The organism is Paenibacillus sp. FSL R7-0273 (genome assembly GCF_000758625.1).
GTDB lineage: Bacteria > Bacillota > Bacilli > Paenibacillales > Paenibacillaceae > Paenibacillus_AQ.
This window is the reverse complement of the sequence record NZ_CP009283.1, coordinates 2545683-2602609: the sequence shown is the minus strand read 5'-3', so window position 1 is coordinate 2602609 and position 56927 is coordinate 2545683. Positions and strand designations below refer to the sequence as shown.

General features: G+C 53.2%; 59 protein-coding genes and 1 tRNA gene (2 of these 60 cut by a window edge). 21 read left to right on the top strand and 39 right to left on the bottom strand.

The window, feature by feature from the left end:
• Positions 1-1152, bottom strand: the 5' portion of a protein-coding gene (locus R70723_RS10995) for a degradosome RNA helicase CshA (RefSeq protein ID WP_039872020.1). It extends 504 nt beyond the left edge of the window; only the first 1152 of its 1656 coding nucleotides appear in the window; the start codon lies at positions 1150-1152; its stop codon lies off the left edge, out of view.
• Positions 1153-1464: 312 nt separating this feature from the next.
• On the opposite strand from R70723_RS10995, the gene R70723_RS10990 reads away from it, so the two are divergent.
• The 4 genes from R70723_RS10990 to R70723_RS10975 all read left to right on the top strand — a co-directional run bounded on the left by R70723_RS10990 (position 1465) and on the right by R70723_RS10975 (position 5610).
• On the top strand, positions 1465-2298 hold the full coding sequence (locus tag R70723_RS10990; protein WP_039872018.1) for a YitT family protein: 834 nt from the start codon (positions 1465-1467) through the stop codon (positions 2296-2298).
• A 166-nt stretch (positions 2299-2464) separates the two neighbouring features.
• On the top strand, positions 2465-2653 hold the full coding sequence (locus R70723_RS10985; RefSeq protein WP_039878584.1) for a hypothetical protein: 189 nt from the start codon (positions 2465-2467) through the stop codon (positions 2651-2653).
• A gap of 236 nt (positions 2654-2889) precedes the next feature.
• The gene (locus tag R70723_RS10980) at positions 2890-4122 is read left to right on the top strand and encodes a putative glycoside hydrolase (RefSeq protein ID WP_039872016.1); all 1233 of its coding nucleotides are present in this window, start codon (positions 2890-2892) and stop codon (positions 4120-4122) included.
• A gap of 114 nt (positions 4123-4236) precedes the next feature.
• Positions 4237-5610, top strand: coding sequence for an MATE family efflux transporter (locus tag R70723_RS10975; protein ID WP_039872014.1), 1374 nt, complete (start codon positions 4237-4239; stop codon positions 5608-5610).
• Positions 5611-5732: 122 nt separating this feature from the next.
• Here R70723_RS10975 and pfkA read toward each other — a convergent pair whose 3' ends face one another.
• Positions 5733-6704, bottom strand: a complete 972-nt coding sequence (pfkA, locus tag R70723_RS10970) for a 6-phosphofructokinase (protein ID WP_039872012.1) — start codon at positions 6702-6704, stop codon at positions 5733-5735.
• Positions 6705-6769: 65 nt separating this feature from the next.
• A complete protein-coding gene (locus R70723_RS10965; RefSeq protein WP_039878583.1) occupies positions 6770-7852 on the bottom strand; it encodes a tetraprenyl-beta-curcumene synthase family protein in 1083 nt (360 codons plus the stop codon).
• Positions 7853-8055: 203 nt separating this feature from the next.
• On the opposite strand from R70723_RS10965, the gene R70723_RS10960 reads away from it, so the two are divergent.
• A complete protein-coding gene (locus R70723_RS10960; protein WP_081957346.1) occupies positions 8056-9369 on the top strand; it encodes an MFS transporter in 1314 nt (437 codons plus the stop codon).
• A gap of 165 nt (positions 9370-9534) precedes the next feature.
• Here R70723_RS10960 and R70723_RS10955 read toward each other — a convergent pair whose 3' ends face one another.
• The gene (locus R70723_RS10955; protein WP_019911834.1) at positions 9535-9732 is read right to left on the bottom strand and encodes a cold shock domain-containing protein; all 198 of its coding nucleotides are present in this window, start codon (positions 9730-9732) and stop codon (positions 9535-9537) included.
• 171 nt (positions 9733-9903) lie between these two features.
• Between R70723_RS10955 and R70723_RS10950 the strand changes: the two genes are divergently transcribed.
• From R70723_RS10950 to R70723_RS10925, 5 genes are all read left to right on the top strand, one after another.
• Positions 9904-10137 carry a hypothetical protein gene (locus tag R70723_RS10950; RefSeq protein WP_039872008.1) on the top strand — a complete coding sequence of 78 codons (234 nt, stop codon included), beginning with the start codon at positions 9904-9906 and terminating at the stop codon, positions 10135-10137.
• Between the two features lie 376 nt (positions 10138-10513).
• Positions 10514-12304 (top strand): oligoendopeptidase F, encoded by a 1791-nt coding sequence (gene pepF, locus R70723_RS10940; RefSeq protein ID WP_039878579.1) that lies wholly within the window; start codon positions 10514-10516, stop codon positions 12302-12304.
• Between the two features lie 92 nt (positions 12305-12396).
• A complete protein-coding gene (locus tag R70723_RS10935; protein WP_039872004.1) occupies positions 12397-12696 on the top strand; it encodes a LapA family protein in 300 nt (99 codons plus the stop codon).
• 47 nt (positions 12697-12743) lie between these two features.
• The gene (locus R70723_RS10930; RefSeq protein ID WP_039872000.1) at positions 12744-13787 is read left to right on the top strand and encodes a M42 family metallopeptidase; all 1044 of its coding nucleotides are present in this window, start codon (positions 12744-12746) and stop codon (positions 13785-13787) included.
• A complete protein-coding gene (locus R70723_RS10925; protein ID WP_039871997.1) occupies positions 13771-14604 on the top strand; it encodes a hypothetical protein in 834 nt (277 codons plus the stop codon). Before R70723_RS10930 ends, R70723_RS10925 begins: the two co-directional genes overlap by 17 nt.
• Before the next feature lie 583 nt (positions 14605-15187).
• Here R70723_RS10925 and R70723_RS10920 read toward each other — a convergent pair.
• The 10 genes from R70723_RS10920 to hemE all read right to left on the bottom strand — a co-directional run bounded on the left by R70723_RS10920 (position 15188) and on the right by hemE (position 25946).
• Positions 15188-15721 (bottom strand): tetratricopeptide repeat protein, encoded by a 534-nt coding sequence (locus R70723_RS10920; RefSeq protein ID WP_039871993.1) that lies wholly within the window; start codon positions 15719-15721, stop codon positions 15188-15190.
• Positions 15722-15773: 52 nt separating this feature from the next.
• Positions 15774-17684: an ABC-F family ATP-binding cassette domain-containing protein gene (locus tag R70723_RS10915; protein WP_039871991.1), complete on the bottom strand. Its 1911-nt coding sequence runs from the start codon at positions 17682-17684 to the stop codon at positions 15774-15776.
• Positions 17685-17720: 36 nt separating this feature from the next.
• Entirely contained in the window at positions 17721-18341 is a 621-nt protein-coding gene (locus R70723_RS10910) for a TetR/AcrR family transcriptional regulator (RefSeq protein ID WP_047171097.1), read from the bottom strand.
• Positions 18342-18377: 36 nt separating this feature from the next.
• On the bottom strand, positions 18378-19178 hold the full coding sequence (locus R70723_RS10905; protein WP_039878576.1) for a DUF92 domain-containing protein: 801 nt from the start codon (positions 19176-19178) through the stop codon (positions 18378-18380).
• 18 nt (positions 19179-19196) lie between these two features.
• On the bottom strand, positions 19197-19820 hold the full coding sequence (locus R70723_RS10900) for a fumarylacetoacetate hydrolase family protein (RefSeq protein WP_039871988.1): 624 nt from the start codon (positions 19818-19820) through the stop codon (positions 19197-19199).
• 38 nt (positions 19821-19858) lie between these two features.
• Complete coding sequence (locus tag R70723_RS10895; RefSeq protein ID WP_039878575.1) at positions 19859-20590, bottom strand: glycerophosphodiester phosphodiesterase; 732 nt, start codon at positions 20588-20590, stop codon at positions 19859-19861.
• Between the two features lie 30 nt (positions 20591-20620).
• Positions 20621-22012 (bottom strand): CapA family protein, encoded by a 1392-nt coding sequence (locus R70723_RS10890; RefSeq protein WP_039871985.1) that lies wholly within the window; start codon positions 22010-22012, stop codon positions 20621-20623.
• Positions 22013-22467: 455 nt separating this feature from the next.
• Positions 22468-23919: a protoporphyrinogen oxidase gene (gene hemG, locus R70723_RS10885; protein WP_039871983.1), complete on the bottom strand. Its 1452-nt coding sequence runs from the start codon at positions 23917-23919 to the stop codon at positions 22468-22470.
• Entirely contained in the window at positions 23916-24866 is a 951-nt protein-coding gene (hemH, locus tag R70723_RS10880) for a ferrochelatase (RefSeq protein WP_039871981.1), read from the bottom strand. Before hemH ends, hemG begins: the two co-directional genes overlap by 4 nt.
• Positions 24867-24884: 18 nt before the next feature.
• Positions 24885-25946 carry a uroporphyrinogen decarboxylase gene (gene hemE, locus R70723_RS10875; protein WP_039871977.1) on the bottom strand — a complete coding sequence of 354 codons (1062 nt, stop codon included), beginning with the start codon at positions 25944-25946 and terminating at the stop codon, positions 24885-24887.
• Between the two features lie 231 nt (positions 25947-26177).
• Here hemE and R70723_RS10870 point away from each other — a divergent pair, with 231 nt between their 5' ends.
• The gene (locus tag R70723_RS10870; RefSeq protein WP_039871975.1) at positions 26178-27398 is read left to right on the top strand and encodes an MFS transporter; all 1221 of its coding nucleotides are present in this window, start codon (positions 26178-26180) and stop codon (positions 27396-27398) included.
• A 15-nt stretch (positions 27399-27413) separates the two neighbouring features.
• Here the strand turns inward: R70723_RS10870 and R70723_RS10865 are convergent, their stop codons facing one another.
• Complete coding sequence (locus R70723_RS10865) at positions 27414-28043, bottom strand: O-methyltransferase (protein ID WP_039871972.1); 630 nt, start codon at positions 28041-28043, stop codon at positions 27414-27416.
• Positions 28044-28233: 190 nt separating this feature from the next.
• Here R70723_RS10865 and R70723_RS10860 point away from each other — a divergent pair, with 190 nt between their 5' ends.
• Positions 28234-29373 (top strand): THUMP domain-containing class I SAM-dependent RNA methyltransferase, encoded by a 1140-nt coding sequence (locus R70723_RS10860; RefSeq protein ID WP_039871969.1) that lies wholly within the window; start codon positions 28234-28236, stop codon positions 29371-29373.
• Between the two features lie 98 nt (positions 29374-29471).
• Here R70723_RS10860 and R70723_RS10855 read toward each other — a convergent pair whose 3' ends face one another.
• From R70723_RS10855 to R70723_RS10825, 7 genes are all read right to left on the bottom strand, one after another.
• On the bottom strand, positions 29472-30296 hold the full coding sequence (locus R70723_RS10855; RefSeq protein WP_039871966.1) for an aldo/keto reductase: 825 nt from the start codon (positions 30294-30296) through the stop codon (positions 29472-29474).
• Positions 30297-30490: 194 nt separating this feature from the next.
• Positions 30491-30733: a YuzB family protein gene (locus tag R70723_RS10850; RefSeq protein WP_039871963.1), complete on the bottom strand. Its 243-nt coding sequence runs from the start codon at positions 30731-30733 to the stop codon at positions 30491-30493.
• Between the two features lie 39 nt (positions 30734-30772).
• The gene (locus R70723_RS10845; protein WP_039871960.1) at positions 30773-31075 is read right to left on the bottom strand and encodes a HesB/IscA family protein; all 303 of its coding nucleotides are present in this window, start codon (positions 31073-31075) and stop codon (positions 30773-30775) included.
• Between the two features lie 133 nt (positions 31076-31208).
• Positions 31209-31460: a hypothetical protein gene (locus tag R70723_RS10840; protein WP_039871958.1), complete on the bottom strand. Its 252-nt coding sequence runs from the start codon at positions 31458-31460 to the stop codon at positions 31209-31211.
• A 106-nt stretch (positions 31461-31566) separates the two neighbouring features.
• Positions 31567-32781, bottom strand: coding sequence for a M14 family metallopeptidase (locus R70723_RS10835; RefSeq protein ID WP_039871956.1), 1215 nt, complete (start codon positions 32779-32781; stop codon positions 31567-31569).
• A gap of 1248 nt (positions 32782-34029) precedes the next feature.
• On the bottom strand, positions 34030-34962 hold the full coding sequence (locus R70723_RS10830) for an IS3 family transposase (protein WP_052421140.1): 933 nt from the start codon (positions 34960-34962) through the stop codon (positions 34030-34032).
• Positions 34963-34967: 5 nt separating this feature from the next.
• The gene (locus R70723_RS10825) at positions 34968-35282 is read right to left on the bottom strand and encodes a helix-turn-helix domain-containing protein (protein WP_052421141.1); all 315 of its coding nucleotides are present in this window, start codon (positions 35280-35282) and stop codon (positions 34968-34970) included.
• A 107-nt stretch (positions 35283-35389) separates the two neighbouring features.
• On the opposite strand from R70723_RS10825, the gene R70723_RS10820 reads away from it, so the two are divergent.
• Positions 35390-35779, top strand: coding sequence for a hypothetical protein (locus tag R70723_RS10820; RefSeq protein ID WP_039871953.1), 390 nt, complete (start codon positions 35390-35392; stop codon positions 35777-35779).
• 238 nt (positions 35780-36017) lie between these two features.
• On the opposite strand, the gene racE is transcribed toward R70723_RS10820, so the two are convergent.
• The 5 genes from racE to R70723_RS10795 form a co-directional block, all read right to left on the bottom strand.
• Positions 36018-36824, bottom strand: coding sequence for a glutamate racemase (racE, locus tag R70723_RS10815; protein WP_039871951.1), 807 nt, complete (start codon positions 36822-36824; stop codon positions 36018-36020).
• 192 nt (positions 36825-37016) lie between these two features.
• Positions 37017-37487, bottom strand: a complete 471-nt coding sequence (locus R70723_RS32015; protein ID WP_052421267.1) for a YtxH domain-containing protein — start codon at positions 37485-37487, stop codon at positions 37017-37019.
• A 103-nt stretch (positions 37488-37590) separates the two neighbouring features.
• On the bottom strand, positions 37591-38262 hold the full coding sequence (locus tag R70723_RS10805) for a helix-turn-helix transcriptional regulator (protein WP_039871949.1): 672 nt from the start codon (positions 38260-38262) through the stop codon (positions 37591-37593).
• A 60-nt stretch (positions 38263-38322) separates the two neighbouring features.
• A complete protein-coding gene (locus R70723_RS10800) occupies positions 38323-38763 on the bottom strand; it encodes a DUF86 domain-containing protein (protein ID WP_039871946.1) in 441 nt (146 codons plus the stop codon).
• Between the two features lie 216 nt (positions 38764-38979).
• Positions 38980-39267 (bottom strand): Dabb family protein, encoded by a 288-nt coding sequence (locus tag R70723_RS10795; RefSeq protein ID WP_039871943.1) that lies wholly within the window; start codon positions 39265-39267, stop codon positions 38980-38982.
• A 163-nt stretch (positions 39268-39430) separates the two neighbouring features.
• On the opposite strand from R70723_RS10795, the gene R70723_RS10790 reads away from it, so the two are divergent.
• A complete protein-coding gene (locus R70723_RS10790) occupies positions 39431-40015 on the top strand; it encodes a helix-turn-helix domain-containing protein (protein ID WP_039871941.1) in 585 nt (194 codons plus the stop codon).
• A gap of 95 nt (positions 40016-40110) precedes the next feature.
• On the opposite strand, the gene R70723_RS10785 is transcribed toward R70723_RS10790, so the two are convergent.
• The 6 genes from R70723_RS10785 to rpmG form a co-directional block, all read right to left on the bottom strand.
• Positions 40111-40737, bottom strand: a complete 627-nt coding sequence (locus R70723_RS10785; protein WP_039871937.1) for a class I SAM-dependent methyltransferase — start codon at positions 40735-40737, stop codon at positions 40111-40113.
• Positions 40738-40761: 24 nt separating this feature from the next.
• Positions 40762-41514 carry a GNAT family N-acetyltransferase gene (locus R70723_RS10780; protein WP_039871935.1) on the bottom strand — a complete coding sequence of 251 codons (753 nt, stop codon included), beginning with the start codon at positions 41512-41514 and terminating at the stop codon, positions 40762-40764.
• A gap of 22 nt (positions 41515-41536) precedes the next feature.
• On the bottom strand, positions 41537-41956 hold the full coding sequence (locus R70723_RS10775; RefSeq protein ID WP_039871932.1) for a DUF6157 family protein: 420 nt from the start codon (positions 41954-41956) through the stop codon (positions 41537-41539).
• Between the two features lie 181 nt (positions 41957-42137).
• Positions 42138-42407, bottom strand: a complete 270-nt coding sequence (gene rpsN, locus R70723_RS10770) for a 30S ribosomal protein S14 (protein ID WP_039871930.1) — start codon at positions 42405-42407, stop codon at positions 42138-42140.
• 143 nt (positions 42408-42550) lie between these two features.
• A complete protein-coding gene (locus R70723_RS10765) occupies positions 42551-43759 on the bottom strand; it encodes a GTP-binding protein (protein ID WP_039871927.1) in 1209 nt (402 codons plus the stop codon).
• A 52-nt stretch (positions 43760-43811) separates the two neighbouring features.
• On the bottom strand, positions 43812-43961 hold the full coding sequence (gene rpmG, locus R70723_RS10760) for a 50S ribosomal protein L33 (RefSeq protein ID WP_039871924.1): 150 nt from the start codon (positions 43959-43961) through the stop codon (positions 43812-43814).
• Between the two features lie 224 nt (positions 43962-44185).
• Between rpmG and R70723_RS10755 the strand changes: the two genes are divergently transcribed.
• The 3 genes from R70723_RS10755 to R70723_RS10745 are packed head-to-tail and all read left to right on the top strand — an operon-like array spanning position 44186 to position 47151.
• Entirely contained in the window at positions 44186-45229 is a 1044-nt protein-coding gene (locus R70723_RS10755) for a CobW family GTP-binding protein (RefSeq protein ID WP_039871922.1), read from the top strand.
• Positions 45230-45261: 32 nt separating this feature from the next.
• A complete protein-coding gene (locus R70723_RS10750) occupies positions 45262-46251 on the top strand; it encodes a permease (RefSeq protein ID WP_039871921.1) in 990 nt (329 codons plus the stop codon).
• A gap of 21 nt (positions 46252-46272) precedes the next feature.
• Complete coding sequence (locus tag R70723_RS10745) at positions 46273-47151, top strand: TIGR03943 family putative permease subunit (RefSeq protein ID WP_039871920.1); 879 nt, start codon at positions 46273-46275, stop codon at positions 47149-47151.
• Here R70723_RS10745 and R70723_RS10740 read toward each other — a convergent pair.
• From R70723_RS10740 to R70723_RS10725, 4 genes are all read right to left on the bottom strand, one after another.
• The gene (locus tag R70723_RS10740; RefSeq protein ID WP_052421266.1) at positions 47144-47542 is read right to left on the bottom strand and encodes a NusG domain II-containing protein; all 399 of its coding nucleotides are present in this window, start codon (positions 47540-47542) and stop codon (positions 47144-47146) included. The two genes, R70723_RS10745 and R70723_RS10740, sit on opposite strands and share 8 nt — an antisense overlap.
• Positions 47543-47626: 84 nt before the next feature.
• Positions 47627-47815, bottom strand: a complete 189-nt coding sequence (locus R70723_RS10735; RefSeq protein WP_039871918.1) for a DUF6954 family protein — start codon at positions 47813-47815, stop codon at positions 47627-47629.
• Between the two features lie 28 nt (positions 47816-47843).
• Entirely contained in the window at positions 47844-51311 is a 3468-nt protein-coding gene (locus R70723_RS10730) for a PAS domain-containing hybrid sensor histidine kinase/response regulator (protein WP_052421265.1), read from the bottom strand.
• Positions 51312-51515: 204 nt separating this feature from the next.
• Positions 51516-51599 (bottom strand) — tRNA-Leu (locus R70723_RS10725).
• A 204-nt stretch (positions 51600-51803) separates the two neighbouring features.
• On the opposite strand from R70723_RS10725, the gene R70723_RS10720 reads away from it, so the two are divergent.
• From R70723_RS10720 to R70723_RS10710, 3 genes are all read left to right on the top strand, one after another.
• Positions 51804-52271, top strand: a complete 468-nt coding sequence (locus R70723_RS10720) for an Lrp/AsnC family transcriptional regulator (RefSeq protein WP_197071800.1) — start codon at positions 51804-51806, stop codon at positions 52269-52271.
• Complete coding sequence (locus R70723_RS10715) at positions 52268-52873, top strand: LysE family translocator (RefSeq protein WP_081957345.1); 606 nt, start codon at positions 52268-52270, stop codon at positions 52871-52873. The genes R70723_RS10720 and R70723_RS10715 overlap by 4 nt, the downstream gene beginning before the upstream one ends.
• 99 nt (positions 52874-52972) lie before the next feature.
• Positions 52973-53731: a methyltransferase domain-containing protein gene (locus R70723_RS10710; protein WP_039871914.1), complete on the top strand. Its 759-nt coding sequence runs from the start codon at positions 52973-52975 to the stop codon at positions 53729-53731.
• 55 nt (positions 53732-53786) lie between these two features.
• Here R70723_RS10710 and R70723_RS10705 read toward each other — a convergent pair whose 3' ends face one another.
• Both R70723_RS10705 and R70723_RS33730 read right to left on the bottom strand, forming a co-directional pair.
• Positions 53787-55019 (bottom strand): CynX/NimT family MFS transporter, encoded by a 1233-nt coding sequence (locus R70723_RS10705; protein ID WP_039871912.1) that lies wholly within the window; start codon positions 55017-55019, stop codon positions 53787-53789.
• Between the two features lie 204 nt (positions 55020-55223).
• Positions 55224-55325 carry a dihydroorotate dehydrogenase gene (locus R70723_RS33730; protein ID WP_197071799.1) on the bottom strand — a complete coding sequence of 34 codons (102 nt, stop codon included), beginning with the start codon at positions 55323-55325 and terminating at the stop codon, positions 55224-55226.
• A 208-nt stretch (positions 55326-55533) separates the two neighbouring features.
• Between R70723_RS33730 and R70723_RS10700 the strand changes: the two genes are divergently transcribed.
• On the top strand, positions 55534-56927 hold the 5' portion of the coding sequence (locus R70723_RS10700; protein ID WP_039871909.1) for an ABC transporter ATP-binding protein. 322 nt of this gene lie beyond the right edge of the window; only the first 1394 of its 1716 coding nucleotides appear in the window; the start codon lies at positions 55534-55536; its stop codon lies off the right edge, out of view.

The window sequence follows — 56927 nt, the reverse complement described above, 5'->3', positions numbered from 1 at the left end:
TTCAGCTGTAATGCGTTGTTTACCTTCGATAGCCTCGGCCATTGTAGGAAGCGGCTTGCGGGTAATACGGTGGCGCGTAACACGCTCGATCAGATGCAGATGATCCATTTCGCGCGGAGTTACGAACGACCAGGCTGTACCCTCTTTACCTGCACGGCCTGTACGGCCGATACGGTGTACATAGCTCTCAGGATCCTGCGGAAGGTCAAAGTTAATTACATGCGTTACACCGGATACGTCGAGACCGCGTGCTGCAACGTCTGTTGCTACGAGGACATCGATGCTGCCGTCGCGGAATTTGCGCATAACAGCGTCGCGCTGGTTCTGCGACAGGTCGCCGTGCAGTCCGTCAGCGGAGTAGCCGCGTTTCTGGAGACCTTCAGCAAGCTCGTCTACACGGCGCTTTGTGCGGCCGAAGACAATTGCCAGCTCAGGGGATTCCATATCGATCAAACGGCTCAACGCCTCGAACTTCTGACGCTCAGGAACTTCGATATAAGCCTGGTCAATCAGAGGTGCGCTGATCTGCTTAGGAATAACCGATACATGCTGCGGGTTCTTCAGGAACTGCTGGGCAAGACGTTGAATATTAGGAGGCATAGTCGCTGAGAACAGCATGGTTTGGCGCTCTTCCGGAACCAGCTTGAGGATGGACTGGATATCTTCCATGAAGCCCATATCCAGCATTTCATCTGCTTCATCCAGTACAACGGTCTGTACGTCGTCCAGACGGATGGTCTTGCGGTTGATGTGATCCAGGAGACGGCCCGGTGTACCGATGATAATCTGCGGTTTCTTCTTCAAGCCGCGGATCTGGCGTCCAATATCCTGTCCGCCGTAGATGGCCAGGGAACGAAGACCTTTGAAGCGGGACAGCTTGCCGATTTCTTCAGCAACCTGAATAGCCAGCTCGCGGGTAGGCGTCATTACGAGCGCCGTGATTTTTTCATCTTCCCGGGAGATTTTGGAGATAAGAGGAATACCGAAGGCAGCGGTTTTACCGGTACCTGTCTGAGCCTGGCCGATCATGTCCGCTCCAGTCAGCGCGATTGGAATCGCCTGCTCCTGAATCGGTGTTGATTCCTCAAATCCTAGCTCTGTGATTGCTTGAAGCACTTTTGGCTCCAAGCCGAATTCTGCGAATGTTTTCAAATTATTCATGCTCCTTCTATACAGTGGACATTCCACATGCTTATCTGTATTCTTAAGTAGCGGTAAACACCTATATAGGCTGTCCAATCATGCCGTAATCTCTGCATGGGTTTACGCGTATGGGACGAAAATGTCCTAAGATCAGGTCTGTTTATGGCCTGAACAATTGTAGCTTCACATCCGAAGCAATGCAAAAATACCATTGTAACGTTCTACTCAAGAATATCCTATACATTATATCACAAACCCAATTAGGAATACCAGTGTATTCCTTACTTTCATTACTTACATTACACGTCAGAGGTGAAACATTTGTTAAAACTAAGACATCTGGGCAGCTGCCTTGCAGTAATCTTTGGTTCTGCGCTGATTGCCTGCGGTTTCAATCTGTTTTTGATCCCCCACAGGCTGCTCAGCGGCGGGGTTTCCGGTCTTGCCATGCTGGTCGGCTACTTCACTCCGTTCAACATCAGCCTGCTGTATCTGCTCTTCAATGTACCGCTGCTTGCTGCCGGCTGGTTCCAGCTGGGGCGGAGATTTATTATTCTCAGCATCCTTTCCGTAGGCTCCACCACCTGGCTGATGACCCTGGTACCGGAAACAACCGTTGCTTCCGATATGCTGCTGGCCTCCGTATTTGGCGGTGTGCTCGTTGGCGTCGGCGCCGGTATCTCCTTCCGCATGGGCGGATCCTCCGGCGGCTTTGATATCCTCGGTTCCATTATTACCCGATACCGGGACTTTCCAATCGGAAATGTGCTTGTCGGATTAAACGGGTTAGTCATTCTGGCAGCAGCCTATTTCGATAACAACTGGAATCTGGCACTTGCCTCCATGGTATCCATTTATGTAACAGGCAAGGTTGTCGACCTGATCCATATCAGCCATGTTAAGGTTACAGTATATATTGTAACTAACCGTACTGATGAACTGCTTAAGCAGCTGCTACCGCTGCAGCGGGGTGTCACCAAAATTAAAACGGAAGGCGCTTATTCTCATGTCGAACGGGATATGCTAATGACAGTGACAACACGGTACGAGCTGGCTGAGCTCCGGCGCATCATTAAAGCAAGCGATCCGCAGGCTTTTGTCAATATTGTAGAAACGGTAGGTGTAATGGGCTCCTTCCGGAAAAGATCAAATTGAAAGAAATGCGCATACTTTAAAATTGTGATATATTAAACACACGCAGGGCTAACAATTTCATGAAGATTGTGCTTTACCCTCTTTTTTCCAGGCACTTCGCTTTACGGGTGTACCCTGAATGTCAATTCAGTACCATTCGATTAAAGAAAGGGTGATTTTTGTGGAAATGGAAACGGTAAAACTGTCAGCAATCGTCATGAGGTGGTATCCCGATATGATGCCGTTTCTCAAGCAGGACGAATTGAATTCCGTAATCGTTCTGCGCGACGGTCTGAGTATACTGGAACCGGCGGATGCCATGGATATCATCCACTACAGCATTTGCGAGCATCAGAATCCTGCGTATCTTCAATAAGTACCACCGCTTGATGGCAAGTTGTGATTGTTGCCGCCCGGAGCCAGCTGTTTGCCGCTCCGGGCGGCATTTACTTTTAATATGGAGGTTTAGAATCTGTACATCCCGTTTAAAAACACAAAGGACGGTAAATATCCTGAGTCCGAAAATTACAGGGATTGTTACAAGTCTGTTCTTTTTGGATACTGCCGTTCCATTATACTTTAAAGGAATGTACATAAAGGGAGAGAATAACAATGAATATCACCTGGGCATTACTCATGATGGCTCTCGGAGGCGTTGGCGTCCAGCACACCGGGCATGAGGCAGATGTCTCTGCGGCGCTGCAGTCTGCTGCCAATCCGCCAATTACCGCCGCCGGGCAGTCCGGAACCTCCGGACCAAATACAGCAGCCGGCAATCCGGCGCAGTCTCCTGCACCAAGTGCTGCACCAGGAGCTGCCGACAGCGCGCTTCATACCGATCCGCAGCCTGATGCACCTAAGGTTAAAGGCATCTATGTTACAGCTTACAGTGCAGGCGGCGAACGGATGGAACAGCTGCTGGGCCTGCTCGACAAGACTGAGCTGAATTCGATGGTTATCGACATTAAGGATGATGCCGGTTACATCACATATAAAACGGATAATGCCGAGCTGCAGGAAATGGGCACCCCCCAGAAATTTATCGGTGATATCAACAAGCTGATGACACGGCTCAAGGAGCATGACGTATATCCGATTGCCCGTATCGTTGTGTTTAAGGATTCCGTCCTTGCCAAGAAGCATCCTGAATTATCCTTTGTGAATTCAGACGGAAGTGTCTGGAAGAACAAAGGCGGAGACAGCTTCGTCAATCCATATAATGAAGATGTATGGAAATACAATGTAGACATCGCCAAGGAGGCGGCCAAGCTCGGATTCAAGGAAATTCAATTCGATTACGTCCGTTTCCCCGAGGGCTTCGAGAAGCGTGCCGATACCCTGAAATATACAAAGAGCGAACGTCCGCGCGTTGAAATCATTGCTGATTTTGTAAAATATGCCAAGGCTGAGCTTGCTCCGCTGGGTGTAAGAATATCCGTAGACATTTTCGGTTATGCGGCATCGGTCCCTGCGGCAGAAGGAATTGGCCAAGACTTCGTCAAAATCTCCAAAAACGTTGATGTCATCAGTCCGATGGTATATCCGAGCCACTACTCCACCGGCTGGTTTGATGTTAAGGACCCGGACAAAGATCCATATGCTACCATCAAAGGCTCCATGGTGGATACCCACAAGAAGCTGGACCCTCTCGGCAGCTATAAGCCGGTTATCCGGCCGTGGATTCAGGACTTTACCGCGAGCTGGCTCGGAAGCGGCCACTTCATTAAGTACGGCAAGCAGCAGGTGGAGGATCAGATCCGTGCGCTCAAAGACGAGAACGTGGATGAATTCCTGCTTTGGAATGCCAATAACCGTTACACTTCAGATGTTGATTACGAGCAATAATAAGCCTACAGCCATTATAAACAATGATATACAACAGCTTAGCGTATCTGAGACCCGGCATTCGCCGGGTCTTTTCCTGGAAATATCAAATAACAGATAATGAGGCAGCTATTTATGAAACAAACGCATTCACTCAGACAAAAAGCCGGACAGTTTATACATATTCTTTTTCCTATACTCATTACACAAATCGCCTTATCGGCCATTACCTTCTTCGATACCAACATGTCAGGAAAATTTGGAACCAATGATTTGGCCGGCGTAGCGATCGGCACAAGCCTGTGGATTCCCATCCAGACCGGACTCAGCGGTATACTGATGGGTATCACCCCCATCGTCTCCCATCTGCTCGGCAGCAGAAAGGATAAGGATGTCGCTTATCAGGTTACCCAGGGTCTCTGGCTGTCAGTGGTGATCTCACTTCTGGTGCTGGCCGCTGGCAGTATCATCCTGTCTCCCGTACTGAATTTCATGAATCTGGAGCCGCAGGTCAGGGATATTGCCTTCCGCTTCCTCTGTGCCATCGCCTTTGGAATCATTCCGCTGTTCGGCTATACCGTGCTGCGCAGCACAATTGATGCACTGGGCCAGACACGCACCTCTATGCTCATCACTCTAATTGCCCTCCCGGTCAACGTAGGACTTAACTATCTGCTGATTTTCGGGAATTTCGGATTCCCCCGCCTCGGCGGTGTAGGAGCCGGTGTTGCATCAGCTATAACCTACTGGGTCATTTTTGCGGTTGCTCTGCATTTCGTATACCGGTTCGAACCATTTAAAGGCCTGCAGCTGTTCCGCAAATTTCACGGCATTTCTTTAAGCAGCTTTAAGGAGCTGCTCAAGATCGGTGTGCCAATCGGGTTTTCGATCTTTTTTGAGACAGCCGTTTTTTCAGCCGTAACGCTGCTGATGAGCCGCTTTGATACTGTGACGATAGCTGCCCATCAGGCGGCCATCAACTTCGCTTCCACGCTGTACATGATTCCGCTGAGCATCTGCATGAGTCTAACTATTCTGATCGGCTTCGAAACCGGGTCGGGCAGACTGAAGGATGCCAGGCAGTACAGCATTATGGGCATCGGCTCTGCCGCAGCCCTGTCGCTGATCACCGCTCTGATTCTGCTGTTTGCCGGCAATCATGTAGCCGGTCTGTATTCAGACGATTCCCAGGTGATTGCACTGATTCAGCACTTCCTGATCTACGCCATCTTCTTCCAGATTTCAGATGCTATAGCTACTCCGACACAGGGTGTGCTTAGAGGCTATAAGGATGTAAATCCGGCCTTTATCATCTGTTTTGTGGCTTATTGGGTGATTGGCCTGCCTACCGGCTACCTGCTGGCAACCTATACAGACATGGGGGCTTACGGCTATTGGATCGGCTTAATTGCCGGCCTTGCTATCGGAGCTATTCTGCTTCTGTCACGCCTGGTCAAAGTCCAGCGGAGCTTCTCTATCCGCAGCGCCAAAGAAGTCACTGGAGCATAATGTTGTGTCCCGGCCCGTCTTACCCTTCATTCAAAGGGGAGACGGGTCTTTTTGTATAACAGGTTATAATCTTCAAACGCAAAAAAACCGCCTGTTTCCAGACGGCTGTAGTGCATAATATATTATTGGGACAGACGGGAAGCCAGCTCGTACAAATCTGTATCAAAGCTCTTCTTCGTATTTACTACAGTATCAATATCTGTAATCGTCAGCTCACCTTTGATAATTCCGCAGGCTTTGGCCGATTCACCTTCGATCAGCTTACGAACGGCAAAATCACCAAGACGGCTTGCCAGGTTGCGGTCAGCCGGTGTCGGAGTACCGCCGCGCTGGATGTGGCCCAGAACCGTTACACGGGCATCAAGTGAAGCATGGCGGTCTTTGAGCGCCTGAGCTACATCCTCACCTTTGCCTACGCCTTCAGCAACGATTACGATACTGTGGCGTTTACCTTTGGTAAAGTTATCCTTCATCCGGTCAGCTACTTCGTTGAGGTCATAAGGCATTTCCGGTACAAGAATGGTTTCAGCGCCGGAAGCAAGACCGGCATGAAGCGCGATATCACCGCAGTGGCGGCCCATAACTTCGACAATGGAAGAACGTTCATGGGAGGACATGGTGTCACGGAGCTTGTTGATCGCATCCACAACAACGCCTACCGCAGTATCAAAGCCAATGGTGTAATCCGTAAAGGAGATATCATTGTCAATGGTTCCCGGCAAAGCCATCGTCTTGATACCAAGCTTGCTGAGCTTGTTCGCGCCCTGATAAGAACCGTCACCGCCGATAACAACCAGGCCGTCAATTCCCATCTCGTTAAGAATATCTGCACCCTTCTGCTGGCCTTCCGGTTTGATGAATTCCAGACAGCGTGCCGATTGGAGAATGGTACCGCCGCGCTGGATAATGTCGCCTACACTGCGCAGATCCATCGGGAAAATATCACGGTTCAGCAGACCCTGGTAGCCGCGCTGAATTCCGTACACTTCAATCCCGTAAAAGATTGCACTGCGCACAACTGCGCGGACAGCCGCGTTCATGCCCTGTGAGTCTCCGCCACTGGTTAATACTGCGATTTTTTTTACGTTTGACATCCTGTTAGTTCCTCCTTAAATTGTGCAAAGCATGGCCCCGGAAGGGGATATACGCTTCACAGCCTTTAGTACATGTGTTTGCGTATCCAGCGGCTGTTAACAAAGAAGAACAGCCTGGTCAGCGGGCTTCTTTTCATTAAGCGCTTGGATACCGTACGAACCTCCCGCTGTTCGCTGACTTTTGGATCGGATAAATAAAGTGCCAGCAGCCCCTCGATAACCATCCGATGCATTGAGTTCTCAGGTAAGCTCCGGACATCTTTGCGGGCCCACTCCACGATGGAAGCAATCCGATTCAGCATGGTATCAGTATTGTCATAATAATTGCAGAAGTTGAGATCACCGCCGGCCCGGTCTTCGTCCTGATCAATGAGATAATCCAGCATTATGTGCAGTCCGCAGACATGAGGAAAGTAGGCAGCGCGGATCGAAGCCGCTTTCGACTTGTCCAGACGGGGGTCACAGGCAGACAGAAACAGCATAAACACACCCAGCGTAGAGCCGGTCGCGGCCGCAAATTCATTCCAGTGAAGGTGCGGAGCGCGTTTACCTTCCACTGCCCACCATTCCTTCAGGGCAGCTTCCCTGAGCTCGGGACGGATATGCTTGTACACCTGCAGATCTGTATACAGCACAGCCAGATCGTAAATTTCCCCGGCCGCAGCAGCATAACCGGGCAGTAACGCCGTCATCTCCTGACATTTGCGGACCAGACGGTGCAGGTATCCCCCGTCATTCTGCTCACTGCGCAGCGCGTAGTAATTAACAGGCTCAGCACCCGGAGTGATTGCATCAAGCATCGACTGATGCAGCAGCCGGAAATCGGCCGGATCAAGCGAGGTGCTGCGGTCACACAGGTTATCCAGATAATCACTGATCGTTTGATAGGCGACAATAAGCGGAATCAGTATATGTCTCATCGACAAATTGCCGGCAGCATAAATACCTCCGCCTTCACAGTGAAACTGCTTGGTTTCAATGCTGGCAAGCGCTTGTTTCCGGAGCTCGGGATCGGGAATCCCTTCCGCATCCTGGCGCCAGGAGTGCAAACACTCCCGCACTTCCGGCAGCACGTACTTATAAACCCGGCTCATGAGCCCTATAGGGCCCCGCGGGCTTAGGTAACGGCCTTGCTCAAATTCATTCAATGACAGTGCCTCCACATTGTTGTCTCCTTATCCAAATCATCATTATTATAATATGCGAAGCGTTTTTGTACAAATAACAAAATCACTTTCGCAAATCCTTGAAAAATTCAGAAATCGCTCCATTTTAATAATCTTTTAACAAACATCGGAAGCAGCCTTTATGCTATACTGAGCGTATTTGATACCTCAAGGAGTGCAAACACATGGAATCAGGACGGACCGGCAGCCCCTATAGTGATCAGAATTGGCTGCGTTCCTTCATCTTTACACTTTTCGGCACCAGTGTACTGGTAGTCTCTTATTTTCCGCTCTTTTACACCCATCTCGGCTTCAGCAGCACACAGGTAGGTCTCCTGTATTCCCTCGGGCCGCTGATCTCCATTCTGTCCAATCTGTTCTGGAGCATGATGAGCGACCGGCTCGGAACGATCAAAAAAATTATGGCTATTCTGCTGGCCGGCCAGCTAGTGACCGCTATTCTCCTGGCTAGAGCTACCGATTTCTCAATGGTAATGCTTATAATATCCTTATTCTATTTCTTCTATTACCCTGTTTTCCCGCTGGCGGACACAATGGCGATCAAAGTGGCCCAGCGTCACGGACGGAACTTTATAACGATCCGCGTATTCGGCTCTCTTGGTTATTCCTTTTTCGCCCTTACAATCGGGTATGTGTTAAGAGCGCTCGGCTCTTCATACAGCATCGGGGTATGTATCGTTATCATTGTAGCCGCCCTGCTATTAACTATAGGCTTAAAGGATGTCAAACGTTCTCCGGCTGAAGCCGCCAGCACCGGCTCTTCTGTCAAAGCACCGGCCAAGAGCGGCGGCCTGAAGGAGATTATGCTGCAAAAGGAAGTGCTGTGGTTCTTCGGCTGTGTCTTTGTCCTCGCGCTCGGGCACCGGATGAACGAGGCGTTCCTCACCCTGAGTCTCAAAAGCATGAACGCAGGCGACGACTTAATCGGCTGGGCGCTGCTTGCGTCCGCGCTGAGCGAGATTCCGATTTTCTTTCTGCTCAGCAAATACGGCGAACGGTTCAAGGAGCTGCCGCTGCTCGCTTTTGCCAGTCTAATGTACGGCTTACGCTTTCTGCTCATGTCGCAGGCCGTCCATCCGGGGGCGATTATTGCTATCCAGGCACTGCACAGTATTTCGTTCGGCATTTTCTATGTAACAGCTATCCGCTATATCACACGTATTATACCCGATCATCTGCGGGCAACCGGTCTTGCGCTATTTACCGTAGTGTGGTCCAGTGCCTCCGGGCTGCTCAGCGGTACGTTCGGCGGTTTAATCTATGAGGATGCCGGACGCAGCACATTCTACCTGGTAGCCACCCTGTTCTCTGTACTCGCATTTATCGGCTTCTTCGTCAAGCATCTGCTGGATATGGGAGGACCTTTCCGGATCTCTTTACGCAGAAAAGCAGTTCCTGCCGCTCCTCACGTGCCTGAATCTGGCGCTGTCCCGGCACAGCCTGCAGAGGCGGTTCCTGCACACAAAGCTACTCTTTAATCTCTTTCAGCCCTTGCTGCATCTGCGGTAAGGGCTATCTAGAATATAAAAAAACACAGTTCCCGAAAGAACTGTGTGCTTTGAAAGTTGATGGTTACCACTCTTACAAGTGCCTGCCATAAATCATATATATTGCGGCTGACAGCTAAACTGTCCGGCCGTTTCTTATAATTTAACTACGTTAGCTGCCTGAGGACCGCGGTTACCGTCAGTGATGTCGAATTCAACCGCTTGGCCTTCATCCAAAGTCTTGAAGCCGTCGCCTTGGATAGCTGAGAAGTGAACGAATACATCTTCGCCGCCTTCTACCTGAAGAAAACCGTAACCTTTTTCTGCGTTAAACCATTTTACTGTACCTTTCAAATGAACAACCTCCTAAAAATACCGCCATATATGGCGTATGCTTACATTATACCCCAACTATTCCTGCAAAGCAATCCACTTTTTCCCTATATTAGTGATTTAATTTGCTTTTCACTAACCCGGTGCGTTATCATTGACGCAAAAGCCAAAAATCGCCAGGGTGGTAATGACATGATTAAAAAACACGAAATATACAAAACTGACAAATGGAATATGATGACCGTCGAGGTTCAGGGGCGCTACATCATTCTCCGGGAAATTTCCGACCAGTGGGGAGAAGAAACGCATACCTTTATGAGCCGTCCGGCCATGATGGAATGGGTGAATAACCGTTTCAATAAAGAGTCTTATAAAGACAACGAAGAAGAGTACAAAAATATCATTGCAGCATTTAAACAGGTCTAGGCTGATATGGATAACGAAAGTCTGGTTATTTATATCATTGTAGTCCTCTGCCTCGGAGCTGTTCTTATTATGAGTAAGGACAAACTGCCGCCTCGTCTCAAGCGGGGTATGGCACTGACCGCAGTTATTCTGGTTGCCCTTGCTTTTATCTTCATTATTTGTAGCCTGCTTGCATAACTCTTGTTTAAGCAGTTCATAATCAGAATTTGGCAGGGCATACTAAGCCGACCCTATGATACAGGAGGCGCAAGTTATGCCCTTTACCGCCAGATTTTTTCCGCTTCTGCTCGCGCTGTCTCTGCTGCCGGGCGGATCCTCAAAGCCTGCAGCACAGCAGTCTATGCCTGCTACATCCCATCATTTAAGGAGGATTTCCATGGAACAGTTATTGAAGAGAAGTGAAGTGCCTGCCGAGAACCGCTGGAAGCTAGAAGATATGTTTGCCTCACAGGAGCAATGGGATAAGGAATACAACGAAGCCAAGGCGCTGATCAAGAAAGCCTCTGCCTTCCAGGGCAAGCTGGATTCGGCTGATGAGCTCAAGGGCTGCTTCGAGCTGGATGATGAGCTGTCCCAGCTTACTGAACGGCTCTATGTATATGCACATATGCGTCAGGACGAAGACACTGCAGCCCCAACCTACCAGGCGCTTACCCAAAAGGCGAAGAAGCTCAGTGTTGAAGCCGGAGAATCGCTGTCTTTTGTCACACCGGAAATCCTGTCCCTGCCTGTAGAAAAGCTGGATCAGTTCATCGCTGACCCTTCCCTCTCCGCTTATACTTTTACCCTGACTGAAATGAAGCGTGAAAAAGCCCATGTCCTTACTAAGGCTGAGGAAGCGCTGCTGGCCCAGGTCGGCAATATTTCACAGGCACCGCAGAATATTTTTGGCATGCTGAACAATGCGGATCTTAAGTTCCCGAAGATCAAGAATGAGGAAGGCAAGGAAGTAGAGCTGACCCACGGCAGCTACATTCAGTTCCTGGAAAGTCCGGACCGCGAGGTGCGCAAGAACGCTTTTAAAGCGGTATATGAAACCTATGCCAAGCAGAAGAATACAATCGCTGCGACCCTTGGCGCGAACGTGAACAAAAATGTATTTTACTCGCGGGTACGCAAATATCCGTCAGTGCTGGAAATGTCGCTGTACGGCGATAATATCCCGAAGGAAGTATACACCAACCTGATTGACACCATTCACGAGAGCCTGCCGCTGATGCACCGTTATATGAAGCTGCGCCAGAAGCTGCTCGGCGTTGATGAACTACATATGTATGATCTGTTCGCTCCGCTCGTGGACGAATATAAGCTGGACATTACCTTTGAAGAAGCGAAAAAGATCACCAAAGAAGGCCTGAAGCCGCTCGGCGAGGATTACCTCAATGTGCTGCAGGAGGGCTATGACAACGGCTGGATCGATATTTACGAAAATGAGAGCAAACGCACCGGCGCATACAGCTGGGGAGCCTACGGCACTCACCCTTATGTGCTGCTGAACCATAATGATAACCTGAACAGCATGTTCACCCTGGCGCATGAAATGGGGCATGCCCTGCATTCCTACTATTCGGATAATGCGCTTAAATACCGCGATGCGCAGTATACCATTTTCCTTGCAGAAGTAGCTTCCACAACCAATGAAGCGCTGCTGATGGACTATCTGTTGAACAAATCAACGGATCCTAAGGAAAAAATGTACCTGCTGACCTATTATGCCGACCAGTTCCGCACCACAGTATTCCGGCAGACGATGTTCGCAGAATTTGAAAAAATCATCCATCAGCGTGCTGAAGAGGGAGAATCACTGACTCCGCAGGATCTGTCGGCTATCTACTACGATCTTAACGTGAAGTATTACGGCGCGGATATGGTTGTAGATAAGGACATTGAAATGGAGTGGGCGCGGATCCCGCATTTCTACAACAGCTTCTATGTTTACAAGTATGCTACCGGCTTCTCTGCGGCGACCAGCTTCTCCAAGCAGATTCTGGAGGAAGGCAAGCCTGCAGTAGACCGCTACCTCAGCTTCCTGAAGAGCGGCGGCAGCGACTATTCCATCAACATTCTGGCCAAGGCCGGAGTCGATATGTCCACTCCTGAGCCGATCCGCGAAGCAATGAGCGTGTTCGAAAGCGTAATTGAGCAGATGGAGCAATTGACCAAATAAGATTGTACAGAGCCGCTTAACCAAGCTGTCATCCCTTGCCTGCTACCGGGCAGGGGATTTATATTGTTACATCATCCACGGGGGGACTTCAAATGAAACTGCAATGGTCGCTTATCCTAGGTCTAATCTTTGCACTCCTGACAGCTGTATTCGCTGTTATTAACGTTGATCCGGTCCAGGTCAATTTCGGCTTCGATCAGGTCAGCCTTCCGCTGATCCTCGTCATTCTGGGCTGCGCCCTAATCGGCGGGATTATCGTCGGTTCCTACGGGATCTTCCGCCAGTACAAGCTGCAGAAGCAGATTAAATCGCTGAACGCAGAGCTGTCCAAGCTGCGCGATGCGGATCATTCCCTTGACACTTTAACACCGCTGCCGGACGAGACTGTATAACCGCCTGTTCAGCTTAACCTAAATGATGAATGGAGGATTTTAAACCTATGCTAACAATTCAGCCTAACGAAGACTACATTCTGTCCTTGCTGAAAAAACTGCTCGACACCCCAAGCCCCAGCGGCTTTACTGCCGAAGTGATGCGGGTCGTAGCCGAGGAAGCTGCCGCGCTGAATGTACCGCTCAGCTGGAACGAAAAAGGCGGTATAATTCTTACCGTGCCCGGCCTTGACCCTTCTCGCACCATCGGTATCAGTGCCCATGTGGACACGCTTGGTGCCATGGTCCGCTCAATTAAACCGAACGGCACACTGCGCCTGACCTCTGTCGGCGGCTTTACGATGAACAGCATCGAAAATGAATATTGCATCATTCATACCCGCAGCGGCCTGACTTATACCGGTACCATTCTGACCAGCCATCCTTCTGTGCATGTCTATGCCGATGCGCGTGATTTCAAACGTGCCGAAGAAAATATGGAAGTGCGGATTGACGAAATGGTATCGACTAAAGATGATGTGCTCAAGCTTGGCATTGCCGTTGGTGACTTTATCTCCTTTGATGCGCGGGCGGTTATTACACCGAGCGGATATATCAAATCACGCCATCTGGATGACAAAGCCAGCGTGGCCGCTCTGTTTGGCCTGCTGGAGAGCATCAAGCGTGAAGGCTGGAAGCCGCTGCACAATCTCGCCCTCCTGATCTCTAACTACGAGGAGGTTGGACACGGTACGTCCTGGATTCCGGGTGACATCAGTGAATTCATTGCAGTAGACATGGGCGCCATGGGCGATGACCTGAGCTGTAAGGAGACAGATGTCTCGATTTGTGCCAAGGATTCCTCCGGCCCTTATGATTACGCCATGACCGGCCGTCTGATTGAGCTGGCGAACAGCCTCGCGATCCCGTTTGCGGTAGACATCTATCCGCAATACGGCTCCGATGCTTCCGCTGCTCTGCGCGGCGGCAACAATATCCGCGGGGCGCTGATCGGCCCGGGCGTCCATGCTTCCCACTCCATGGAGCGCACGCATAAGCAGGCTGTCCTGAATACAGCCAAGCTGCTGGCCGCCTATGTCGGCACCAACTGAAGCACCTGCCCATAAATGGCGGCAGCTCTGGCAGCGCAGGCGCTGGCAGCTTGGCTCTGCCCTGCTCGTTCTGCTGGTGCTGCTGATCGTTCTGGCGGCAACGCTGCTGAACAAGCAGGCTCATCAGGAGGCGTTCAGCGGACTCCCGCATAGGTATGAGTATCTTGAGGCGGAGAGCCCCGGCAAAGTGCAGCTGCATATGCTGGCTGTCTCTCCCGGGGACGTTGTCCTGCGGGCTGACGGCCTGCCGCTGCGCCAGATTGCCGCCTACGGGATTAACGGCGGCTTCTTCTACGGCACAGACCTACTGTCTGTGGCGGTCATGAATGATGTCCCCGTTAACGGGGACAAGGGGGCCTACGGCTCGGGCTGGTTCAACGCCAAGTATGCCCGCGGCACGATGGTCTGGGACGGCGCTGCCGGCAGGCTGTCGGTCCAGACCGTCTCCTCCGGCGACGAGCTGGAAGTCACAGACCGCAGCCGCTACTGGGCCCAGGGCGGCATCAGCATGAATCTGCAGCATGAGGAGCTGTGGAAGGCCGCAAGCCAGGCCGAACACCTGCCCTTTGCTGATGAGCAGCGCATGCGCTCGGGGCTTGTCTATGACAGTGACGGGAAGCTGTGGCTGATCGTCACGCCTACGCTCTGTACGGCCGAGGCCTTCCGCCAGGCCGTGCTTGACGCCGTTCCCGGTGAAGGCCGGGAAGGCATCTTTCTCGACGGCGACGGCTCCTCGCAGCTGAACGCCGATGAGGCGGTACTGACCGGCGACTCGCGTCCGGTCGTGCAGATGATATCGGTGGCGGGCGGGAAGTAGCGGAAATGTTGAAACTTCAATGATGGTATGTTAAGGGACTATAGGATGGGATGCAGGACCGGCAGTTTGGCTGCCGGTCCTGCATTTTTTATGGGTGTCCCTTGAATATTTTATATATGTCTCCTGAATTAGTTTGATTTTTGGCACTTAATTCTTCTATTTCCCTGGTTTATTACTGATTAGGTGTTAAATCGACAGTTAATTTTGTCCAAAACCCTATTTGGGGGACAAACGGTAAAATTAGGGTACCTTTTTCCACCTAAACTCCTCTAACCTGCTGTTTTCCCGGAATTAGTTGTCCTTTCTCCACTTAACTAGCACTTATCACACACTCAGCTTGCTCCGGAGTAGCGTGCTCTAGCTCTCCGTTAAGATAAGTAATTCAACTAGCAAAAATACCAATGACTGATATCTGAGCTAATGCGCAGCAGAGAAGATTATGGGCTGATTCCGCAATAAGCTCGCGCTGCCGTAATTGGAGAGTTCAAACGGGATGCTATGGAGCCTTGTAAGGGCAACAAAAAAACAAGCCGGACACCGGGGTTACCGGTCACCAGCTTGTTTTTTGTTTGCTAACGAATGATTAGGGCCATACCTGATCCAGCTTGTCGGCATAAAATGAGATGGCTTTGCGGTACTCTTGTATGCCCGGGTTACCGGAGGTCTCAGCAAGCAGCTTGAGCAGAATGCCCATGCCACCGCTGTGCTCACCCAGATTATACAGCGTCATCGCCAGAAAAGCCTGGAACTCTGCCCGCTCAGGATATTCATCAGCTCCCTGCTGAAGCACGGATTTGGCACGTTGATAGTCGCCCAATGTCCGGTAAGTGCTTCCCAGGCCAAGTAACGCACCCGCCCGCTGCTCCGGCGGCAATCCCAAAGCAAGGCTCTGCTCATAATAAGGAACCGCCTCCCGCTCAAGTCCAAGCACATCATGCGTCCAGGCCAGCTGGTACAAGAGCCCGGCATTGCTGCCTGTACTACTACTGCCACTGCCGCTAACGGCATCAGCAGTTTCCACGCTGTCTGCCGCCAGCAAATCCAGCAAAAGCACCCGCGCCTCTTCTGCCCGTCCGGCCTCCCGCAGTGCTATGGCCTCCTGTATCTTTTCATCCAAGCTTGACGCCTCCTGATTTGCAAAAGTGCTTCACCTTCACGTACTGTCTTAGCTATTTAGCGGCAATCCGCTCCGCAAGCTCATTCAGGTAGGTCCAGCGCTCCATCAGCCGCTCCAGCTCAGCCTCACCCTGCTTCTGCTGTTCAACCAGCTCCTGAAGGGTTGCCGAATCGGCAAAGGCCGCCTCCATTTGGGCCGAGAGATCCACCAGATGCTGCTCTGCCTGCTCAATCATCCCGTCGATCGTCTCATATTCCTTCTGCTCCTTGAAGGTGAATTTAACCTTCTCCCTCGCCGGGGCTGCAGCCGCTGCAGCGGGTTCCTGCGCTGTGCTCCGCTTGGCGGCCCCATCGTTACCGGCAGGCACATTCTTAGCCAGCCATTCCTCATACTCGGTATAATCCCCGACATGCAGCCGGATCTTGCCGTTCTCGAAGGCAATCAGCTTATCAATGGTGCGGTCCAGGAAATACCGGTCATGGGATACGGTGAAAACTACGCCCGGGAATTCATCGAGATAGTCTTCCAGAATTGCCAGTGTTCCGATATCCAGATCATTGGTCGGCTCATCCAGCAGCAGCACGTTAGGCGAGCCCATGAGCACCCGCAGCAGATAGAGGCGTCTCTTCTCGCCGCCGGACAGCTTGGCAATCGGTGTCCACTGCATCGCCGGCGGGAACAGGAAGCGTTCCAGCATCTGGCCGGCTGTAATGACACTGCCGTCTGCTGTACGGACGATTTCCGCTTCTTCTTTTACATATTCAATGACCCGCATAGTATCATCCATATCCTGATGCTCCTGGGTGAAATAGCCCAGCTTAACGGTTGCACCCAGCTCTACCTCACCGCTATCCGGCTGCAGCCTGCCTGCAATCAGATTCAGCAGTGTGGATTTGCCGCTGCCGTTGGGACCTACAATACCGACCCGGTCCTGCGGTACAGCAATATAAGTCAGTTCCTTAATCAGGGTACGGCCGTCCAGCGCTTTCGTTAGATCCTTCATTTCAATAATTTTGCGCCCCAGACGCGTCGATGCCACTGAAATGTCCATGGACCCGGCCGAGCTTCCGCCGACGCTGTCCTTCAGCTTTTCAAACCGGTCAATTCTAGCCTTCTGCTTGGTCGTACGTGCCTTGGCTCCGCGACGGATCCAGGCCAGCTCGGTTCTCAGCAGGTTGCGGCGCTTCTGCTCCTCAGATGCCTCGCGCTCCTCGCGCTCCGCCTTCAGCTCCAGAAACCGCGAATAGTTCGCTTCATAACGGTACAGCCGTCCGCCGTCCAGCTCCAGCATTACACTGGCCACACGCTCCAGGAAGTACCGGTCATGCGTAATCATCAGCAGCGCCCCGCGGCGCTTCTGCAGATACTGCTCCAGCCAGGCTACAGAATCTGTATCGATATGGTTTGTAGGCTCGTCCAGAATTAGCAGCTCAGACGGGGTAATCAGCGCGGCAGCAAGTGCAACACGCTTGCGCTGGCCGCCCGACAGTGTCTCCATCAGCGCGTCAAACCGGGTGATGCCCAGTTTTGTAAGTACTGTTTTGGCTTCACTTTCCAGCTGCCAGATTCCGGCGGCATCAATTTTTTGGCCGACCCGTACCAGCGCTGCCTCCAGCTCGGCGTTCCCGGGATTCTTTTCCAGTCCGGAGAGAATCTCCATATATTCACGCATAGTCCTCAGATCCGGATCATCTCCGGCAAACACCTGCTGCAGTACCGTATTGCCCGGCTCAAAGGGCGGGTTCTGCGCCAGATACTGGACTCTTACACCGTTGCCGATGGCGATCTGTCCTTCGTCCGCAGTATCCAGACCGGCAATGATTTTGAGAAAAGTCGACTTGCCTGTACCGTTCACACCGATAACGCCGATTTTGTCCCGTTCATCCATCCCGAAAGACGCGTCCTTGAACAGGACTTTCTCCCCGTAGCTTTTGGAGAGTTGCTCCACTGTCATAATATTCATGCTCTGTCCCCACTTGCTATATAGTTTGATAGCGGATTACGCTTTGTCTTCCTCTTCTTCAGGTATTGTATGTACCTGTGCTTCCTTCAGGCTGCCGAGTGCCCCGTGGATAAACAATCCTGCCGCAAAATCCGCCCGTTTACGCGCATCTTCCTCCGTGAAGCCGGGGCGCAGCATGATGTCCATTTTGAGTCTGTCCAGCGTGCCGATATACGACTCGGCCAGAAGCTCGGGCTCCCTGGCACCGCTGTCCTGCATAACCTTCATAACAGCCTGCATGTACTCTTCCATGAACTGGGCCATAAAGGCCATAAGCTCCGGATGGTTATTAGGCGCACGGAAAAACAGCTTGGTATGCTGCTTGCGCTCATAATAGTACAGCAGATGATGACTGGCAATTACGGTGAGCTTAGCCTGCAGGCTGCTGCAGTGCTTCAGCTTCTGCTCCAGCTGCTCCAGGAATCCTTCGCAATCCCGGCGTGTTACGGCCAGAAACAGCTCTTCCTTGCTTTTAAAATATAAGTAGACGGTGCCTTTGGCAATTCCCGCCTTCTCCGCCACTTCGGACATCTTCGTCTCGTAAAAGCCCCCTGAGCCGAAGAGTTCATACGCGGCATCGAGAATAGCCGTATGCTTATGACTTACTGTGCTGCCCAACCGGGTCACCTCCAAATCTTAATCTCTCTGCCCCTGTCAGAGCAGGCGCACCAGCAGGGCCGCCGCGCCGCCGGCTATCGTGCTTAGCGCGTTGACGGCATCGTTATTCATCCAGCGCCAGCCTCTGGCATGCACTGTAGGCTGGCCGCAGTGCCGCGAGGCCTCAACCTCGCGGCCGCATACGGTGCAGCGGTTCATCCGCTGTACCGTGGCCCCCAGGATCGAGTCGGCGAAGGCGCCGAATAGCCCGCCCAGCAGTCCTGCCAGCGTCAGCAGCAGGAAGGAGCGCTCTTCCATGCCGGAGACCGCCCGCAGCAGCCACGAGGCTGCGCCAATCAGGACTCCGCCTGCAGCGGCGGCCAGCGTGCCCGGCAGCGACACGCCGCCTGAGGTGCCGGCCGGCAGCACCTTGCCGGTCAGCACAGAGCGCGGCGGGCGCTTAGCCAGCGTGCCGATCTCTGTCGCCCAGGTGTCCGACGTAACAGTCGCCATAACACCGATAAAGAGCAGCTCCCACAGCTCCAGCGGATAGACCGCGTTCAGCAGAACAAGCAGCATGCCCATGCCGCCGTTGGCAAACACCTGCCCGGCATCCCTGGTTCCCGTTTTGTCATACGTCAGCTCAAGCTCCGCCTTGTTCTCATGGTGAAGCTTCGAGAGCAGGCTGGAGGAGATGAAAAAAATCAGCAAAATACCGAACCAGAACGCATTGCCGGCCCCGAAATAAACCGTCCCCATCACAAAGGCTGCGATCATGCCTGTTAGGCTGAGCGATTGCCTGCGGTATGCTGCTCCCGCCACCAACATGGCACCCACGGCGCCAATTATCCAAGACAACATTGCCGGCCAGCTCCTTTATCCGATGATGCAGGTGCCAAGCAGCCTGTCACCCCAGAACAGCTCGAAGGAATCACCGGTAACTACAGGTCCGACGCCGGCCGGGGTTCCTGTGAAGATCAGGTCATTTTTGCCGAGCCCGTATCTGGAGGCAATAAATTCAACTATTTTCTGAAGGGAGAAAATCATATCCTTGACGTTGCCGCGCTGCACCTCTGTCCCGTTTTTACGGACAGTAAAATCGGTAGCCTCCAGCTCGTCCTGTTCGGGGAAAGCGATGTACGGTGTCAGCGGAGCCGCATTCTTGAAGCCTTTTGCCGCCGTCCAGGGCAGTCCCTTCTTCTTCAGATCCTCCTGCACATCACGCAGCGTGAAGTCCAGGCCAAGCGCCATCACATCCACCAGCTCCTCCACGCTCATGCCGGGAACATAATCACGGGCAATGCGCAGCACCAGCTCACCTTCATAGTGGATCTGGCCGGCGTTCTGGGGAAGATGGATAATCGCCTTATCCAGCGCTACAGCGGCATGGGAAGGCTTCAAAAAAATCAGCGGCTCGACAGGAACCTTGTTGCCCAGCTCCTCCGCATGTAATTTGTAGTTCCGTCCAACACAATACACATTATTAATATCAGCGCACATATAGCTTCAGCTCGCTTCCCAATTAGTATGATAAAGCATCAGGCCTTCAGAAAAGTATCGCCCCAAATATCCGGACGGTTCGTGCAGATCATAATGTCCGGGTTCATATCAGCCAGGCGGCGCATTTCCTTCGCCTTGTCAACCGTCCAGGCCATCATTCTGATCCCGCGCTCTGACATAAGCCGGGCCAGTGCCGGACTCAGCCTTGCGAAGCTGATCGACAGGAAGGAGCAGTCCAGCTCCTTCACTTTGCGCGCCGGATCACCAAGCCGGGAATCATAGATCAGTCCGGTGCGCAAGCGCGGGTCAAGCTCCTTAATCCGCTGGAGCACTCCTGCATCGAAGGAGGTCAGAACCACCTCATCCCGCATCCCCTTGGAGGAGACCAGGTCGATGACCGCCTGTTCCAGACCGGGGTACATGTCCCCGCTCGTTTTGAGCTCGATATTCAGCTTCAGCCGGCCGGAGGCAAGCTCCAGCACCTCTTCCAGTGAAGGCACCTTCTCTCCTCGAAAAGCACGTCCCTTCCAGCTTCCCGCATCCAGCCGGCGCATCGGCTCAAAATCCATGTTCTTCACCTTGCCGTGTCCGTTGGTCGTCCGGTCAAGTGTGAAGTCATGAATGACGACCGGTACACCATCTCTGGTCAGCTGAACATCAATTTCCATCCAGCGGACAAAAGGCAGGGCGAGCGCCATCCGAACGGCGGCGAGTGTATTCTCCGGGGCCTTCCCGGAAAAACCGCGATGGGCCACACATGAGTTTTTCATCATCATCAATCCCTCCAGACGGCATTATCATTATCGGCCTGCCTGGACAACGCGCCCGTCACTGCCGATACGGACCAATCCCGCAGACAAGGCTTGCACCTTGCTCAGCAGCAGCTGCCCGTCGACATCATTCATCGGCACAGGCTGGCCCAGCTCGGCATCCATCGGGTGCAGTGTGAGCGAGCATTCACCTTTGATGCTGCATTCCGCCTGGAATACCGCTGTCTCCCAGGTAGCCGGGGTCGTTGACCGTGTAAAAATAAAATTACCTGTGCTGTAGGCAATCCATTTGCCCTTATAAGGCTCGATCCCCTGCAGGACATGCGGATGGCCGCCCATAACCAGATCCGCTCCGGCATCTATGAAGCTGCGCCCCAGCTTCTGCTGCGTGGAATCATATTGCTCCACACGCTCTTTACCCCAATGGACGACTACGACAACGATGTCGGCTTTTTTCTTTACGGCTGCAATGGTCTTGAGCGCTTCTGTACTGTCGTACACCGAGGCTAAGCCCGGCTTAGCGGCTCCTGCTGTCCAGTCGCTGCGGGGAATGACCCGAGTAAAGCCCAGTAGGGCAATCTTTATTCCATTACGTTCAAAATACTGCGCGGTGTAAGCTTCCTTGCTGTTCTTCCCTGCTCCGACGTAAGGTATCCCCCGTGAACTCAGGTGGTTCAGGGTATCCAGCAATCCCTGCTCTCCCTGGTCCAGCGTATGGTTATTAGCCAGATTGACCGCATCCACACCGGCGGCCTTAAGTGAATCCAGCGCTGCAGGAGCACCTTTAAAAACAAATTGCTTATCGGCAGCGCCAACCCCGCCGGTCGTAATCGGAGTTTCCAGGTTTACAACCGTCAGGTCATCCTTCTTGAACATCCCGTCCAGAGCAGAATAGGAGTAATCATAGCCTTTTTGCTGGAGCAACTCAGCGACTTTACCGGCAAAGATAACATCTCCGGCAAAATTCATGGTAACCGTCTGTCCGGCAGCATTCTCAGGAAGGCCGGAAATCGCCTGCCCCTGACTGCCGCCTGCCTGTGTATCATCCTCCTCATTTCCCTCTGCTGACGGTGCCGGTGTCGGCTCTTCCACGGCAGGAGAAGGAGACGGCGCAGTTGTAGGCTCCGGCGTCGGGATTGGGGTCGGCTCCGGCGTTACAGCAGCTGTCGGTTCCGGTTCTGCCGTTGGCGAAGGCCGGGTGTCCGGAGTTACCGTAGCAGCTGGCGTAGCTTCCGGGGCTGCACTCGCGGACGGCTGAGGCCCGGAAGCAATGCCGCTGCCGCGGTCATCGATAAAATAATAGGCTAACATGGCGGTAATCAATAATAAAAGACTAACATTAATCCATGCCCAAACCGTTCTGCGTCGGCGTTTTTTCTTGTCTACATCCTTCTGTCGGTTGCGTGATCGCGGCGGATACATGGTACAAATAATCTCCTTCGTGTATAAAAGTGTTTCTATTATAGCATATCTTGCAGGCTGGCCTCCAAACCATACATATGCTGGTGCTCATCTAGTAAAACAACCTACTGGACAATGGGTTCGTAAGGGACAATTGGGCGATAACAACGGGATTTTTACCGTTATTTGAGCTCGGCCGAGGCGATTGAGCGATAACAACGGGACTTTTACTGTTATTTGAGTTCGTTCAGGGCGATTGGGTGAAAACAACGGGACTTTTACCGTTATTTGAGCTCGGGCGAGGCGATTGGGCGATAACAACGGACTTTTACCGTTATTTGAGCTCGGCCGAGGCGATTGAGGGGAAACAACGGGACTTTGCTGTTATCCGAGCTCGCTCCCCACCGTCCTATCCAACCGCGCCGCCCACCCGCACCAAAATAAAAAACGGTGAAGCTGGGCTTCACCGTTCCTTCTTATCTGACTGCCGCTTCAAGCTCCGGCAGTTTCTCAAGGCCGGCAGCCGCAGCGCCGGCAATGTCATTGGCCTGTCTGATGCAGTCCGGCATGCCGATTGCGTCATAGCCCGCGCCGAATGCGTAGACGCCTGGCAGCTTCTCTGCCAGCTCCTTGCGGAAGCCGGCAATTCTGGCCGGATGACCGACCGGATATTGCGGCATGGAGCGGCGGAGACGGGTTATTTCCGTAAACAGCGGTTTGGCGGTAATGCCCATGATCTCACGCAAATCCTTCAGCACCAGCTCTGTAAGCGCCGCATCCGGCAGCTCCACATTCTGCTCATCCCCGGAACGGCCGACATAGCAGCGCAGCAGCACCTTATCGTCAGGGCTGGTATGCAGCCACTTGGTTGAGGTCCAGGTGCAGGCGGTTATATTACGGCCCTCCTTCCGGGGAACGAGGAAGCCGGAGCCGTCATATTCCGTAACGATGTCCTTTTTGGCAAAGGCCACCACCACATTGGCCACAGATACATAGTTCACGTCCTCAAGCGGCGTCACATCCACATGCGGGCGGAGCAGCCCGGCTGCGGCAAAATCCTGCACTGTCACGTATATATCATCCGCCTGCAAAACCTCACCGTTCTCAAGCTGCACTTCGTACCGCGGGGCGCCCGGCACTTGGCTCTCTTGAATCGCTGCCGCTGCCGCCCCTGTCCGCTGCTCAACATCATGCAGCTGCTGTATCAGCGCCTGCACAAGGCTCTGCAGTCCCCTGCGGAAGGTAAGGAAGGCGCTTTTCTTGGTCCCGGTATGGGTCTCCACCGGCTTGCGGCCAGTGGTCATGCCCCGGATTAGACTTCCGTACTTGCGCTCCACCTCCCCGAATTGCGGAAAGGTCGCCTGAAGGCTGATCTTGCGCATATCTCCGGCATAAATGCCCGCCAGCAGCGGCTCGGTCATATTCTCCAGCACCTCTGTCCCTAGGCGGCGCTCGATCAGCTCGCCCAGCGACTCATCCTCCTTGCTCCGGCGCGGAGGGAGCACGAAATCAAGCATTGCCCGCATTTTACCGCTGAAGGAGACCAGCCCGCTCTGCAGGAACGGCTTCAGCTCGGTCGGAATACCAAGCACTAGTCCTGCCGGCATCGGATGCAGCTTGCCCTTTTGCAGTATGTACGTCTTCTTGGCGTTAGGGTTGGTGCTCACCAGCTCGTGCTCAAGCCCCAGCTCCTTTGCAAGCTCCACCATTGCTGTTTTGCGAGCCAAAAACGAATCCGGGCCCTTCTCGATGACAAAGCCTTCACGCTGCAGGGTCTCGATCTTCCCTCCAAGGACATCGGCCTTCTCCAGAAGCACAATATCAGGCTCTACGCCCGCCTCCCGGTAATACTTACGCACATAAAAAGCGGCGCTGAGGCCGCTAAGGCCTCCGCCGATAATCACTATTTTGCGGTGAACAGCATTCATGGCTGGTTCACCTGAAGCTCACCTGCTTTGACACGGACCACATCACTGAGAACAGACATGTATGCCGGATCACTGTTCAGCGACTCAATGCGCATAAGACGCATATCCAGCTCAGAGGCCAGTGCCTGGGCTTCGATGTCCAAATCGTACAGTACCTCCAGATGGTCGGATACGAACCCGATTGGTGCCGACAGGACATATTTCACTTCGCTTTTGGCAAGCTCGCGCATGGTATCAAGGATGTCCGGACCGAGCCACGGCTCGGCGGTTCTGCCTGCGCTCTGCCAAGTGAACTGCCAGTTGCTGACCCCAGTCCGGTCGGCGATTGCCTGCGAGGTTGCAAGCAGCTGTTCGACGTAAGGATCACCCATTGCAAGAATCCGCTCAGGCAGACTGTGGGCGCTGAACAGCACCCGCACATCCCCGCGTGCCGCTCCGGTCTCTTCGAACTGGTCCAGCTTTGCCGACACCCGGCGGCTGAGCACATCGACCAGTTCAGGATGCAGGTGATAGCTTTCCACGAAATTCATGGTAATTCCGCTGGCCTCCGCTTTTTCCTTGGCCCGTTTAATGTAGGTCCCCACGCTCATAACCGAATAATGCGGAGCCAGTACAACTCCTACGGCATGCTTGATCCCGTCACGCACCATTGCCTCCACGCCATCCTCGATAAAAGGCTTGGCATGCTTCAGTCCCTGATAGCACACATATTCTGTGTCCCCGCCGGATTTGTTCAAGGCCTCCTGCAGCGCCTCAACCTGCCGGTCGGTATTTTCCCTAAGCGGAAACACGCCTCCGACAATAGCTTCATAGCGGTCCTTAAGCTCCTTGAGCTGTTCAGCAGAAGGGGCATGCCCGCGCCGGATATGGGTGTAATAAGCCTCCACCTGGTCCAGGCTTTCAGGAGTGCCGTACGACATCACAAGTACACCAATTTTTGCAGTCATGGATTCCAGCTCCTTGTATTAGATTTGCGGCTTAGCCGCCTGCTTCATCGCCTGCTTCGAATAATCATGGATAAATTCCGTCAGCTCTCTTAATGTATCCAGCGAAGCCTCGGGAAATAAGCCGTGTCCTAGGTTAAAAATATACCCCGGCTGCTGTATGCCTTCGTCAATCAGATCCTTGGCACGCTCCTTGAGCAGGTCCATCGGTGCAGTCAGCAGATAAGGATCGAGGTTGCCCTGAACGGCAAAGCCTCCTCCGGTTCTTCGTCTGCCTTCTGTAAGGCTTACCCGCCAGTCCAGTCCGATTACATCCGTCTTCAGGCCCTTAAGGCTCGGCAAAAGCTCCCCGGAGCTTACGCCGGGAAAATAAATTTTCGGTACATCAAGATCCGATAATTCGGTAAAAATACGGGAAATCGTTGGCAGCACATAGCGCTCGAAGTCACGCGGAGCCAGTGCCCCGACCCAGCTGTCAAACAGCTGGAAGGCCTTCCCGCCGCTCTTAACATGGGCACGCAGATAAGCGATAACCATATCACCCAGCTTATCCATCAGCTGCTCCCAGACGCGCGGCTGGCTGAACATCATTTCTTTGGTGCGGTGATAGCTCTTGGAAGGCCTGCCTTCAATCAGATAGCTGGCAATCGTGAACGGAGCACCGGCAAAGGTAATCAGCGGTACATCCAGCTCCTTGTCCAGGATGGCGATGGTTTCCAGGATATGGCCCAGATCGCCTTCCACATCAATTGGCTTCAGGCGGTTCACATCGGCAGCGGTCGCAATCGGATTCTCGATGACCGGGCCGATATTCTTCACGATGTCGAATTTCACCCCGAGTGAAGCGACCGGGTTCATAATGTCAGAATACAGGATGGCCGCATCCACACCCAGCTTGCGCACAGGCATCAAGGTTACTTCAGCCGCAAGCTCCGGCTGGCTGCAGATTTCGAGCAGCGAATATTTCTCCTTGATTTTACGGTACTCGGGATCATAACGGCCGGCCTGCCGCATGTACCATACGGGAACATGGTCCGTCTCCTGCCGTCTGCAGGCGCGGATAAAAGTGTCATTGTAGGTCATGATAAGATCTCCATTAGATTAGATTTGATAGGATAGTTGCACACGCATACTATTTATTATGCCCCTTTTAAAAGATGGTAACAAGCGTTCTCACCTGCTCGGAATGACAATCCAATGACATTACTATGACAAGTGTTGCACCGGATAGCGAAATATTTATGATATACTGAAAGAATGTCAATTTTTCGTGAATTTTTTCGCAAATTATACGTTGAAAGGAAGTGAAGCACTTTGAAGAATTGGGAGACCTGGAAAATCAACCTCATGGTGCTTTGGTTTGGCCAGTTTCTCGTAAACGCCGGTATGACTATGATTACCCCTTTCCTGTCGCTTTATCTCGCCAAAGATTTGGGTGTCGTGGGCGATCGGGCGATCGGGCTCTGGGCCGGACTTATTTTTGCCGCAAATTTTCTGACCTCATTTGTATTTCAACCGCTGTGGGGCAAGCTCGCCGATAAATACGGCCGCAAAATCATGCTCCTGCGCTCCAGCTTCGGTATGGCCATCGTTATCGTGCTTATGGGCTTCGCCCAGACCCCGATGCAGCTGCTGCTCCTTCGGCTCCTTAACGGGACAATCTCGGGCTTTAATCCGGCATCCATCGCCCTTGTATCCGGCACAACCCCTAAGCACCGTATGGGCTTTGCCATGGGGCTGATGCAGTCCGGTTCGGTGGCCGGCACAATACTGGGTCCGCTGATCGGGGGCGCACTGGCTGACGCGATCGGGTTCCGCCCGATTTTTTATGTCGTGGGTGCATTGCTGTTCGTAGCTTCACTGCTCGCTTTATTCCTGGTAAAAGAAAAATTCAGCCGCGAAGAGGCGGCGAAGGTCCCTCAGGTGTCAGTCATGGAGGGATTCAAGGAGCTGGCCAAGGTGCCGCAGCTGCCTGCACTGTTCGGCGTGACCTTTCTGCTGCAGTTCGCAATGATCAGCCCGATGTCGCTGCTGCCGATCTATGTAGAGAAGCTGCACGGCTCAGCTGTCAATATCGCCTTCTGGGCGGGAATGGTCAGCGCGGTGACCGGTATTTCCAACATGCTCGCCTCACCGCTGCTGGGTAAGCTGAGCGATAAGGTCGGTGCCCACCGCATACTGACGTTTGCGCTGATCGGTGCGGCGCTGTTCCTGATTCCGCAGGCTTTTGTAACCAGTGTGTGGCAGCTGATTGTGGTCCGCTTCCTGATGGGTGTGTTCATGGGAGGACTGCTGCCGAGTGTGAATGCGCTGATCCGCTCCTACACTCCTGACGGGAAAGAAAGCAGGGCCTTCGGCTTCAACAGCAGCACGCTGGCCCTGGGGAATATGCTTGGTGCGGTAATCGGCGGGTTTTTGTCGGGTTATATCGGAATCGAAGGCTTGTTCATCATCTCCGGAGGCTTCCTGCTGCTTAATACGGTCTGGGTACGCTTCAAGCTGTACAAGCCGACCCGGCACCAGTTATACCGCTAATACGGCCCGGGATGCCTACTTCACCATCGCCAGAGCCAGTCCGTCGTACGCCGGCAAAAGGGTGCTGATCAGCCGTTCATCACTGGCGATCCTTTCATTGAAGCTCCGCACCGCCTGGATAGCAGGCCCGTTACGTTCCGGATTCAGCGTGCGGCCGCGCAGAAAAATATTATCTCCGGCGATAATCGCCCCGGGCGACGCCAGCCGGATTGCATAGTCCAGATAGTCCGGATAGTTCAGCTTATCCGCATCGATAAAAAAGAAATCAAAGGTCCGGCCCTCTGCTTCCAGCTCCTTCAGGCTGTCCAGCGCAGGGCCGATTCTGTACTCCACAGCCTCACCGAAGCCGGCCTTGGCTAAATAGCTCTGCGCAAGCTTTGCGTATTCCGCCTTCAGCTCAAGTGAGGTCAGCATTCCGCCGGAGGCAAAGCCGCGGCATAAGCAGATACCGCTGTAACCGCCAAGTGCGCCGATCTCCAGGACGCGAGTGGAGCGGGACAGCCTGACCAACATCGACAGCAGCCGCCCGTATCCCGGAGCGACGGACACCTCCGGCATGCCGTGGGCGAGAATCGCTTGTTTTACCTCCAGCAATAATTCGTCTTCCGAGTACAACATTTCACTGTATTCTTCCTGATTGAGCATATGTATTCTCCTTATCATGTTGTGAAGTCCCGCTCATTCCCCTATACTTAAAAGGATTGGCTAGGCCAAGCTTTACTAAGCGTATGCATGTATGGGATAAAGACGGTACGGGGTACCTCTTTACTTATCTGCTTTTCTTATTGTACTGGCTGGGTGCAACCATCTACAAGCTAAACGGAGTTGAGCGCATTTGGGTAAATTACAACTGATCGCCACCGCCCCCATGGGGCTGGAGGCTGTAGTAGCACGCGAATTAAATGAATTGGGTTATGAGACCACAACCGAAAACGGCCGGGTGTTGTTCAGCGGGGATCTTATCGATATCTGCCGCTGTAATTTATGGCTGCGTACCTCTGACCGGGTCCTGATCAAAATGGGCCAGTTCCCTGCCCGGACCTTCGACGAGCTGTTCGAAGGTGTTAAGGCGATTAACTGGGAGGACTGGATTCCCGAGAACGGGGAGTTCCCGGTAGAGGGACGTTCACACAAATCCCAGCTTACCAGCGTACCTGCCTGCCAGGGGATTGTCAAGAAAGCGATTGTCGAGAAGCTGAAGCAGTCTTACCACACTGAGTGGTTCCCTGAGAACGGTCCCCGCTATGTGGTTGAAGTTATTCTGCTTAATGATATCGCCCTGATCACACTGGATACCACGGGTCCTGCGCTGCACAAGCGCGGCTACCGCCGCCAGGCAACTGAAGCGCCGCTGAAGGAAACGATGGCTGCTGCTCTAATCCAGCTCAGCCGCTGGAACGGCCACCGTCCGCTCTACGATCCGTGCTGCGGCTCCGGTACCATCCTGATTGAAGCGGCAATGATCGCCTGGAACATTGCTCCCGGACTGCGGCGTTCCTTCCCGTCCGAGCACTGGCCGGAAATTCCGAAGCGCCTGTGGGAGGAAGCCCGCGATGAGGCCTTTGATGCTGTGCGCGACGATTATCCGCTGCAGCTGACCGGCACCGATATTGATCCGGCGGCAATTGAAATTGCCGAGGCCGCTGCCAAGAGTGCAGGCCTGGCCGGCGAGATCACCTTCAAGCATATGGCAGCCGCCAAAGCCCGTCCGGAAGGCGATTATGGCTGCATTATTACGAACCCCCCTTACGGGGAGCGCATCAGTAATGACAAGGAAGTAGAGAAGCTGACCCGCCAGTTTGGCGAAATGATGCTGTATCTGCCGAACTGGTCCTTCTTCGCGATCAGCCCTTACAAGGAATTTGAGCAATACTACGGCCGCAAAGCGGACAAACGCCGCAAGCTGTATAACGGCCGGATTGAATGCCAGTATTATCAGTACCTGGGGCCGCTCCCGCCGCGCAATCCGCAATAAGGGACCGCTCAAGAGCCTTAGACCACCGCAGCTTCGCTGTCCGGGTCTAAGGCTCTTTTTAATGCGTAATGGCAGTTGTATCATAAACCTAACCTAGACTAGAACATCAGCTTATCCGGGTCAGTACCGATCCGCTCTCCGGCATCCAGCGCGCTGATTGCACTAACCTCTTCAGCCGTCAGCTCGAAATCAAAGATTTCGCTGTTCTCCCTGATCCGTGACGGAGTAACCGACTTAGGAATGATAACAATCCGGTTCTGCAGGCCCCAGCGCAAAATCACCTGGGACACCGTCTTGCCGTGCTTTCCGGCGATATCCAGCAGCAGCTCATTATCCTGCAGTCTGCCCTTCATCAGCGGGGCCCAGGCCTCGATCTGAATCTGATTTTGAACACAGTAATCATGCAGCTCCTTCTGGATAAAGCGCGGATGCAGCTCCACCTGGTTAACGGCAGGCACGATACCGCTGTCATTGCGCAGCTCCTCCAGATGATGAATCTGGAAATTGCTCACTCCGATGGCCCGTACCCGGCCTTCTTCATAGAGGCGTTCAAGTGCACGCCAGGTGTCCTTATACTTATCCTTACCCGGCCAATGTATCAGATACAGGTCGATCATATCAAGACCAAGCTTCCGGCAGCTGGTGTCAAAAGCCTTCAGCGTAGTGTCATAGCCCTGATCGGAGTTCCATACTTTAGTGGTCACAAACAGGCTGTCCCGCGCTACTCCGCTTGCTGCAATCGATTGTCCTACCTCTTCCTCATTGCCGTATACTGCTGCAGTATCGATGCTCCGGTATCCCAGCTCAAGTGCGGTTGTTACCGCATTAGCCACCTCGGCTCCCTCTGCTTTGAACGTACCAAGACCAAACCAGGGCATATGAACCCCGTTATTCAGAACCGTGCTGTCTGTCAGATGCTTCATACCGTTTCATTCCCTCCTCAACTATTGGCGGCTGCCGCCTATGTAAAATCCATTCCACAACCTGTCCATTATAACACGTACCGCAGCCTGCTCCCAAATCATAGGAGTTCCTGTAAATAACAAAGAAGCCCCCACCGGATAGCAGGGACTTCTGTCTGGGAACACCGGACTATCCGGCAGCCCATTATCTGAATTCATTCCTTAACAGCCGCCGGCTTCTTTACAAAAGCTTCCGCCTTCGCCAGCACCTCATCCTCGGTAGGAGCACTTACATAACGTCCATTAATATAAATAAAGGCCCGTTTGCCGCAAGGTCCGCAATAGGACTTGCAGCCGACTTTGATCTCGGCGTCCGGCGCCATCTTGCGCAGCTTGGGCATAATCGTCTTCATTCTGGTGTGATTGCACTGATCACAAATTTGTATTTCGTTAGCCATGGAGCAACCCTTCTTCTTGTCCTTATTTACAGCAGCGGTTTAGTGGTCGCCGTGATTGCCTTTGGACGGATTAGTAATGACAAAGCCTTCTTCCGGCAGATACAAGTAATCGATCTTCACACCGTCCAGCAGCGGCTGGTTCGGGTCAAGTATAACATCGATGTCTTTGTCGGTGGAAACTACGATGTCATTTTCCTTTGGCGTGTCCAAATCAAGACCATAGTGGGCGTGGTCGCCGTGGGCATGCGTAATTGCTACGCGCAGCTTAAGCTCGCTGTTGCCTTCAAGCTCCATGGTTTTTTTTATCACTTTAGCCGCATTGCGGGTAATTTTGACGTTCATCCTCATCCATCTCCTCTACATCTACTTTAAAACCTCAATAATTCATTTTAAGGAAAGCAGTCTGTAAAAGCAACCTTCCCGGTCAAAAGAGAACGGCTATGCGGTGAAAATAACGTCAAAATTCTTTAAACTTTCATCTTCCGCCCCTTAAGGAAGGATATTTGCGGTCCATACGTGTAACAAACCAGCCCATCAGCAGCATCGTTACCCCGATATCATCAATCGGCATAAAGGGCATCACATCCGGCAAAACCCAGTACAGCAGCACCGGAATCGTAAAAAGCAGCTTGTCCCCCATTGTGACTGCAGGCGAGCTAACATACCTCCAGGTGTTGCCAAATATATGAGACCACTGTTTCAGTGACAGCAGTTTTCTTAGTTTCATAGATTTCATTCCTCCCTTTAAAAAAGGACACGGCCGCGAAGCAATTGTAATTAGATTTGCGGCCGTACCCTTTGCTGTTATATTACGCAAATTTGCAGCTATTGTTTCAATTTTTATGCAAATTCGAGAGGATTTCCGCAATTATTATTCCGGTCTCCAGTGCAGCGTCTTCATAATCCGCCAGCGGAAGCGGATTTTTGCCTATTCCCAGCTCTACGGTAAAGCCCGGCTTGCGGAACCGCTGGATGAACCAGTCCTTGTACCCGGCATCGCTTCCGGTAAGCTCTACTGCCCTATAGCCGCTTGCCGCCGCCAGCCTTGCTGCCAGCTCTCTGCTTCCCTGCGGCTCATATCCCCGGTAGTTCCAGTAGATTTCTGCTCCCTGGCTGTGCAGGGAAACGGCTGCATCGCCTGGATACTGCTCCGCCAGCGAAGCAAGCGCGGCGGCCTCCGGCTCGCATAGCGGTGCCGGGCCGCTGTAGTCACGCGGAGCCGGCCCGGGAATCTGCCGGCGTTCGCGCTCCTCTTCCCAATGCGCGGGGAACTGGTCGCCGAGGTCCACCCCGCGGATGTTGGCCTTCCAGTGCCGGAAGCTGCGGCGGCCGCAGTTCCATTTCATCAGCTCCGCGTAATGGGGATGATCCGGCAGCGCCCCCTCCTGCACCAGCTCGACACCATCCGGGTTAGCCAGCGGCACGGCCCAAATCGTCCAGTCCCGGTACCACTGCGCGGGATCATGCCCGTTCCAGTCACGGCCGGTTGCGTACGCTTCCGCATACTGCTCTATAAAAGTCATCAAACAAGGAGCAGTCAGCCATTCATTGGCATGCAGTGCAGCATTTACGTGCAGATTGCGGGGACCGCTTCCGATCCGCAGCAAATGCAGAGGCTTGCCTAGCACACTTGTTCCAATGCTGCTGGCGGTGATACAAGGATACTTTTGTGCCAGCAGTCTTGTATCCTCTTCTATATCCAGCGGTCCGTATTCTCCATCTACAGTAACTATGCTGCCTGGGGCAGAACCGGGAATGACCAGCACCTTGCCGGGGACACAGCCCCGGCCACCGGTAACCCCCGGATTCAGCAGCTCAAGCTCGGCTATATCCGCTCCAAACAAGGCAGCGATGGATCCCGCAGTGTCCCCGTCCTGGACAGAATAACGTTTACGCGGGGCAGAGGGTAAGTACAGGGTCTGCCCCGGATACAGGTAGGGCTGCCTCCCGGCCCACGGATTCCCCTGAATAACATGCTCCGGTGTAAGTCCATATCTTGCCGCTATCCGGCTGATCGTATCTCCCTTACGGGCTATATATTGCTGCATATGCCTCATCCTCCCAGACTCTCTGGTTGCCGTCATCCCTGCAAGTCTAAGGGACACACAGCCTCATCTTATTCTATGCAGTGTCCATCACCCGGCATGAACGAAAAGCGCCCCGGATAGCCTGACCGCAATAAAAAATGTAACCGCATACACTTATGGGGTGGTGATACGATCGGGCGTTGGTTTTGAGCAAAGCTATTATTGGCGGGTGGGGGAGTGACGCATGCTTGGAAAGTAAAGGATTGAGGCACGGGGCATGCGATGATTTATGGTCAGCTAAGTAGTAGCTACAGTTGTGTATTGAGATAGTTCAGTGTGGCAGTTCCGAGTGACAGTCCAGTACGACAGTTCGGTGTAACGGGTGGGGTGTCGCTATGCTGGAAACAGGCTAGTTATGTGGCAAATGTCGAAAGGACAATTCACACTGAGGCTATAGTTGCGGCGTAAAGCACATTTTGTCGCAATTAACCCGCTTCGTTTTTTAGCTAAACTTGGTCTTTTCAACCGGCATGGTACTGGCATCCCTAATGGGTCTGGGTTCGGATATCCGTATTAGTCCGTTAAGCGTGAAGTCGGGTTATAGTTAGCTCAAATCGTGGCTGTTCCGTGATGGCGGGTTGGCTGGCTCGTATCAGTCCGTTAAGCGGAGTGTTGGTTAGTTAACTAATATCGGTCTGTTCAGTGTGACGTTGGCTTAGTAGCTCGTATCGCTCTGATCGAGTAGCTCGAATAATCTGGTGGCAGAGATTGTCCAGTAACTCCTTTCTGCGCTGGCAGTTGATTGGGTAACTGGCATGGGCTGGTTCGGAAAGGCTTTGCTCCAGATAGCTGGAATGGATTTTGCTTGACGGGACGTTGGTTCGGAAGTTCGAGTGAGCCTGGCGAGGGCTGGTCAAACGGCATGGCCGAAATCAAAGGTACTTTTGCCTCTCATTTTGCACATCTACCCACTTTTGCCGAGATCAAAGGCATTTTTGCCCTTCATTTCGCACATCTGCCCACTTCAGCCGGAATCAAAGGTATTTTTGCCTCTCATTCCGCACATCTGCCCGTTTCAGCCAGATTCAAAGGCATTTTCGTTTTTTGCCCTTCATTTCGCACATCTGCCCACTCTTGCCGGAACCAAAGGCATTTTTGCCCTTCATTTCGCACATTCGGCTACTTTTGCGAAATCAAAGGCACTTTCGGTGAGACCCCCTTATCCCGGAGTCCTCAGTATAAAACCGGTACTTGTCGTAGCTATGCTCTTTATTTCGCTTTTTTCCTCGGCCAGAAGAAGGCGGACCGGTCTTCTAGGCCCATGACCCACTCTGAAAATTCAACCGGTGGCATGTTGCGAAGGCTGGTGTGCATTCTCCGGTTGTTGTAGAAATCCATGTACCGGTCCACGGCTTCATAGGCCTCGTCGAACGTTTCGAATGCCTCTTTACGGAACAAATCCCGATCAATATTACTGTGGAACGATTCAATAAAAGCATTTAAATCCGGTGTTCGAGGCGGAATGCGTTCATGAGTCATTTCCCAGCTTTCACACATGTCACCAAACAGGTGGCTGACGAACTGTGGGCCGTTGTCGGTGCGGATCACCGGGCGTGCACTGTCCTGGGCGCAGTGCTGCTCCATGGCGCGTCCCAGCGTCTGGCAGGCGTGCTTGGCCTCACACGACGATCCGCGGTGGTAGCCGACGATGACACGGGTAAACACATCGATAATGCTCAGGACGAAGAAATGCCGGTCCCGGCCCGCCACGTACCCGTACTTAATGTCCATCTGCCAGAGCTGACCCGCTCCGGTAATAACCCGGTTCTCCGGCAGCTTCCGGGGATGCTTAAAGCGCTTGTGACGCTGGGGCTGCAGGATCTCCAGCGCCTGACACAGCCGGTAGCTTTTCTTGTGATTGAGCTTAAGGCTGTGCTGGTTCCATAAGCACTTGGCCAGGAGCTTGTACCCGTACACGTGCTCTTCTCCAGCGACCAGTTCCAGAAGCATTTCCTGGATCTGCCCGTCGCTAATCTTCTCTCCAGACTCGGTCAGGGAATAGCCGGGTACGGGTCTTCCGCGCCCCTGAGGTACGGCCTGGGCATCCTGTGACTTGCGTTTCTTACGGTCGTAATACGTAGACTCTGCTAGCCCCACGAGACGTAGTACCAACGCTGCTTTATTCCCCTGCTTAATGAACATATCGGCTACCTCGATTTTTTCGGATAAGCAGGGGTTGGCTTTTTTAGCAGTTCACGCAAAATCTCAATCTCTAGCTCCTTTTCACCGAGGATCTTCACAGCCTTCTCGTATTTCTGCTCGACATCCAGCAGGCGTTTCAGTTCCTCCACCTGATCTTGGGGATACGGATGATCTTGTTCCCCATGGGCTTCCCGGTAATCTCTCACCCACTGATTCACCGTCGATGGGGTCACTCCATACTTTCGGGCAACCACCGCTGCCTTAATGCCAGACAACACCTCTTGCGCGGCCTTCTCTCTTGTTCCTGTTAAGTGTCCCATACCGTTCATCCTCCTCCTGTATCTAGTCTACATTTTTGTGGGGGAGGACTCCAACTTCTTTAGGGGGCTGTGGAGCTTTTGCCTCTCATTTCGCACATTCGCCCACTTTGGCCGAAATCAAAGGCATTTTTGCCTCTCATTTCGCACATTCGCCCACTTTGGCCGAAATCAAAGGCATTTTTGCCCTTCATTTCGCACATCTGCCCACTTTTGCCGGAATCAAAGGCACTTTTGCCTCTCATTTCGCACATTCGTCCACTTTTGCCGAAATCAAAGGCACTTTTACCCTTCATTTCACACATCTACCCACTTTTGCCGAGATCAAAGGCATTTTTGCCCTTCATTTCGGACATCTACCCACTTTTGCCGGAATCAAAGGCATTTTTGCCCTTCATTTCGCACATCCGCCCACTTTTGCCGGAATCAAAGGCATTTTTGCCTCTCAATTCGCTCATCTGCCCGTTTCAGTAGGAATCAAAGGTACTTTTGCCTCTTAATTCACATCCTCTCATTTCCCTCGCATCCCTATCATCTCTCCCATCCTCTATCCTCTATCCTCTCCCTATACTCCAACTACCTCCTTTCCTGATCCCAAAGTTCCCAGCACTCGGGTAACCGAACATTATTGAGCCCTAAAAATCAAAAAAACCGGGAACTTCTCCCGGTTTCTGTTACTCCCTGCCAATGGGTTTGTCCCCATTCCAACCGCCTGAACGGCCATCGGTCTCTTGTGGCTTACAGTGAGGATACCTGCCAGACCACAGGCGTACGTTTGAGCTGCTCGCCAAGCCAGTCACGGGCGATCCGCTGGAACATCTCGGCATCTCCGCTGCAAAAGAACTGGTGGATCGGGCTTTCATCACCCCGGGCGAGCTGGCCTTTGTCATACAGGATGGTACTGATCTCCCGCGCAGTCTCATCGGCCGAGCTGATCAGCTTAACTCCGGGTCCCATCACTTTACCAATCGGCTCTATCAAAAAAGGATAATGAGTGCAGCCGAGAATCATAGTGTCGATAGGCTCGTATTTGATCCCGTTCAGCGATTCGGCAACCGCAATGTGGCTTTCCTCTGAACGGAACATACCCTGCTCCACAAAAGGCACCAGCGCCGGACAAGCCTGGCTGACTACCTCTACGAAGGGGGACAGCTCCTTAAGCGCAGCAGTATAAGCCCCGCTTTTTATCGTGCCGACGGTTCCAATTACGCCGACCCGGCCGGTTTTGGTAGCGCTGATTGCCGCACGGGCTCCCGGATGAATCACACCAATTACCGGTATGGACACCTTGGCCGAGATATAATCGAGTGCTGCCGCTGTAGCGGTATTGCAGGCAATCACTATCATTTTAGGATTAAATTGAATTAAATAGTCTACAATCTGTTCAGTGAACCATTTCACTTCTTCGGTCGAACGGGGTCCGTAAGGGGCACGGGCGGTATCACCAAAATAAATGATTTTTTCCCTGGGAAGCTGTCTCATGACCTCTTTGACAACCGTAAGCCCCCCCACACCTGAGTCTAGTATAGCTATAGCCTGCTGCACGAACACACCGCTTCCTTTTTTACTTGTTTTGTGTAGCTTATGTAAGGTCAGACACAAGTGTACCTGACATTGAGCCCCAATTGCAGATAATACTATTTTTGCGGCTCCAGTTCAAGGAAGGATTAAAAATACCGCCCCCCGCGGGTAAGCGGAAGGCGGCTGTAAGCCTGCTATATCAATAGTTTCTCTGACTTAAATTGTACCGTCCTTATCTTCTTTAGCAGCATCCTGCAGAACAGCTTCAGCGCTATCTTCAGCTTGTTCATTGCCGGCGTCCGCCACATCCTGCGCATCCTCGGCAGCTGCCGCAATGATCTCGGCCGTTTCTGCTTCATCCAGACTTACAGCAGCTTCCTCAGCAGCGATTCCGCTAACCACGGCAATCTCTGCCTCCGCGTCAACCTGGGTAACCTGCTTGCTCCATTCCTTTACTTCGCTGACGACTGCTTCCACAGCGTCCTTGGCTTTGCCGTACAGCTCTGTGCTCTTTTCGGTGGCTGTAGCTGCAATTTCCTGCACTTTATCAACGGCTCCGTTTGTACCGTCCACAATATCCTGGCGCAGCTCTTTTCCCGGTTTCGGGGCGAACAGCAGCGCCGTTACAGATCCGACTACACTGCCGGCCAGAATTCCCCACAGCAAGCTTTTGGTATCCTTTTTCATCGTCAATCTCTCCTCTGGATTCAAAGTGCCTCTGCCCGTCATCCCCGGGCGTTCGCCTAGTTCTGCTATATCATAAGCATAGAGAGTTCGTCCTGTGACTGCTTCAGAAAGACTTTTCTAATGATTTGTCCCGCTTAGCCGGAGGAACCGGAGTTATGGCATACCGGCAGGAATGACCACCTTCGGCCATACATTCGCTGCGCACCACCTTTGCCCCCAGCAGCTCCTCGAACAGACTCTGCTCACATTGGCAGGCCTTGCGGTACTGGGAAGCTACCTGCCGGATAGGACAATTGAATTCCTGCATGACAAAAGTGCCATCGTCCTCCTTGCTCCACTCCGCCATATATCCGCCCGAATTCTGGATGGATGACAGCTCCGCCACCCGCTCCTCCAGACTGCGGTTCTCCATCATCGGCATATACTGGGCGAGCATCCGCCTGCGCCTTCCCTCAAACAACAGGTTGACCGTCTCAGTCCCGCTGGTATGATCCAGCTCCCGCAGCAGCTCAAGCGCCAGATTGTGATAGGTTTTGGGAAAATGCTCCTCCGCACGCTCAGTCAGCGAGTATACGTGGAGGGGCCTGCCCATCGCCTGGCGGACAACCTTGGTTTTGGCCAGCGACTCCTGCTCAAGCTGCAGCACATGCCGCCGGACGCCCATCTCGGTAATTCCCAGCTCCTCCGCCAGCGCGCCGATCGTCAGCGGCCCCTTCATTTTGAGCAGCGTCATAATATTGCGTCTTGTCGATCCGCTCTCCTGCCCTTTTTTCATGCTCAGGCACCTCCTCTCCTAACGGCTTCTCGTCCGCGTATTCTTCTCCTGCAGCTCCGGTCAGACCGGGATTTCAGCCCCCAGCTCCTGATCCAGATACCTGCGCACTTCCAGGGCAAAACGGTCCAAAGTATCCGGCAGCACCGCCGCAAGCGGATGAAGCCTGCTCCGGTCCCAGTTATAATAATCCTGCACGAGCGGCTTACGGAGCGCCACAAGCCCGATAAGGGTATCATAGATGCCGCTGTCCCCGAGCACTTTTTCGTCGTTGATAATCGAAATGATATCCTCATAGCTTCCAGCATCCCGCATAATAAAGCCGTCAATCAGGCAGCTTCCGACATCCGTCACTACCTCGATCGCCAGATGCAGGCACCGCTCCTGGACCAGTCCGTTAATGATGCCTCCGTCCCAGGAATCCGCAGCACTGTGCAGACCGGCCCCGATTGCGGGAATCTGATCCAGTATATTCTCAATTTGCTTCCGGTTAACATAGTACACAGCTGAACCCTCCAAGTAGTCAGGTGGTATGGAAGAACGATAATGTGCTATACTTACTTGCCGCGCCTCCCGCGGCGCTTCAGCCAGAACAGCATAATGAAACAGGCAGCCAGAAAAACGATCAGATAGGTTAATGCTTCCATCGGATACTCAAGCTCACGCATGTACATCACCGCTCCCGGTATTTAATGGGGAACCCGCCGTGTCCGGCAGTTCTCAGATTTCGTAGTCTACCGCAATAGATAGCTCTTTGACCTCATTGATGTGGGCAATAACTTCTTTGTGGGCAGGGTGAACCTGGTAGGCCTGCAGATCATCAAGTGAGGCAACCGTGGTGACAAGTGCGATATCAAAGGAACGCTCGGAGTGGATGACATCGGCACCGACCTCAATCGAAAGCAGCTGCGGAATCTTTCCCTCCATGTTGCGGAGTACTCCGACTGTAGTGGCGACACTTTCCGGTGAACGGTCCTTCAATTTGAAAAATACGATATGTTTGATCATCTGATTCGCTCCCTGCAGACAGTTTTGTATTTTGGTTACTAAAAATATATCATAACGGCAACACTTCTGAAAGAAACTTAACCCCCATGTCAGCAATTACAGCATTAACCATTGCAGCGCAAAAGAAAGTATTGTAGTATAACGTTAAAAATTCGGAGGAAGTATGCCTAAGAATCAACAAGAACCCCACAAAATTCAGGCCTGGTCTCTGATCAACCGCAAATATCTAGGACAGGGCGTACGTGTAAAACGGTTCCGCAGACCCAAGCGCAGCCAGATCCGCAACCGGGTACTGCTGGCTATCCTGATGGCTAAGGACATGAAGCTGTCCAAGCTTGCGGAAGAGCTCTCCGTCTCCTCGCGCAGTGTAAGCGCCTGGGTGTACGAGGGCCGGATTCCGTCCAGAAATAATCTGGACAAGGTATGCCGTCTGCTGGGTTATCCGTCCCATATTCTGTTCAACGAGGCGCTTCTGCGGCAAAGTCCGATTGTATGCCAGCCTACCCCTTCACGTTTCATGAAAAGAACGCTTGCCCACTCTCCGCAGAACAATACCATTCTGACAGGGCTGTGCATGGTGTATGACTTTTCAGTAACAGATGTCAGCATCTGGATCGGCGTCCATCCGGGCACCTTCCGCAAATGGCTGCATCACTGCCATCTTCCAACCCTTGCCCTGCAGGAAAAAGCCGAAAGCTTCTTCCGTATTCCGCGGCATATCCTCTTTGCCGATTGCGAACTGAGATAGCAGCAGAGGGCCGGATGCTTCTTTTACAGCACAGAGACAACTATACTTAAGGCCCTTCTTTTTATAAAAGGAGGGCCTATTGACGTCTATGGAAGTTAGTCTCTTTTGCGTGCGATAATGTACCTCAATATGTATTCATGGGTTCCGCCGGTGCTGCTGTGCAGCCGCTCAAGGAATGACCCGCTCTCCGTAATCTCTGTTTCGGAAAAATGGCTTCTCAAATCCCCGTCGCTGAAAAAGTGGGCGTACTTCCCTTCCTTATATTCATAGGTTCCCGGTTCAAGCCTGTGGCCGCAGCCGTTATTCGGGTCCTCGTCGGAAAAGCTGGTGAAATACAGCAGGCCGCCGGCCTGCAGCTGGGCCAGGCACGCCTCAATCAGCCGTTGGCGCTCCTCCTCAAGGAATAAGTGAAGCACATCATAGCAATACACTGCATCCACCTGCCTATCCAGCTGCGGCTCCAGCGCAGATCCGGCAATAAAAACCGTCTTAGGGTCCCATTGCTGCGCCAGCTCCACCGCCTCCTTGCTTAATTCTATTCCGTAGGTGGTGAACCCTTCAGAAAACACCTTTGTATTCCGTCCGTAGCCAGCTCCCGGCACCAGCACCGAGCCCACGCCGGCCATACGGAATACTTCTCTTGCCTGCTCTGCCGAAGGGCTGGGCTCATTTCCCCAGATCATCCCCTCCCGGGCAAACCGCCCACTCCAATATTGCGACATGGCTATTTCCTCCCCTGTAAAATATCAATCTCTGATTCTATACCAGTATTGATAGATTTCCCTGTAGCCCAGCTTGTCATATAGTGCAGAAGCGCCGGCATTCTCCAGTACCACCTGTAAAAAGGACGCTGACGCCCCTTGAGCCTGTCCCCAGTGCAGCAGACCCAGAATCAGCTCCTCTGCCAGTCCTTGTCTGCGGTATCCGGGAGCTGTAACAATATCATACAGGCCGATGTACCCATGCTGAATCACGCCAAGCCCGCAGGCTGCCGGCTTCCCGTCTTTATAGAGCAGAGCGTATCCTTGCTGCAGCGCAGAAGCAGTAAGCATCCGGCACAAAATATCCCGCCGCGCTCCAGATAGCCCTGTCTGCTGTGAGAACGCTTCTGTCCACTCTTCCTTCAGCTGCTCATAGATTACTAAAGTGTGCCTGCTCTGCAGCGGCGGCAGCTGCTCCAGTTCTAGCACGCGGACTGAGGACGGGCTGTCTTGCCGGTAGCCGCGCTCACTAAGCAGATCATCCAGGCCGGCGGGGCTTGTGTACGGGGTGATTTTGAACACAGTCTGGAGCCCGGCCCGGTCATAATACTGCTCGGCGAGTGTGATCTTCTGCTGCACACCGGGACCCGTGGCAGGCTCCTCCGGTCCGTATAACGGATTGACGGAATTGGAGCGCTTCGTATACCCGGAGGCTGTCCGCAGAATCCAGCCCTCCAGCAGAACACTTTGTTCTGCCGGCCAGGTGTTCAAGGTTATTTCTTCTATATTTTTGTACAATGCGTTAGACCTCCTTCCATTTCTAGCTCCGCTTGCTGCGCATCGCATTCAGCAGGGTCAGCCCGCTGTCCGCACCCGAGGTAAACCGGTCATATTCCGGCGACTCTTTGCCGTAAATGGCTATTTCACCGTCAGCATCAAAATGCACTCCCCAGCCGTAGCGCTTTGGCAGCATGGACGCACGCAGACAGGGATGATTTTTGGAAAAGAGCCCGTCCCAGATCTCGGCTTTCCTGGCGCTGCGCTCCTCCTCCGGTATTTGCTTGTGGCGCACATGAACCTCATACAGCAGCTCCTCATGCGTGAACCTGTAGGGATTGTCCATAAGCAGCTCATATTGGATAATATGTGCCGGCGGCTGCAGCTTTGCGGTTACGGGCACTGTCCCTGTCTCAACCGGACAATCTGCCGCGACGCGGATGAAGGTGTTGCTGTAGCTCATTTGTCTGCCTCCTTTTCTTACAGCTGGCTGTAATGCCTCTATCATAACTCAAGCAGATACTGCGGCAAAGGGAATTCCAGCACAGCACAAAGACCGCTTCCCTGTGGTTACGGGAAACGGCCTTCATTTTCACGCTGCAGTTCTGAAGAGCTATAGTCTAAAGAGCTGTAGTGCTTTTTGTTTACCAGCTGGACTTGGTGACACCGGGAATCTGACCCTTCAGCGCCAGCTCACGAAAGACAATTCTGGATACCTTGAACTTGCTTAAGTAGCCTCTGGGCCGGCCTGTAACAGCGCATCTGTTCTTCTGGCGTGTCCGGCAGGAATCGCGCGGCAGCTTTTGCAAAGCCAGATAATCTCCTTTTGCCTTCAGTTCTCTGCGTTTGTCTGCGTATTTGGCGACCAGCTCCTGACGTTTAAGCTCTTTTACCACTTTGGATTTCTTTGCCATGCTGTATTAGCTCCCTTCGCTTTCTGAATTATTCATTTAAGGCTATCTTCAGCGCTTCAAGATTCTGGCGCATAATCGCTATATAATCCAGCTTGCTGCTGCGTTCCTCATCAGTCAGATTACTAGCGTTAATCAACCCGCTATCACTCCTGCCCTGCGGCCAGCAGCTCCTCCGCTACCCAAGGCAGCGGATTATTGAACTGCTCCCAGTCCTGCCCCATCTCCTCCGGGGTCAGAAGGCATCTGTCGAGCCGGGCTTCCAGCGCGGCGCGCTCCATTCCGATGCCGATGAACACGACCTCGTTCATCCGGTCGCCCCACTGCTCGTCCCATCTGGCCTGCACATCAGGCTCAGTTGCCAGAACCTCACGCTGCTGCGCTTCCGGCAGTGTCGCCAGCCAGTAGCCGGCCGGTCCGAACTGGATCGACGGTCCCGCCTGGCTCAAGGTCGCTGCCAGATCACCCTTCGCGGCAATCCATACCAGCCCCTTGGCCCGCACGACCTCTTCCGGCCAGTTGCTGAAGAAAAAGCTTAGCCGCTGCGGATGAAACGGTGTTCTGCGGCGGTAGACAAAGGAGGCGATGCCGTATTCCTCCGTCTCCGGCGTATGCTCCTCCTTGTTCAGCTCGGCAATCCAGCCGGAGGACATGCTTGTCTTCTCAAAGTCGAACCGTCCGGTGTTCAGAATCTCCTTCGGGTCAACCACACCTTTGACTGTCCGGATGATTTTGGCGGATGGCTGCAATCTGCGCAGCACAGCCTCCAGCTTGTTCAGCTCCTGCTCCTCTACCAGATCACATTTGTTGAGCAGCAGCACATCGCAGGTTTCAATCTGGTCGATCAGCAGATCGACAATATCGCGGATGTCGCCTTCGCCCGCAGTCATATTGCGGTCAAGCAGGCTGTCTCCTGAGGCAAAATCATGCCAGAACCGGTTAGCGTCAACCACAGTAACCATCGTATCCAGCCGGGCCAGCTCAGTCAGATCAATGTCCAGCTCCGGATTGGCATAGGTGAAGGTCTGGGCGACAGGCACCGGCTCGCTGATGCCCGAGGATTCAATCAGAATATAATCGAACCGTCCTTCAGCAGCCAGCTTACTCACCTCGCGCAGCAGATCATCACGCAGTGTGCAGCAGATGCAGCCGTTCGACATCTCAACCAAAGTCTCCTCTGTACGAGACAGGGTGTTTCCGGATTTCACCAGATTGGCATCCACATTAACCTCACTCATGTCATTGACGATCACAGCCACCTTAAGCCCGTCCCGGTTCTGCAGGATGTGGTTGAGCAGGGTTGTTTTGCCGGAGCCGAGGTATCCGCTCAGCACAGTCACAGGTATCTTTTTCATCGTTACGCTCCTTATTGCTGTTTTATTGTAATTACCGTCAGCCGATGAAGGCTCAGCGTGTCTCACGGTGCAGTGTAACGCGCTTCAGGCGCGGGGAATATTTCTTCATTTCCAGGCGTTCCGGATTATTTTTCTTGTTCTTGACAGTGGTATAGTTGCGGTCGCCTGTCTCAGTACAGGCCAAAGTAACGGTTACTCTCACAGTATTCAGCTCCCTTAACTTATTCGTAATTATTACGATTTACACATCATACATTCTTCCCCGGCCAAATGTCAACCATCTGCAGCGAAAAAAAATTCCTACCAGCAACGCAAGCACTCTCTTAAAAAAGATGGTCTTTCTGCCAGCCGCAGCACGTATAGATGGAATTATGAAACTATGATTCTTGCAGTAATTCATAACTAATAAAAGCGGGAGTGTGGACCATGAAGATACCGGTGATGATATTGAGCGGCTTTTTGGGGAGCGGGAAGACAACCCTCCTGCTCACCCTGCTTAAGGAGAGCAAGGCACGGGGGCTAAGCCCCGGAGTTGTCATGAATGAGCTGGGGAAACGGGATGTGGACGGGTACATTCTGCAGGAGCAGACCGGGGCCAACGTGGAAAAGCTGCTGGACGGCTGTGTCTGCTGCAGCCGCAGAGAGGATCTGCCGCGCAGCCTGAATGCCGTACTCGCAAGGCGGCCCGATATTATCTATATCGAGCTGACCGGTGTTGCCGATCCCGAGGAGATCGCTCTGACCTTACATGAGCTGCCGCTCAGTGAAAAAGTAAACCTGCACTATACCGTTACCGTACTGGATGCGGAAAATGTGCTGGAATACAACAGCCGCTTCTCCTCAGACAAGCAGCTGGTGCGTACCCTGCGCAAGCAGCTTGCCGGGGCCGATCTGCTGATCGTCAACAAGTCAGACCTGGTCGAGCCCGAGAGGCTCTGGAGAATTGAAAAGACGGTCCGTAAATACAATATGGAGTCGGAAATTGTGTTTACCCATTACAGCGAGATTAATCTGGCCCCTGTGCTGGACGGCATTATTCCTCAAGAGCCGCGCACAGCAGCTGCGCAGCGCCGGGCGCTGCCCGTCAGCGGCGCCCCCTTGAAGCGAACGCAGCCCGGACATGCCTCCGGAGCCACGGCGCTGCAGGAGCGGGAAGCAGAGCCCAACGCTTCCTATTCGCAGGTGTCGGCCGTTACACTTACATTTCCGCAATCTGCTGTGCACGGGCTGTCAGCCGGAGTGCTCGAAGCCTTCTTCCGTGAATGCGGCAGCAGCCTGCTCAGAGCCAAGGGGCATGTCCGCCTGGCCGGACAGGGACAGGAGCTGCAGCCTGTCCAGCTGGTCCAGTTCGCCGGAAACCGTATCAGCTGGGAAGCATCACGCTATCCCGGGCAGTCTTATATCGTATTTATCGGCCTGGGCCTGGAAGAGCAGCATCTGACGGAACGCTGGTCCAGGCTGTTCAGCTGAAGCAAGGAGACGGGAAGGAGCCTGACAACGCCTTGACTATCTTTTCACCGTTCAAACTGCTGCCCCTGCTTGTTCCCGCCGTGTTTCTGATCATCCTCGGCGTGGTCTGGCTGCCTGCTCACCCTGAGCTGCTGGACAATACGTATCTGCACAGCTTCAAAACCGCCTTTATCGGAATTCTGCTGGAGGCCATGCCGTTCGTGCTGCTCGGCGCACTGCTCTCCTCCCTGCTGCGCGTGTTCGTGCCGGATGAATGGATCTCGCGCTGGATTCCGCGGCGTCCGGTCCCGGCGATCCTGTTCGGCTGTCTGCTCGGCATCCTTTTTCCAGTCTGCGAGTGCGGGATGATTCCGCTGGTCCGGCGGCTGATGCAAAAGGGGATGCCGCTGTATGTCGCTGTCGTATTCATCCTGTCCGGCCCGATCCTGAACCCTGTCGTGTACGGGGCTACACTGACGGCTTTCCGCACGCATCCCTGGCTTGCTTATGCACGGATGGGACTGGCTTTTGCCGTAGCTGCGGCTGTAGGATTAATCATTTACGCGACCATCACCAAATCCCCGCTGCGGCTGTCCATCAGACGCGAAACCGGGGAGCCGCACCAGCTCAGTACCCGCGGGGGCAGATTCGCCTCCGTGCTGGTGCATACTTCGGATGAGTTCTTTGAAATGGGCAAATATTTAATCATCGGCTGCCTCCTGACCTCCGGCATTCAGACCTTTATGGAGCACAGCAGTCTGGAAGCGATCGGCGGGATGCCGCTGGGCTCATATCTGTTCATGATGGGACTCGCCTTTGTGCTGTCACTGTGCTCGACTTCAGACGCTTTTGTCGCCGCCACGTTCCTGCATACCTTTCCATCCGGCTCCCTGCTGGCCTTTATGGTGCTTGGACCGATGCTGGATTTCAAAAATTCGCTGATGCTGCTCTCGCTGTTCAAAACCAGATTTGCCCTTTATCTGTTCTTCCTCATCGTATCGGCCGTATTTATCGGCTCCGTGATAGCTTCAAACTGGCTCTAGTACACTTTACAGGAGGCCCCTATGAATGATCCGCGAAGCATCCGCGTGCATTATCTGCTCAGAGCGGTCCTTCTGCTCGGCTTTGCGCTCTACATCGCCCATTTAAGCCAGCAGGATGCCCTGCATTATTATGTAGCCCCCAAGCTCGCGCGCTGGATCAGGCTGTGTCCGGTACCGCTGGCACTGATGGCGGCCAGTCTCGGGCTGCAGGCTCTGTTCGGCAAAAGCAGCGCACTATGCGACTGCGAGCATCAGCTGCCCCGCTCTATGCTCAAGAGCACCGCGTTATATGGCCTGTTCCTGTTTCCGCTGCTGCTTGGCTTCCTGCTGCCGGACCGGGCGCTGGGCAGCGCTGCTGCTGCCAGAAAAGGCGTCTCCTTAACCTACATCTCACCAGAAGAAGGCAGCGGCGAGCGGTTCACGGCTTCCAATCCCTATCAGGAGGAATTCGCCGAGCTTGCAGGCAGACTGTATAAGCAGCCTGTAATCACGGTGCACCCGGAGATTTTTTCCGAGACCTTCGGCGCCATTGACCTGTACAAGAAGCAGTTTGAAGGCAAGCAGATCAAAGTGTCCGGCTTCCTGTACAAAGGGGAGGGGACAGACGGGAGTTCCTTTGCGGTAAGCCGCTTTCTGGTCCAGTGCTGCACGGCAGACGCAACCCCCTTTGGCATCCTGCTAGATCCAAAGACGCAAATAAGCCTGCCCGCAGACACCTGGATAGAGGTGCAGGGCAAGCTTCATATTGCGCAGTATCAGGGTAAAGAGGTCATCCGGATTACGGCGGAGCGTGTGACTCCGATCCTCCAGCCCGCCACGCCTTACGTGTACTCCAATGCCGATTCTGTTGCCGCCTGGGAGCAGATCAGCAGCAGCCCTGAAGAAGCGGGGGCTAAATAACCGCATCCAGCTCATCATCATTGTCAATCGAGGAACCGGGGTTTACGACCTCAACCATCAGCCTGGCCGGGATACAGATAATCTGCTGCCTCGGGCTGGAGATAAAGCCCATGTCCAGCGCGATAGGCAGCGGGGCATCCGAATAGGTCATTTGAATGCCGTAATCATATACCTTAAGAATGTTATGGCCGTATTTGGTCTGGATATCAATAATCTGCTCTTCCTTGGTCAATGTAACCGTCTGGTAGGCTTTGCCGTTGATCGTTATCACCGCCTGCAGATCACCCTGCTCATATTGCTCTCCCCGGACATCCAGCCATCTGAACCCGTAGACTCCGCCGGCAAGCAGCAAAACCAGAATAATAATTATAAAATCGCCGCGTTTCATCATATCAAATACTGTTATCCTCTCGCTGCCACAAATTATACGTAAGTATTACGAATAGTATAAATATAGACAGCAGAGCAGCTTTTGTCAACGTTTGGACAGGCGTCTAAGCAACGCCCGCAGGACCAATGTAAGCAGAACATAAATGAGCAGCACCGCAGCAAGCGTCATAACCCGTTCTGCCGGAGCTCCGTCCGCAAACAGCACCGGCCCTATTCCAAAAAAAGTAACCAGCGCATACAGTAAGCCAAACAGCGTATACAGGAGCCGCTTCATACTAAAATCCTCCCCGGATGAAGATTTCCTACTGGCGGAGCTGGACTGACCACTCCCTGAGCACCCTGTCCAGCTCCTCCGGGCGGATCGGCTTGGAGATGAAATCCTGCATGCCTGCCCTCAGGCACATCTCCTTGTCTTCCTTCTGGGCAAAAGCTGTAGCTCCTATAATTACAGGGTACCGGCCATGCTCCTCTCTGATCCGCATAGCCGCTTCAAACCCGTCCAGCAGCGGCATCTGGACATCCATAAACACCAGATCATAGCGGTGGAGCCGCACTGCCTCCACTGCCTGCAGCCCGTTCAGGACAGCATCCGCAGCATAACCCCGCTTCTTGAGATAGGCCTGCATAATCTGCAGGTTCACCGGGTGGTCCTCGGCAATCAGAATCGACAGCGGGCCAAATTCACCGAATGAATACTCGCTGGGCCTGTTCTTCACCGTCACCTGCTTGCCGCCTTCGCCAGCCGTGATATACTCCTGGGATGAATCCTGCCGCGGAAGCAGGGCCTCGATTGTGAAATAGAACTCCGCCCCTTCGCCCTCCCTGCTGTCCACACCGATTGCCCCGCCCAGCAGCTCGACCAGCTTTTTGCTGATGGCCAGTCCCAGTCCGGTCCCCCCGTACTTGCGGTTAATGGACGGGTGCAGCTGCGAAAAGGACTGGAACAGCAGCCCCTGGCTCTCCGGAGCAATGCCGATCCCGGTATCCTTTACGGTAAATTTCAGGATTACCACACCGGTTTCCAGGGATGCCTCCAGCCTCACAGACAGCCGGACTGAGCCCTCATCTGTAAATTTAACGGCATTTCCAATCAGGTTAATCAGGATCTGGCGCAGCCTCATTTCATCGGTAACCAGCAGCGGCGGCAGCGCGGGATCAAGCTCCGTATCCAGGACAAGCCCTTTTTCCATCACCCGCGGGTAAAAGATTTCGGTAACATGAGCCAATACCTGCCGGAGATCAACCGTCTGCAGGTCAACCGTCATCATTCCCGCCTCTATTTTACTGAAGTCGAGCACCTCGTTCAGAATATGCAGCAGCGAGGCACTGCTTTTACTGATAATCTGCGTGTAATATTCCTGCTCCTCGTTCAGCTCGGTGCCTGTAAGCAAGTCGGTCATTCCGATAATGCCGTTCATCGGTGTACGCAGCTCATGGCTCATAATGGCCAGAAATTCCGATTTGGCCCGGTCGGCCTGCTCGGCTGATTCCTTGGCCCGTACAATTGCTTTTTCCTCCGTAATATCACGGAATACGACCACAATGCCCTTCTGCACCCCGTTGTCGAACAGCGGAGTCATCCGGTACCGGACCAGGAAGCTAGAGCCGTCCTGCCGCCAGAATACACCCTCCTTCTCATCATAGGACAAATGCTCGGAGAACCATTCCGGCAGCGTTTTGCCGCCTCCCGGATAAGGATCGCCGTCCAGCCTGGTCTGCTGTATGGCATGCAATTCGATGCTTCCTCCGCCCTGGACAGAATCAAAGCCAAGCATTGCAGAGGCTGCAGGATTAATAAATACCGTTTCCCCGGCCAGACTGATGCCAAAAATCCCCTCGCTGACCGAATTCAGAATCAGCGCATGCTCATAGCTAAGCTTTTCAATCTGCTCCAGATGCCGTTTGCGCTCTGTAATATCACTTATAATGGCAAATACACCAGTGACCCGGGAATCCTGCATGATTGGCACATAAATCATCCCTGCCTCAACCAGCTGCCCCTCTCTGCGGATCAGCCTGCACTCAAAGGACTGTGCCGCCCCGCCGGCAGCCAGTGTGAAACGCTCAGCCACAAAGTCCAGCCCCTCCGGATCGATAAGCTCACTGTATGAGGAGTTGAGCAGCGTATCACGGGTATAGCCGGTAAGGTGCTGCAGGCTGGCATTCAGCGATTCGATGCGGCCGTCAAGCGCCATTGCCAGAATAGCGGAGGGGTTATACTCAAACAGCGATTTGTAGCGGTTTTCACTTTCCATCATTTTCAGCTCGTATTGCTTGCGGTCCGAGACATCCCGGGTTACGCCGATGATCTCATCAGTCCCCCCGGTGCCGTAACGGATATGGCGCAGCGTCGTCTCCACCCACAGATAGGAGCCGTCCTTGCACAAAAAGCGGAACACAATCGGCTCCAGCCTTATCCCGTCCATCCCGTCAAGAATATACTGCTGGACCCGGGCCTCATCTTCCGGATGGATATATCCCATTCCCTTTGTCCCGACCATCTCCTCGGGCGTATAGCCGAACATCTGCTGGCAGACAGGTGAGGCATACAGATAAGTCGCATCTCCGTCTGCCGCATTGCGCGTGATGAAATCCTGGGAATTTTCCGAGATCAGCCGGTAATTCAGCTCGCTGTCCCGCAGCTGCTCCTCCATAACCCGGCGTGCAGTCACGTCCTGGGCTACACCGCTGATCTGACGCGTCTCTCCGAGGTCTCCGTAAACCGCTTCCCACTGGGCACTGATGTACTTCCGGCTCCCTTCCGCCGCTGTAATCCGGAATACCATACTGCCGCTTCCGCCGGTATTCAGACACTCCCGGATGGCCTTCATTAATTCCGGCAAATCCTCCGGATCAATCCGGTCCTGAATCAGCTGCGGATCGTACAGGGAGTGATTGCTGCAGTCGCTGGTATATCCGAAGATATGGCGCAGCTCCTTGGAAACTGTCAGCTCCTTCCGGGCATGATCCCACTCCCAGGAGCCCATTTTGGCCAAAAATTGGGCGCTTGCCAGCATATCCTCATATTTCTTGCGCTCTGTAATGTCCCGGGCCACGGTCAGCACCTGTTCCACTTCCCCTTCAGCATCCCGCATCACCTGAAAGGAGCTTTCAATCCAGAGGTAGTTCCCGTTCTTATGCCTGACCCTTCTCGTAAATACATCCTTATCCGAATAGAGCTTTCCCGGCTCCCTCATCTCATCGGCATCCTCCTGATGATAATACTCAGGTCTTTTTTTGCCGAGCATTTCATGGGCCGGATATCCCAGCATCTTCTCCACGGAAGGTGACACATATTTAATGGTCCCGTCAGGCTCAGCCAGCGAGATCATATCCGGTGTATTGCTGGTAATCAGATTATAGAGGTTATGTTCCTTACGGATTCTTTGTTCTGCTTCCTTACGCTCTGTAATGTCCTGCAGCTCGGCAATCATATATACAGGAATTCCGGCAGCTTCATCCATAACGAGTGACAGGTGCAGAGCAGCCCAGAACATGTCCCCGCTCTTGCGGATAAACAGCTCTTCGCTGTCCACTGACGCACCCGGACTGTTCAGCAGGAGCCTCATTACCCGTTCCTGATCCTCCCGGTCTATCTCCTCTGCACACGATATATCCAGATAACGGAGACCCAGAAACTCCTTCTCGGTATATCCAAACATGCGGCACAGTGCAGGATTCGCCAGCTCAATAAGCCCGTCCTTAAGTGAAACGACCGCAAATCCGGAAGAAGACCGCAGGAATAGATTTTTGTAAAGGATATCGGTCAAAGACATTGCCTCCTCTGTAAAATTCAGGGTCTCAACTCATTTATATTATACCTTTTTTCGGCTAACTTGCCCGGGTTCTGAAGCCCCAGAACGAAAGATGACATCTATTTATACAAAATCCCCAATCACCAGTGTGATTGAGGATATCAGATAAGTCAAAGACAAACAAAAAACCCTTCGTTTAGAAGGGTTTAATGGTTATGATGCGGTCGAGAGGACTCGAACCTCCACGGTATTGCTACCACACGGACCTGAACCGTGCGCGTCTGCCAATTCCGCCACGACCGCAAATTATGTATCTCAGTGATTCAATCACCGTAATTAAGAATATACTCTCTTTCGTGATTAAAAGCAAGAGGTTTTACTCATATTTCTCCGCGCATCATCCGGATTACTATATATAAAACATTAAAAAACACTGTAAATTATCATTTTTTATTTATATAATTAGTTATATATGATTATAAACCTAATAAAGAAAGGATAATGAACGTGAATTCTTTGGATATCAAAATTATCGAAGCGCTTATGAGCAACGGAAGAATTACGTGGGCAGAGCTTGCCGGCCTGCTGGGCCTGTCCTCCCCGGCTGCTGCTGACCGGGTCAGACGCTTGGAGGAGCAGGGAATTATTAAAGGGTATACCGCGCTGATTGACGCCGAATCCGCCGGCTATGGACTCGGGGCACTGGTCGCAGTCTCACTTGAGCGTCCGGCACACCGGCAGGCTTTTCTTGACCTTGTGCAAAAGCTGCCGGAAATTCAGGAATGCCATCATACCGCCGGTGACGATGATTATGTCCTTAAGGTGCGCTGCAGGGGAACACGGGATCTGGACCGGATTATCAGCGACGAGCTGAAGAGCCTGCCGGGCATCGTCCGCACCAGGACAACTATTATTCTCGGCACCGTAAAAGAAACCCCGAATATCCCCCTGCCGCACGGGAACGGTACACCATGATGCCTTGGCCTGCTCTGCTCAGCGGCCTGGGCTTCGGCTTTCTGATTGCCGCACCGGTCGGACCGGTGTCGCTGCTCTGCATGAACCGTACTCTGCGGCAGGGACTGTCAGCCGGTCTTGCCACCGGCGCCGGCATTGCTCTGGCAGATACCAGCTACGCCCTTATTGCGGTAACCGGATTCCGGGCAGCGGGTGAGTTCACTTCCGGATATGCCATACCGCTGAAGCTGCTGGGCTCGCTGTTCATCCTTTATCTCGGAGTCATAGCCTGGCGGTCGGCAGATGCAGCCGCTTCCGCCGAGATGCCGCACCGCGGAAGCCTCTACTGCTTCATCTCTTCCTATCTGTTAACCGTCTCCAACCCGGCAACCGTCCTCAGCTTCATCGCGCTGGCTGCTTCCCTGGGCGGCACAAGCGGACGCTCGCTGCTTCTCCCGGCCGGCATTGCAATCGGCTCCTTCGGCTGGTGGCTGCTTCTGACCCTTATAATAGTATGGATCCGGGGCAGGCTTCCCGGATCCTTCAGCCTTCTTCTTAGCCGGACTTCTGCCGTTCTTCTCATTCTGTTCAGCCTTTACGGCATTTTCTCTGTATTTCAATAGGTTAAAGCTATAGAACTGATAATCTTTATATATTTCACTTATAACCGGCTGCCATGTTACAACATAATTAAACCAAGTATGGAAAGGTGTGTTGCATGCATGAATCAGAAGTGGAATACCGGAACTTATGATAAGGATATGGCGTTTGTGTCCCAATACGGGGAGTCCCTGATCGGTCTGCTGAAGCCCGAGGCTGGAGAACGCATCCTCGATTGGGGCTGCGGAACCGGCGACCTGGCTGCCGCAATTGCAGGCCATGGCGCTGTTGTTACCGGAATCGATGCCTCGTCTGAGATGCTCGCTACAGCCCGTCATAAACATCCGCAGCTTGCATTCATTCTGGCTGACGGCCAGAGCTATACCGCAGCTACGCCTGCAGATGCCGTCTTCAGCAATGCCGCCTTGCACTGGCTGAAGGATGCCAGTGGTGCAGCAGCGAGCATTGCCGCAAGCCTGCGTCCCGGCGGGCGCTTTGTCGCCGAATTCGGCGGCCAGGGCAATATCGCTTCAGTCGTGGACACACTGCCTGCCGCCTTTGCTGCTGCAGGGTGCCCCGATAAGCTCTCGCTGCCCTGGTATTTCCCTGGTATCGCAGAATACACCTCACTGCTGGAGCAGCACGGGCTGACCGCCGGGCTTGCGCTCTGCTATGACCGCCCTACCCCGCTGGCAGGCGGAGAGGACGGCTTCAGAAGCTGGCTGAATACATTTGCCGACGGCATACTGAGCGTGCTTACTCCTCAAGAGCGGAAGGAAGTGCTTGCCTATATGGAGCAGGAGCTTAAGCCCCGGCTGTTTCAAGACGGCGTCTGGGTGATGGATTACCGCAGAATCCGGGTCACTGCCATTAAAAAATAAGACCGCACGGGCAAGCATTGTCCAGTGCGATCTCATTTACAGCCTGCCGGCTCTATCAGCCCCGGCTGCTGTCTACGTATTTATTTCTGCCTGCTCCCATACCGGCAGCGAATAACAGCAGCGCTGCTGCGGCGAGCAGAGCCAGCGGCAGGTTCCAGCTGCCAGTTGCATCATGGAGCAGCCCGAACAGCGCGGGACCCATAGCCGCCAGCAGATAGCCCACAGACTGGGCCATACCGGACAGCTCGCTTGCCTCCTGCACATTTCTTGTCCGCAGGCTGAAGAACATCATCGCCAGACCGAAGGCAAAGCCGCCGCCGATCCCGATGCAGACCGCCCACAGCGCCATCCAGGAGGTACTGCCCAGCCAGATGCCGAGAATCCCGGTAAAGAACAGAACCGATGTAATAAGAACAAGCCCGCGCTGGTTCTTTAATCTTCCTGCCCACAGCGGCACAAAAAAAGTGAACGGCAACTGGGCAAGCTGCATCAGCGACAGAATCCAGCCCGCCTGGGCCAGAGTCATCCCCCGTTCGCTCAAAATGACCGAGAACCAGGAGATCAAGACATAGTAGAGCAGGGACTGCAGCCCCATAAACAGGGTAACCTGCCAGGCCAGAGGTGACTTCCATACATTTACGGAAGCTTTCCCTCCCTGGCCTCCTTTACTTTGAACGGAGCTCTTTAATTGCGGAATCCACAATGCGACAGCCAGAACAGCAATGATAAACCACATCAGAAGCGTTCCGCGCCAGCCGAAGCCTGCTTCAGCGGCAAGCGGTACACTGAAACCCGAGGCAGCAGCCGCACACAGGTTCATTGAGACTGTATATATGCCGGTCATCAGTCCAATCCGGGCGGGGAACCTCCCCTTGATCAGCCCGGGAAGCAGAACGTTACAGACGGCAATAGCCAGTCCTATAACCGCTGTGCCTGCGAAAAAGGTAAACGCACCCGCAGCAGAACGGATGAGTATCCCTGCAGATAATGCCAGCATTGCGAGCAGCAGCACCCGGGCCAGCCCGAAGCGGCGGGCCAGCCGCGGTGCAAACGGCGACAGCAAGGCAAATGCAAGCAGCGGCAGCGTTGTGATAAACCCGGCCTGCGTATTGGACAGACCCAGATCGTCCCGGATCAGCTTCAGCAGCGGACCGACGGACGTAAACGGCGCACGCAGGGCGGCGGCCACAAAAATAATACCCAGCACCAGCAGGAGCCCGCCGGTGCCGGCCTTGGCAGTCGACACCCCCGGTTTCGCGGATGCCCGGTCTTGCGTACTTACAGACATGATGTTCCTCCTTGTTGCATTGCCGGCAGCCGAAAAGCCGGAGCTTGTCAGCCTATGTAGCCGGATGATCTAACACACATTGTAACATTATAACCTCTGCCCGCCGGAATTGCTTATGTTTTTACCGGACCGCCTCACGTTTATGTAGCACAGCAAACCCGCCGTCCCGGAGGAGCGGCGGGTTCAGCTGACCTTAGCCCATCATTATACCCAAAGGGATTTAGAAATGATAACAAGCAGGATGAACAATACCAGAATGGCGCCAGTCGAAGTGAACGGGCTGTATCCGCCGATATTTTCGCTCATGATATCTCCTCCTTTGTCCTTTGAATAATCATAAAATATGAGGAAACATCCGGCATGGACTGGGTATAGCGGCATGAATTAATGCCTCTCTATGCGCATGACAATGGTTGACAAATCGGGCAACCCTCTTTAGTATCCTAAGAATAAGGTTGTTGAGAATGACTCTCAACTAACAATACATATTCCTACAGAAATGAGTGAACAAGAGATGCTGCGTCGTTTTTTCTCCTACTACCGGCCTTATAAAGGGCTGTTTATTCTCGACTTCACCTGTGCGGTAGGCGCGGGACTGCTGGAGCTTGCTTTTCCGGTAGCTGTTAATAAATTTATTGATGAGCTGCTGCCTGGCAAGGACTGGCCGCTGATTCTGCTTGCCTGTATTGCCCTGCTGGCTATTTATGCGCTGACCACGGTCATGAACTATGTGGTTACTTACTGGGGGCATATGCTGGGAATCAACATTGAAACCAATATGCGCAAAAAAATGTTCGACCACATCCAGAAGCTGTCGTTCCGCTTCTTCGATAATAATAAAACCGGTCACCTGATCGGACGGATCACCAATGACCTTAATGATATCGGCGAGGTCGCCCACCATGGTCCTGAGGATGTCTTTATTGCGATAATGACGCTGATCGGCGCTTTTATCCTGATGGCAGACCTCAACCTGCAGCTTGCTGTTATAACCTTTATTATTGTGCCGATTATGGCCTGGGTCATCATTCACTTCGGACGGAACATGACCGCTACCTACCACAATCTGTTTGGTAATGTCGGTAACTTCAACGCCCGGATTGAGGACAATGTCGGCGGTATCCGCGTGGTGCAGTCCTTTGCCAATGAAGAGCATGAGAAGGTATTGTTCGCTGAAGACAACCAGAATTTCCGCCGGACCAAGCTGATGGCGTACAAGCTGATGGCCAAAAGCTCCTCGGTCAGCTATATGATGACCCGGCTGATTACGATTGTGGTTATGATCTGCGGTGCCTGGTTCTTTATCCAGGGTGAGCTGGAGATCGGCGAATTCGTTGCCTTCATTCTGCTGTCGAACATTTTCTTCCGGCCGATTGAAAAAATCAACGCCGTTATTGAGAGCTATCCGAAGGGCATCGCCGGGTTCAAGCGCTATCTGGAAATTATCGATACTGAGCCGGACATTGCTGACAAGCCTAATGCCATTGAAGCTGGCTCCCTGCGCGGAGATATTGTGTTTGAGAACGTGAGCTTCGGCTATGAAGCTGACCGCCCTGTGCTGAATCAGATCAGCCTCAAGGTAAAAGCCGGAGAGACGATTGCCTTTGTCGGTCCTTCCGGTGCAGGTAAAACAACCATTTGCAGCCTGCTGCCCCGGTTCTATGATGTTACCGGCGGTGCCATCTCCGTCGACGGCACCGATATCCGTGACATGAAGCTGCACTCCCTGCGCAAGCAGATCGGAATTGTGCAGCAGGACGTGTTCCTGTTCTCCGGTACGATCCGTGAAAATATCGCCTACGGCAAGCTCGGTGCGCCAATTGAGGAAATCTGGACAGCCGCCAGACGCGCCCATCTGGAGGAGCTGATTAACTCCCTGCCGGACGGTATGGACACCGTCATCGGCGA

What these genes read in the sequence shown, in the direction of transcription:
- pepF (WP_039878579.1), top strand. Translation starts at nt 10,514, where the DNA reads ATGGAACAGTTATTGAAGAGAAGTGAAGTGCCTGCCGAGAACCGCTGG.
- R70723_RS32015 (WP_052421267.1), bottom strand. Translation starts at nt 37,487, where the DNA reads ATGAAAAAGGATACCAAAAGCTTGCTGTGGGGAATTCTGGCCGGCAGT.
- R70723_RS10715 (WP_081957345.1), top strand. Translation starts at nt 52,268, where the DNA reads ATGATGCCTTGGCCTGCTCTGCTCAGCGGCCTGGGCTTCGGCTTTCTG.
- hemE (WP_039871977.1), bottom strand. Translation starts at nt 25,946, where the DNA reads ATGACCTACAATGACACTTTTATCCGCGCCTGCAGACGGCAGGAGACG.
- R70723_RS10915 (WP_039871991.1), bottom strand. Translation starts at nt 17,684, where the DNA reads ATGAATATTATGACAGTGGAGCAACTCTCCAAAAGCTACGGGGAGAAA.
- R70723_RS10895 (WP_039878575.1), bottom strand. Translation starts at nt 20,590, where the DNA reads ATGAAAAACTCATGTGTGGCCCATCGCGGTTTTTCCGGGAAGGCCCCG.
- R70723_RS10795 (WP_039871943.1), bottom strand. Translation starts at nt 39,267, where the DNA reads ATGATCAAACATATCGTATTTTTCAAATTGAAGGACCGTTCACCGGAA.
- R70723_RS10825 (WP_052421141.1), bottom strand. Translation starts at nt 35,282, where the DNA reads ATGGGACACTTAACAGGAACAAGAGAGAAGGCCGCGCAAGAGGTGTTG.
- R70723_RS10705 (WP_039871912.1), bottom strand. Translation starts at nt 55,019, where the DNA reads ATGTCTGTAAGTACGCAAGACCGGGCATCCGCGAAACCGGGGGTGTCG.
- R70723_RS10735 (WP_039871918.1), bottom strand. Translation starts at nt 47,815, where the DNA reads ATGAAGCGGCTCCTGTATACGCTGTTTGGCTTACTGTATGCGCTGGTT.
- R70723_RS10980 (WP_039872016.1), top strand. Translation starts at nt 2,890, where the DNA reads ATGAATATCACCTGGGCATTACTCATGATGGCTCTCGGAGGCGTTGGC.
- hemG (WP_039871983.1), bottom strand. Translation starts at nt 23,919, where the DNA reads ATGAATGCTGTTCACCGCAAAATAGTGATTATCGGCGGAGGCCTTAGC.
- R70723_RS10745 (WP_039871920.1), top strand. Translation starts at nt 46,273, where the DNA reads ATGAATGATCCGCGAAGCATCCGCGTGCATTATCTGCTCAGAGCGGTC.
- pfkA (WP_039872012.1), bottom strand. Translation starts at nt 6,704, where the DNA reads ATGTCAAACGTAAAAAAAATCGCAGTATTAACCAGTGGCGGAGACTCA.
- R70723_RS10835 (WP_039871956.1), bottom strand. Translation starts at nt 32,781, where the DNA reads ATGCAGCAATATATAGCCCGTAAGGGAGATACGATCAGCCGGATAGCG.
- R70723_RS10840 (WP_039871958.1), bottom strand. Translation starts at nt 31,460, where the DNA reads ATGAAACTAAGAAAACTGCTGTCACTGAAACAGTGGTCTCATATATTT.
- R70723_RS10960 (WP_081957346.1), top strand. Translation starts at nt 8,056, where the DNA reads ATGGAATCAGGACGGACCGGCAGCCCCTATAGTGATCAGAATTGGCTG.
- R70723_RS10710 (WP_039871914.1), top strand. Translation starts at nt 52,973, where the DNA reads ATGAATCAGAAGTGGAATACCGGAACTTATGATAAGGATATGGCGTTT.
- R70723_RS10790 (WP_039871941.1), top strand. Translation starts at nt 39,431, where the DNA reads ATGCCTAAGAATCAACAAGAACCCCACAAAATTCAGGCCTGGTCTCTG.
- R70723_RS33730 (WP_197071799.1), bottom strand. Translation starts at nt 55,325, where the DNA reads ATGAGCGAAAATATCGGCGGATACAGCCCGTTCACTTCGACTGGCGCC.
- R70723_RS10850 (WP_039871963.1), bottom strand. Translation starts at nt 30,733, where the DNA reads ATGGCTAACGAAATACAAATTTGTGATCAGTGCAATCACACCAGAATG.
- R70723_RS10950 (WP_039872008.1), top strand. Translation starts at nt 9,904, where the DNA reads ATGATTAAAAAACACGAAATATACAAAACTGACAAATGGAATATGATG.
- R70723_RS10830 (WP_052421140.1), bottom strand. Translation starts at nt 34,962, where the DNA reads ATGTTCATTAAGCAGGGGAATAAAGCAGCGTTGGTACTACGTCTCGTG.
- R70723_RS10930 (WP_039872000.1), top strand. Translation starts at nt 12,744, where the DNA reads ATGCTAACAATTCAGCCTAACGAAGACTACATTCTGTCCTTGCTGAAA.
- R70723_RS10890 (WP_039871985.1), bottom strand. Translation starts at nt 22,012, where the DNA reads ATGTATCCGCCGCGATCACGCAACCGACAGAAGGATGTAGACAAGAAA.
- R70723_RS10985 (WP_039878584.1), top strand. Translation starts at nt 2,465, where the DNA reads ATGGAAACGGTAAAACTGTCAGCAATCGTCATGAGGTGGTATCCCGAT.
- R70723_RS10900 (WP_039871988.1), bottom strand. Translation starts at nt 19,820, where the DNA reads ATGTGCGCTGATATTAATAATGTGTATTGTGTTGGACGGAACTACAAA.
- R70723_RS10785 (WP_039871937.1), bottom strand. Translation starts at nt 40,737, where the DNA reads ATGTCGCAATATTGGAGTGGGCGGTTTGCCCGGGAGGGGATGATCTGG.
- R70723_RS10975 (WP_039872014.1), top strand. Translation starts at nt 4,237, where the DNA reads ATGAAACAAACGCATTCACTCAGACAAAAAGCCGGACAGTTTATACAT.
- R70723_RS10855 (WP_039871966.1), bottom strand. Translation starts at nt 30,296, where the DNA reads ATGAAGCATCTGACAGACAGCACGGTTCTGAATAACGGGGTTCATATG.
- rpsN (WP_039871930.1), bottom strand. Translation starts at nt 42,407, where the DNA reads ATGGCAAAGAAATCCAAAGTGGTAAAAGAGCTTAAACGTCAGGAGCTG.
- R70723_RS10935 (WP_039872004.1), top strand. Translation starts at nt 12,397, where the DNA reads ATGAAACTGCAATGGTCGCTTATCCTAGGTCTAATCTTTGCACTCCTG.
- R70723_RS10755 (WP_039871922.1), top strand. Translation starts at nt 44,186, where the DNA reads ATGAAGATACCGGTGATGATATTGAGCGGCTTTTTGGGGAGCGGGAAG.
- R70723_RS10865 (WP_039871972.1), bottom strand. Translation starts at nt 28,043, where the DNA reads ATGCTCAATCAGGAAGAATACAGTGAAATGTTGTACTCGGAAGACGAA.
- R70723_RS10775 (WP_039871932.1), bottom strand. Translation starts at nt 41,956, where the DNA reads ATGAGCTACAGCAACACCTTCATCCGCGTCGCGGCAGATTGTCCGGTT.
- R70723_RS10765 (WP_039871927.1), bottom strand. Translation starts at nt 43,759, where the DNA reads ATGAAAAAGATACCTGTGACTGTGCTGAGCGGATACCTCGGCTCCGGC.
- R70723_RS10845 (WP_039871960.1), bottom strand. Translation starts at nt 31,075, where the DNA reads ATGAACGTCAAAATTACCCGCAATGCGGCTAAAGTGATAAAAAAAACC.
- R70723_RS10925 (WP_039871997.1), top strand. Translation starts at nt 13,771, where the DNA reads ATGTCGGCACCAACTGAAGCACCTGCCCATAAATGGCGGCAGCTCTGG.
- hemH (WP_039871981.1), bottom strand. Translation starts at nt 24,866, where the DNA reads ATGACTGCAAAAATTGGTGTACTTGTGATGTCGTACGGCACTCCTGAA.
- R70723_RS10740 (WP_052421266.1), bottom strand. Translation starts at nt 47,542, where the DNA reads ATGATGAAACGCGGCGATTTTATAATTATTATTCTGGTTTTGCTGCTT.
- R70723_RS10805 (WP_039871949.1), bottom strand. Translation starts at nt 38,262, where the DNA reads ATGAAAAAAGGGCAGGAGAGCGGATCGACAAGACGCAATATTATGACG.